Origin of the sequence: Apibacter sp. B3546 (genome assembly GCF_009827885.1) — a bacterium.
Lineage (GTDB): Bacteria > Bacteroidota > Bacteroidia > Flavobacteriales > Weeksellaceae > Apibacter.
Map to the genome: position 1 here is coordinate 1 of NZ_WINW01000031.1, position 57,671 is coordinate 57,671.

General features: G+C 30.0%; 54 protein-coding genes and 3 tRNA genes (1 of these 57 running past the window's edge). 21 read left to right on the forward strand and 36 right to left on the reverse strand.

Going from position 1 to position 57,671, the window contains the following annotated elements:
• Positions 1-82 precede the first annotated feature (82 nt).
• Positions 83-1,414, reverse strand: a complete 1,332-nt coding sequence (locus GFU93_RS05195) for a hydroxymethylglutaryl-CoA reductase, degradative (RefSeq protein WP_160567798.1) — start codon at positions 1,412-1,414, stop codon at positions 83-85.
• Positions 1,415-1,715: 301 nt separating this feature from the next.
• Between GFU93_RS05195 and GFU93_RS05200 the strand changes: the two genes are divergently transcribed.
• On the forward strand, positions 1,716-3,887 hold the full coding sequence (locus GFU93_RS05200; protein WP_160567800.1) for a helix-turn-helix domain-containing protein: 2,172 nt from the start codon (positions 1,716-1,718) through the stop codon (positions 3,885-3,887).
• Positions 3,888-3,914: 27 nt separating this feature from the next.
• On the opposite strand, the gene GFU93_RS05205 is transcribed toward GFU93_RS05200, so the two are convergent.
• The 6 genes from GFU93_RS05205 to GFU93_RS05230 all read right to left on the reverse strand — a co-directional run bounded on the left by GFU93_RS05205 (position 3,915) and on the right by GFU93_RS05230 (position 7,589).
• The gene (locus GFU93_RS05205; protein WP_160567802.1) at positions 3,915-4,613 is read right to left on the reverse strand and encodes an OmpA family protein; all 699 of its coding nucleotides are present in this window, start codon (positions 4,611-4,613) and stop codon (positions 3,915-3,917) included.
• Between the two features lie 428 nt (positions 4,614-5,041).
• Positions 5,042-5,809, reverse strand: a complete 768-nt coding sequence (locus tag GFU93_RS05210) for a phage Gp37/Gp68 family protein (RefSeq protein ID WP_160567804.1) — start codon at positions 5,807-5,809, stop codon at positions 5,042-5,044.
• A 1-nt stretch (position 5,810) separates the two neighbouring features.
• Positions 5,811-6,905: a three-Cys-motif partner protein TcmP gene (tcmP, locus tag GFU93_RS05215; protein ID WP_160567805.1), complete on the reverse strand. Its 1,095-nt coding sequence runs from the start codon at positions 6,903-6,905 to the stop codon at positions 5,811-5,813.
• Between the two features lie 410 nt (positions 6,906-7,315).
• A tRNA-Arg gene (locus tag GFU93_RS05220) sits at positions 7,316-7,389 on the reverse strand.
• 21 nt (positions 7,390-7,410) lie between these two features.
• Positions 7,411-7,483 (reverse strand) — tRNA-Pro (locus GFU93_RS05225).
• 21 nt (positions 7,484-7,504) lie between these two features.
• Positions 7,505-7,589 (reverse strand) — tRNA-Ser (locus GFU93_RS05230).
• A gap of 135 nt (positions 7,590-7,724) precedes the next feature.
• Here GFU93_RS05230 and GFU93_RS05235 point away from each other — a divergent pair.
• From GFU93_RS05235 to GFU93_RS05245, 3 genes are all read left to right on the forward strand, one after another.
• Positions 7,725-8,648 (forward strand): N-acetylmuramoyl-L-alanine amidase, encoded by a 924-nt coding sequence (locus tag GFU93_RS05235; protein WP_160567807.1) that lies wholly within the window; start codon positions 7,725-7,727, stop codon positions 8,646-8,648.
• A gap of 29 nt (positions 8,649-8,677) precedes the next feature.
• Positions 8,678-9,568, forward strand: a complete 891-nt coding sequence (era, locus tag GFU93_RS05240) for a GTPase Era (protein WP_105296571.1) — start codon at positions 8,678-8,680, stop codon at positions 9,566-9,568.
• 132 nt (positions 9,569-9,700) lie between these two features.
• Complete coding sequence (locus GFU93_RS05245) at positions 9,701-10,273, forward strand: DUF2892 domain-containing protein (protein WP_160542850.1); 573 nt, start codon at positions 9,701-9,703, stop codon at positions 10,271-10,273.
• 152 nt (positions 10,274-10,425) lie between these two features.
• Here GFU93_RS05245 and rho read toward each other — a convergent pair whose 3' ends face one another.
• Complete coding sequence (gene rho / locus GFU93_RS05250; protein ID WP_160567808.1) at positions 10,426-12,099, reverse strand: transcription termination factor Rho; 1,674 nt, start codon at positions 12,097-12,099, stop codon at positions 10,426-10,428.
• Between the two features lie 90 nt (positions 12,100-12,189).
• Here rho and GFU93_RS05255 point away from each other — a divergent pair, with 90 nt between their 5' ends.
• Complete coding sequence (locus GFU93_RS05255) at positions 12,190-12,678, forward strand: DUF4293 family protein (RefSeq protein ID WP_160567810.1); 489 nt, start codon at positions 12,190-12,192, stop codon at positions 12,676-12,678.
• A 41-nt stretch (positions 12,679-12,719) separates the two neighbouring features.
• On the opposite strand, the gene GFU93_RS05260 is transcribed toward GFU93_RS05255, so the two are convergent.
• From GFU93_RS05260 to GFU93_RS05275, 4 genes are all read right to left on the reverse strand, one after another.
• Positions 12,720-13,508, reverse strand: coding sequence for a hypothetical protein (locus GFU93_RS05260; protein ID WP_160567812.1), 789 nt, complete (start codon positions 13,506-13,508; stop codon positions 12,720-12,722).
• Between the two features lie 12 nt (positions 13,509-13,520).
• On the reverse strand, positions 13,521-14,087 hold the full coding sequence (gene ruvC / locus GFU93_RS05265; RefSeq protein ID WP_160542990.1) for a crossover junction endodeoxyribonuclease RuvC: 567 nt from the start codon (positions 14,085-14,087) through the stop codon (positions 13,521-13,523).
• 17 nt (positions 14,088-14,104) lie between these two features.
• A complete protein-coding gene (gene pyrF, locus GFU93_RS05270) occupies positions 14,105-15,463 on the reverse strand; it encodes an orotidine-5'-phosphate decarboxylase (protein WP_160567814.1) in 1,359 nt (452 codons plus the stop codon).
• Positions 15,464-15,584: 121 nt separating this feature from the next.
• Positions 15,585-16,076 carry a hypothetical protein gene (locus tag GFU93_RS05275; protein WP_160542855.1) on the reverse strand — a complete coding sequence of 164 codons (492 nt, stop codon included), beginning with the start codon at positions 16,074-16,076 and terminating at the stop codon, positions 15,585-15,587.
• A 121-nt stretch (positions 16,077-16,197) separates the two neighbouring features.
• Between GFU93_RS05275 and recJ the strand changes: the two genes are divergently transcribed.
• From recJ to GFU93_RS05310, 7 genes are all read left to right on the forward strand, one after another.
• Entirely contained in the window at positions 16,198-17,910 is a 1,713-nt protein-coding gene (recJ, locus tag GFU93_RS05280) for a single-stranded-DNA-specific exonuclease RecJ (protein ID WP_160567816.1), read from the forward strand.
• Positions 17,911-17,919: 9 nt separating this feature from the next.
• Complete coding sequence (gene nadD / locus GFU93_RS05285; protein WP_160567818.1) at positions 17,920-18,495, forward strand: nicotinate (nicotinamide) nucleotide adenylyltransferase; 576 nt, start codon at positions 17,920-17,922, stop codon at positions 18,493-18,495.
• A gap of 50 nt (positions 18,496-18,545) precedes the next feature.
• Positions 18,546-19,175, forward strand: coding sequence for a 7-carboxy-7-deazaguanine synthase QueE (locus tag GFU93_RS05290; RefSeq protein ID WP_160542858.1), 630 nt, complete (start codon positions 18,546-18,548; stop codon positions 19,173-19,175).
• A 374-nt stretch (positions 19,176-19,549) separates the two neighbouring features.
• Positions 19,550-20,188, forward strand: coding sequence for a peroxiredoxin (locus GFU93_RS05295; RefSeq protein ID WP_160542859.1), 639 nt, complete (start codon positions 19,550-19,552; stop codon positions 20,186-20,188).
• 22 nt (positions 20,189-20,210) lie between these two features.
• On the forward strand, positions 20,211-20,525 hold the full coding sequence (locus tag GFU93_RS05300; RefSeq protein ID WP_160567820.1) for a co-chaperone YbbN: 315 nt from the start codon (positions 20,211-20,213) through the stop codon (positions 20,523-20,525).
• On the forward strand, positions 20,506-20,763 hold the full coding sequence (locus GFU93_RS05305; RefSeq protein WP_160567822.1) for a hypothetical protein: 258 nt from the start codon (positions 20,506-20,508) through the stop codon (positions 20,761-20,763). Before GFU93_RS05300 ends, GFU93_RS05305 begins: the two co-directional genes overlap by 20 nt.
• Positions 20,764-20,917: 154 nt before the next feature.
• Positions 20,918-23,092, forward strand: a complete 2,175-nt coding sequence (locus tag GFU93_RS05310) for a SurA N-terminal domain-containing protein (protein ID WP_160567824.1) — start codon at positions 20,918-20,920, stop codon at positions 23,090-23,092.
• 171 nt (positions 23,093-23,263) lie between these two features.
• Here GFU93_RS05310 and hemB read toward each other — a convergent pair whose 3' ends face one another.
• The 3 genes from hemB to GFU93_RS05325 form a co-directional block, all read right to left on the reverse strand.
• Positions 23,264-24,241 (reverse strand): porphobilinogen synthase, encoded by a 978-nt coding sequence (gene hemB / locus GFU93_RS05315; protein ID WP_160542862.1) that lies wholly within the window; start codon positions 24,239-24,241, stop codon positions 23,264-23,266.
• Positions 24,242-24,347: 106 nt separating this feature from the next.
• A complete protein-coding gene (gldC, locus tag GFU93_RS05320; protein WP_160542863.1) occupies positions 24,348-24,674 on the reverse strand; it encodes a gliding motility protein GldC in 327 nt (108 codons plus the stop codon).
• A 42-nt stretch (positions 24,675-24,716) separates the two neighbouring features.
• Entirely contained in the window at positions 24,717-25,733 is a 1,017-nt protein-coding gene (locus GFU93_RS05325) for a gliding motility protein GldB (RefSeq protein WP_160567826.1), read from the reverse strand.
• A gap of 54 nt (positions 25,734-25,787) precedes the next feature.
• Here GFU93_RS05325 and nadE point away from each other — a divergent pair, with 54 nt between their 5' ends.
• Together nadE and GFU93_RS05335 are read left to right on the forward strand one after the other, a co-directional pair.
• Positions 25,788-26,576 carry an NAD(+) synthase gene (gene nadE / locus GFU93_RS05330; protein WP_160567828.1) on the forward strand — a complete coding sequence of 263 codons (789 nt, stop codon included), beginning with the start codon at positions 25,788-25,790 and terminating at the stop codon, positions 26,574-26,576.
• Positions 26,577-26,769: 193 nt separating this feature from the next.
• Positions 26,770-27,513 carry a YebC/PmpR family DNA-binding transcriptional regulator gene (locus GFU93_RS05335; protein WP_105296552.1) on the forward strand — a complete coding sequence of 248 codons (744 nt, stop codon included), beginning with the start codon at positions 26,770-26,772 and terminating at the stop codon, positions 27,511-27,513.
• 158 nt (positions 27,514-27,671) lie between these two features.
• On the opposite strand, the gene GFU93_RS05340 is transcribed toward GFU93_RS05335, so the two are convergent.
• Positions 27,672-27,971 (reverse strand): DUF3817 domain-containing protein, encoded by a 300-nt coding sequence (locus GFU93_RS05340; RefSeq protein ID WP_160567830.1) that lies wholly within the window; start codon positions 27,969-27,971, stop codon positions 27,672-27,674.
• A gap of 282 nt (positions 27,972-28,253) precedes the next feature.
• Between GFU93_RS05340 and GFU93_RS05345 the strand changes: the two genes are divergently transcribed.
• Together GFU93_RS05345 and GFU93_RS05350 are read left to right on the forward strand one after the other, a co-directional pair.
• Positions 28,254-30,719, forward strand: a complete 2,466-nt coding sequence (locus tag GFU93_RS05345; protein ID WP_255448650.1) for a glycoside hydrolase family 3 protein — start codon at positions 28,254-28,256, stop codon at positions 30,717-30,719.
• A gap of 150 nt (positions 30,720-30,869) precedes the next feature.
• Positions 30,870-31,529 carry a YggS family pyridoxal phosphate-dependent enzyme gene (locus GFU93_RS05350; protein ID WP_160567834.1) on the forward strand — a complete coding sequence of 220 codons (660 nt, stop codon included), beginning with the start codon at positions 30,870-30,872 and terminating at the stop codon, positions 31,527-31,529.
• Here the strand turns inward: GFU93_RS05350 and GFU93_RS05355 are convergent.
• Both GFU93_RS05355 and GFU93_RS05360 read right to left on the reverse strand, forming a co-directional pair.
• Positions 31,517-32,449, reverse strand: coding sequence for a bifunctional UDP-sugar hydrolase/5'-nucleotidase (locus GFU93_RS05355; protein WP_160567836.1), 933 nt, complete (start codon positions 32,447-32,449; stop codon positions 31,517-31,519). The two genes, GFU93_RS05350 and GFU93_RS05355, sit on opposite strands and share 13 nt — an antisense overlap.
• Positions 32,450-32,460: 11 nt before the next feature.
• Positions 32,461-33,033, reverse strand: coding sequence for a 5'-nucleotidase C-terminal domain-containing protein (locus GFU93_RS05360; protein ID WP_160567838.1), 573 nt, complete (start codon positions 33,031-33,033; stop codon positions 32,461-32,463).
• Between the two features lie 622 nt (positions 33,034-33,655).
• Here GFU93_RS05360 and GFU93_RS05365 point away from each other — a divergent pair.
• Genes GFU93_RS05365 through GFU93_RS05375 form a run of 3 tightly spaced genes read left to right on the forward strand, consistent with a single transcriptional unit; the run spans position 33,656 to position 37,040 of the window.
• A complete protein-coding gene (locus GFU93_RS05365; protein ID WP_160567840.1) occupies positions 33,656-34,708 on the forward strand; it encodes an NAD-dependent epimerase in 1,053 nt (350 codons plus the stop codon).
• 16 nt (positions 34,709-34,724) lie between these two features.
• On the forward strand, positions 34,725-36,032 hold the full coding sequence (locus tag GFU93_RS05370; protein WP_160567842.1) for a nucleotide sugar dehydrogenase: 1,308 nt from the start codon (positions 34,725-34,727) through the stop codon (positions 36,030-36,032).
• 9 nt (positions 36,033-36,041) lie between these two features.
• On the forward strand, positions 36,042-37,040 hold the full coding sequence (locus GFU93_RS05375; protein ID WP_105296545.1) for a glycosyltransferase family 2 protein: 999 nt from the start codon (positions 36,042-36,044) through the stop codon (positions 37,038-37,040).
• A gap of 6 nt (positions 37,041-37,046) precedes the next feature.
• Here GFU93_RS05375 and GFU93_RS05380 read toward each other — a convergent pair whose 3' ends face one another.
• Positions 37,047-38,093, reverse strand: a complete 1,047-nt coding sequence (locus GFU93_RS05380) for a glycosyltransferase (protein WP_160567844.1) — start codon at positions 38,091-38,093, stop codon at positions 37,047-37,049.
• Positions 38,094-38,800: 707 nt separating this feature from the next.
• Between GFU93_RS05380 and GFU93_RS05385 the strand changes: the two genes are divergently transcribed.
• Positions 38,801-41,206 (forward strand): leucine-rich repeat protein, encoded by a 2,406-nt coding sequence (locus tag GFU93_RS05385; RefSeq protein ID WP_160567846.1) that lies wholly within the window; start codon positions 38,801-38,803, stop codon positions 41,204-41,206.
• 68 nt (positions 41,207-41,274) lie between these two features.
• Here GFU93_RS05385 and GFU93_RS05390 read toward each other — a convergent pair whose 3' ends face one another.
• The 15 genes from GFU93_RS05390 to rlmD all read right to left on the reverse strand — a co-directional run bounded on the left by GFU93_RS05390 (position 41,275) and on the right by rlmD (position 55,075).
• Entirely contained in the window at positions 41,275-42,207 is a 933-nt protein-coding gene (locus tag GFU93_RS05390) for a glycosyltransferase family 2 protein (RefSeq protein WP_160567848.1), read from the reverse strand.
• 66 nt (positions 42,208-42,273) lie between these two features.
• Entirely contained in the window at positions 42,274-43,155 is an 882-nt protein-coding gene (locus GFU93_RS05395) for a glycosyltransferase (RefSeq protein ID WP_160567850.1), read from the reverse strand.
• A gap of 307 nt (positions 43,156-43,462) precedes the next feature.
• The gene (locus tag GFU93_RS05400) at positions 43,463-44,443 is read right to left on the reverse strand and encodes a glycosyltransferase (RefSeq protein WP_160567852.1); all 981 of its coding nucleotides are present in this window, start codon (positions 44,441-44,443) and stop codon (positions 43,463-43,465) included.
• A 14-nt stretch (positions 44,444-44,457) separates the two neighbouring features.
• Positions 44,458-45,564 (reverse strand): DegT/DnrJ/EryC1/StrS aminotransferase family protein, encoded by a 1,107-nt coding sequence (locus tag GFU93_RS05405; RefSeq protein WP_105296539.1) that lies wholly within the window; start codon positions 45,562-45,564, stop codon positions 44,458-44,460.
• Positions 45,561-46,046, reverse strand: a complete 486-nt coding sequence (locus tag GFU93_RS05410; protein WP_105296538.1) for an acyltransferase — start codon at positions 46,044-46,046, stop codon at positions 45,561-45,563. The genes GFU93_RS05405 and GFU93_RS05410 overlap by 4 nt, the downstream gene beginning before the upstream one ends.
• Positions 46,043-46,444: an FdtA/QdtA family cupin domain-containing protein gene (locus tag GFU93_RS05415; RefSeq protein WP_105296537.1), complete on the reverse strand. Its 402-nt coding sequence runs from the start codon at positions 46,442-46,444 to the stop codon at positions 46,043-46,045. Before GFU93_RS05415 ends, GFU93_RS05410 begins: the two co-directional genes overlap by 4 nt.
• Positions 46,445-46,468: 24 nt before the next feature.
• Positions 46,469-47,734, reverse strand: a complete 1,266-nt coding sequence (locus GFU93_RS05420; RefSeq protein ID WP_160567854.1) for a polysaccharide ABC transporter ATP-binding protein — start codon at positions 47,732-47,734, stop codon at positions 46,469-46,471.
• 63 nt (positions 47,735-47,797) lie between these two features.
• Positions 47,798-48,658 (reverse strand): ABC transporter permease, encoded by an 861-nt coding sequence (locus GFU93_RS05425; protein ID WP_160567856.1) that lies wholly within the window; start codon positions 48,656-48,658, stop codon positions 47,798-47,800.
• Positions 48,659-48,671: 13 nt separating this feature from the next.
• Entirely contained in the window at positions 48,672-49,541 is an 870-nt protein-coding gene (rfbA, locus tag GFU93_RS05430; RefSeq protein ID WP_160567858.1) for a glucose-1-phosphate thymidylyltransferase RfbA, read from the reverse strand.
• Between the two features lie 4 nt (positions 49,542-49,545).
• The gene (locus tag GFU93_RS05435; protein WP_160567860.1) at positions 49,546-50,070 is read right to left on the reverse strand and encodes a hypothetical protein; all 525 of its coding nucleotides are present in this window, start codon (positions 50,068-50,070) and stop codon (positions 49,546-49,548) included.
• Between the two features lie 8 nt (positions 50,071-50,078).
• Positions 50,079-51,131, reverse strand: coding sequence for a dTDP-glucose 4,6-dehydratase (gene rfbB, locus GFU93_RS05440; protein ID WP_160567862.1), 1,053 nt, complete (start codon positions 51,129-51,131; stop codon positions 50,079-50,081).
• 14 nt (positions 51,132-51,145) lie between these two features.
• The gene (locus GFU93_RS05445; protein ID WP_160567864.1) at positions 51,146-52,456 is read right to left on the reverse strand and encodes a UDP-glucose/GDP-mannose dehydrogenase family protein; all 1,311 of its coding nucleotides are present in this window, start codon (positions 52,454-52,456) and stop codon (positions 51,146-51,148) included.
• 81 nt (positions 52,457-52,537) lie between these two features.
• Complete coding sequence (locus GFU93_RS05450) at positions 52,538-53,218, reverse strand: DUF6048 family protein (RefSeq protein WP_160542890.1); 681 nt, start codon at positions 53,216-53,218, stop codon at positions 52,538-52,540.
• Complete coding sequence (locus tag GFU93_RS05455) at positions 53,184-53,666, reverse strand: DUF6452 family protein (RefSeq protein ID WP_160542891.1); 483 nt, start codon at positions 53,664-53,666, stop codon at positions 53,184-53,186. Before GFU93_RS05455 ends, GFU93_RS05450 begins: the two co-directional genes overlap by 35 nt.
• 2 nt (positions 53,667-53,668) lie before the next feature.
• Positions 53,669-55,075, reverse strand: a complete 1,407-nt coding sequence (gene rlmD, locus GFU93_RS05460; protein WP_160567866.1) for a 23S rRNA (uracil(1939)-C(5))-methyltransferase RlmD — start codon at positions 55,073-55,075, stop codon at positions 53,669-53,671.
• Between the two features lie 179 nt (positions 55,076-55,254).
• Here rlmD and GFU93_RS05465 point away from each other — a divergent pair, with 179 nt between their 5' ends.
• Complete coding sequence (locus tag GFU93_RS05465) at positions 55,255-56,439, forward strand: pyridoxal phosphate-dependent aminotransferase (RefSeq protein WP_160567868.1); 1,185 nt, start codon at positions 55,255-55,257, stop codon at positions 56,437-56,439.
• 103 nt (positions 56,440-56,542) lie between these two features.
• On the opposite strand, the gene GFU93_RS05470 is transcribed toward GFU93_RS05465, so the two are convergent.
• Together GFU93_RS05470 and GFU93_RS05475 are read right to left on the reverse strand one after the other, a co-directional pair.
• The gene (locus tag GFU93_RS05470; protein ID WP_160542894.1) at positions 56,543-56,869 is read right to left on the reverse strand and encodes a YegP family protein; all 327 of its coding nucleotides are present in this window, start codon (positions 56,867-56,869) and stop codon (positions 56,543-56,545) included.
• A 211-nt stretch (positions 56,870-57,080) separates the two neighbouring features.
• Positions 57,081-57,671, reverse strand: the 3' portion of a protein-coding gene (locus GFU93_RS05475; RefSeq protein ID WP_160567870.1) for an RNA methyltransferase. It continues 204 nt past the right edge of the window; only the last 591 of its 795 coding nucleotides appear in the window; the start codon falls outside the window, past its right edge; its stop codon occupies positions 57,081-57,083.

The following is a 57,671-nucleotide window of genomic DNA, read 5'->3' on the forward strand; positions in this document are numbered from 1 at the left end:
TTTATTCAAGTACTTTTTTTATATATATAGGTAGATAGTACGCTTTACTATTAATACTTTTTAATGTATCTTTTATTTAACATTATTGTTCTGTACGGAGTCTTTCCAGTTCTGCAGCTACTAAATGATGTGATATTGTTTTTTCTTTAAATATATTGAGTATTTCCTTCTTTTCTTTTTCCGTTGCTCCTAATTGATTTATTATATTGGTAAGATGCATTTTCATATGTCCTTTTTGAATTCCTGTTGTAATTAATGATCGTATTGCAGCAAAATTTTGAGCCAGTCCAGCAACTGCTACAATTTGCATAAGTTTTTCTGCTGAGGGATTATTTAATATTTGTAAGGATGCTATCACTAATGGATGAAGCTTCGTTAAGCCTCCAACTATTCCTAAGGATATAGGCAGATCAAGCCAAAAACGAAATTGATCGTTTTTAATTTCACAATGAGTTAAACTGGTGTATTTTCCTTTATGTGAGGCAAAGGTATGTGCACATGCCTCAACTGCTCTAAAATCATTTCCTGTGGCTATTACTACTGAATCAACTCCATTCATAATTCCTTTATTGTGAGTAGCTGCTCTATAAGGTTCTACTTCTGCTATTTCAACTGCTTGTTTAAACTTCCAGGCAAATTCCTCCGGAGGCATTCCGCTGTCGTCCTTTAAGTCTTTTATTTTACAGCTTACTTCCGCTCTCGCCATACAATCGGGGGTATAATTGGAAAGTATAGACATAATAATCTGCAGGCTGTTCTTTTCTTCTTCATTAAATATATTGGATTTTTGAAATTCAGTTTTAAATGTTTTTGAAAATTGTTCAAGGCATGAATTTATAAAGTTTGCTCCCATACTATCTTGTGTATTAAAAGAACCTTTTATCTGATAGTAGTTTTCAAGCTCTTTGGATTTATCTATTAACTCTATATTCACAATTCCTCCTCCTCTCATCTGCATATTCTTAGTGAGATCCTTCGATTGTTTAATGAGTTCTTCTTTTAAATAGGTGTTAAACCATTGTAATAATTTACTCCCTTCTCCTTTATATATGAAGTGTATATGTCCTAATTTAGTGTTTCCTAAAAGTTTCGTTTTAAAACCTCCTTTATCTAACCAAAATTTAGCCGATTTGGAGGCAGCCGCTACTACTGAGCTTTCTTCTATAGCCATGGGCAAGGCATATATTTCATCATTTATTAAAAAATTGGGAGCTATCCCATAGGGAAGGTAAAAATTGCTTATAGTGTTTTCTGTAAATTCGTCATGTAGTTTTTGCAAATCATCGTTGTGATTCCAATACTGTTCTAATATATTTTTTAAATCTCCTGAACCTCCTCCGTATTGTTGGTTTAGCCAGTTAATTTTTTGTTCTTTATTTAGTTTAGAAAACCCTTCAATAATTTTACTTTTCATCTTATTACTTGATTAAGTCTTTAACAAAAGTAAAATTTATAATTATATATCGTAATTATTTACATTTATTGTTCATGACATTTTGTTTTTTTAATAGTATAGTTTAGTAACATTCTTAGATGAACAATCTTTTATATATAGTATAAGTAATCAAATTATATTTTTTTGAATATTTTTTTATACATTTTACTCTTTTTAAATTATTTTTTAATTTTAGAATTAAAATCCTCTATTTTGTTTACTTTTTTATATTTATTTTTTTAAACTTTTAGTATATATTTGTATTAAAACCTAAAAGTAAATGGAAAACCCATCCACTGCAGTCAATATTGAACAGAAATTAGCTTTTGATTTAGCCAACTATACTAACAAAAACATTTTTATAACCGGAAAGGCGGGTACGGGTAAAACCACTTTTTTAAAGGAATTGAAAAATTCTACTAGAAAAAACACTATTATCGTTGCTCCCACGGGAGTAGCAGCTATTAATGCGGGAGGGGTTACTATACATTCTTTATTCGGGTTTCCTCTTACAAGTTTTATTCCTGTTAATGACGGATGGATTGATCGGAATATTGCTATCACTAAATTAGAACTTCATCAACATTTTAGGTATAATAAAGATAAGAGAAAATTATTTTCGGAGGTTGAATTATTAATTATCGATGAAGTTTCCATGTTGCGTGCGGATATTCTTGATGCTATTAACTGGTCTTTGCAATACACAAGAAAAAATGCAGCTCCTTTTGGAGGTGTACAAATACTTATGATTGGAGACATGTATCAATTGCCTCCTGTAATAAAAGAGGAACAATGGAATCTTTTAAAGAATTATTATAAAAGCCTTTTTTTCTTTGATGCTTTAGTTTTGCAAAATAATCCTCCGGTATGTATTGAATTCAAAAAAGTATACAGGCAAGATGATCCTGTTTTTATAAATTTATTGAATGCTATTCGATACCAGGATTTTGATTCTATTGATTTTGAATTACTTCATGAAAGATATGATCCTGATTTTATTCCGAAGGAATCCGGTTATATAACTTTGACAACTCATAATTCTATTGCTACTTCCATTAATGAGAATGAATTAAGAAAACTCAATAAACCTATTAAGTTTTTTGAGGCTATTGTAGATGGTGTATTTCCTGAAACCTCATATCCCACTGATATGGAATTGGTATTAAAAGAGGGCACTCAAATCATGTTCATTCGAAATGACAGCTCCGGCAACAGAAGGTATTTTAACGGAAAAATCGGCATTATTGAAAAAATTGAGGATTTTGAAATTTATGTTCGATTTGAAAATCAAAAAGAATCCTTTTTATTGGAACATGAAGTTTGGAAAAATATAAAATATAGTGTTGATCCTGAAACGGGCAAGATTACGGAAGAAGTTTTGGGATCGTTTTCTCAATTTCCCATTCGACTTGCTTGGGCTGTAACCATCCATAAAAGTCAAGGGCTAACTTTTGATAAAGTTATTGTTGATGCAGGAAAATCTTTTGCTTCCGGCCAGGTTTATGTTGCCTTAAGCAGGTGCCGAACTTTAGATGGAATTATTTTAAAATCTGTTATAAGAAATCATAATATTATTCAAGATTCTAAGATAAATGAATTTCAAAATCAAATGTGGAATGTGCATGAGTTAGAAAATACTCTTAATGAAGAGAAATATAATTTTGGACTTGAAACTCTTTTTAAATCTTTATCGGTTCTTTCTTTAACTCATAGGATTCAGGATTGGCGCAAAATGACTATTGAAAAATCTATTCCTGAAAAACAACAGGTTTTGGATTTAATTACTTCTATTGATGAATGCTTACATTCTCTTTTGTTAATCAATCAAAAATTTCAACGAAATATTCTTTCTCGTTTTAATTCATCAACAATTATCAATAAAGAGGAAATATGGCGAACTATTGAAATTAGGGCTAAAGATGCTGTGGAATATTTTGCTGATGAGCTTTTTCTTAGAGTTTGGAAACCTTTGCAAACTCATTATCTTGATTATAAAAATAAATCAAGAATTTCTCAATATATAAAATTCATTTGTGAATTTGAAAATGATATCAAAATTAAAACAAAATATATACTTTCCACGAATCTTATTGATCAACGAATTACATATAAAGAATATGTTTTTACTTCTGATTCCGAAACTTTTTCAAAAGCCAATAAAAAAGAAGACACAGTTGATTTAACTTTACAGCTTTTGCAAGAAGGAAAAAATCTTACAGAGGTAGCCAAAGTTAGAAATTTGACAGTTTCTACCATTAGCAATCATGTAGCTAAATTGATTTCTAAAAATAAAGTATCTGTATATGATTTCATCTCTGAGGAAAAGTATGTTTTGATTGAAAAAAAATTAGCTGAGTTAAATACTAAAGAATTAAAACTTATTAAGGAGTCATTGGGAGATGACGTTTCTTACGACGAAATTAAATTTGTACGAAGTGACTTGGGGATATAAATAAACAATACTGTGAGTAATTGAATTCTATTTTTCAAGTACGCGTATATCTACTCTTCTGTTTTGTGCCTTACATTCAGGTGTATCATTAGCTTCACAAACCGGATGCTGTGATCCATATCCTTCAGATAATATTCTTTCTGTTTGTACCCCTGATTTGATTAATTCTTCTTGAACGATTTTTGCTCTATCTTCTGAAACTTTTTTATTAGTTTCTTCTGATCCGGTAGTATCTGTATAACCTCCAATTTTAACTTTAGCTTTAGGAAACGCTTTTAAAATTTGAGCTAAATTTTTTATTTGTTTTCCTGATTCTGTAGTTAAAGTGGTTTTACCTGTATCAAAATATACTCGATCTAATGTAATCCAGCCTTTGGTTTTATCCTCACTTACATTTAGAGTTGAATCTTTTAGAAAATTAAACAATTTGGCCTCGGTTGAATTGTTTCCTACTTCGAAAATTTCTTCTCCGTTCGGAAGTTTTATGGTAAATATATCCCCGGTTTCATATATAAAATTTCCTGTTGCAGGATCTAAAGTACCTTGAATGACTGTACCAATTTTATCTACTTCAACCGATTGTTCTTTTTCTAATTTTTCTTTTTCTGCCTGTTGTTTTATTAGCTCTTCTTTTTTATCTCTGTCACATTCACAACTTGCTATAGTACAAACAATTGTTAAAGCTCCTAAAAAGTTTAAAAGAGATTTATATAAATTTTTATTCATATTAATAATTTAATGTAAAAAAATTAACTCACAGTATTATTTATTAAGAAGGTAAATTTACATTAATCTTTTAATTAAGATTATCTAAGAAATGATTTTTTTTATTCAAGTTATTCTTAAATATTTTTAGACAACATATACTATTTAATTTAGCTTAAATTTAAGTAATTTGTTACTCTCAAATACATTTATAAAAAATACGATAAAGTATAGATGAATTTTTAAATTTTAAAAACTAAATTTGTTGTAAATTACATTGCATGTTTGAACAGATCTTTAATAATAGAGATAATATATTTCGTAAGTCTAATACTTATGGGGAATACATTCTGATTTCCAGTAATTAACCATAAATTACTCTTATTTCATTAAAAAAATTATTTTACCTTAAAAGTTTTAATCTTTAATATCAGAAATTCTGATAAATATTATATTAATTTATTTTTTAGTATATCAAAATCTTTAATTTCATATTCAGGCTCTTCATTCCACTCTTTTCCTAGTAAAATTCTACCATTAGCTTTTTTACTTCTTCTTATTCCATCTTCCCCCCAAGTACCCCATTGTTTAAAAAAGAAAGCAACATTTTGATTATCACATTGATTCTGAATATCTATAGCCCATATAGGCTTCATGGGTCTAGCTTTTACCCCACTTTCTCCTCCAACAATAACCCAATGAATTCCAGTCAAATCTAAATCTCCCATCGCCCCAATCAATGGTTCTATTGATAAAAATCTAATTTTTGCATCAATTTTTCTTAGAACATCTATTCTATGTTTAGTCTTAGCGTATTCAACTGTAACTCCAAGCCAAACATTATCAGGGACTTTTTTATCCTTAAAATATTCCTCTAATCTCTTTTCTCTTTTAGTTAGAATCTGATATTGATGTTGAGGCGTTTCGTCAATTACTTTAAAAACTTTATCCAAAAATTCTATGGTCATTTTTTCATGAAATAAATCACTCATAGAATTTACAAAAAATTTAGTGGGCTTTTTTATATTTTTGGGTACTTCCAGCCTTTCAGGCATTAATGTAAATTTAAAACCATCTTCATAACCTGGTGTTCCCATAGCTTGTAACCTTTTTGCCATTGCCTCAGCGTAGCAGAATTTACAACCTGCTGTTATTTTATTACATCCCGTTGAAGGATTCCAAGTGGCATCTGTCCATTCTATTTTTGACCGTTTCACTTTATTTTGTTTTGATTTCTATCGGTTTTTTTACTAATTTATGTATGCCATCACTAACAGTCTTAACCGGTTCAATTTTATTTTCTTTTACTAGTTTTCTTAATATTTCATTACAATGTTTAGGCAGACAGCCAAATTCTAAAGTTTTTAAATATATTCTATGTAATGATTTTTCTTTATTAACAAAAATTTCTTTTTTTATTTCTTTTTCTAATAATCCTAATTTTTTTATTGTATTATCTTCCTCAAACATTGAAAATTGTCCATCTATTATTTTTTCTTCGTCTATATTAAAATTAGCATCTCCAGTATTAGGATTAATCTTCCATGCGACCTTTAAAAATTTTTCAATGCCATATGAATGGTTAGAACCAAAAATTAATCCATAAATATTTTTTCCTTTTTTTATTGAAAAAGGAGCTAACATATAATCTGTGTCAATTAAAGATTTATAATATTCAAAAACTACCTTATGACAATGGAAAGGTTTAGATTTTTCAAATTCCTTCTTTGTAATTTTAATGTAATTTTGAAATTCATTTTGACCACTAAACCTATTAATAAATGATGATGAAATAAAAAATATAAAATCAGTTCTTTTAAAGCTTACTAATTTTTTAAATATATCTTCAGTAATTTCCTTAATCCCAAACTGGTCTAAAAACATTAATCTAGGCAATTCTTTATTTTTAATCATTTTTGGATATAATTCTAAAAATAAATCCTTAAACGATTTATTAAATATTCTAACCTTTATTTTTTCTTTATCATATTTAAAGTTACTAACATTTTTCTCTAAAATGTTATATCTTTTCTTATTCATATCATTTAGAATAACATTTATTTTGACAGATGTTTTAAGTACATTATCAGATCGATTCAATACATCTAAAATTATTAAAGGGCTCCCATAGTTATTATCACAATCCATTCCTTCACCCGAAAAAAAATCATATATAAAAATATTTTTCCAATAATTATTTTTTTCTGACGAAATGAATACAGGTAGCCATTCATTAAAATAATTGCGAAAGATTTCTAATTTTGCCTTAGTTCCATCATCAAAGGTTTCTGAAAAATGATTTTTATTAGACATATTTTATTAATATAAATGAGCCAGTTCAAATATACATATTTTGATTCATTTTTTATCTTGTGCACAAACTCATTTAATCTCCTTTTAGATTTACGTTGGAAAAACTTATAATTTTAGATTTCACTAATCTAAAAAGTTATCCAGTATAAGTTAATCATTTATTTTCATGATTATTTTTTTCTTAAAAAATATATCTCTTTTTAAGATAAAAAGCATGCCTATTAATTAAATAAACAAAGGAATTGGATTTTGGAGGAAATTAAAACAATTATTTCTTCTATTTTCTGACTATATAATAATAATTGAAAAGCAAAAAACAAAAAACAAACTAAAAAAAGAGAGTTTCATTAAGTACTTTGTAGAAAATAAAAAAGACTTTCAAAAAATTGAAAATCTTTATAACTATATTGTGATCGCGAAAGGATTCGAACCTTTGACCGTCTGCTTAGAAGGCAGATGCTCTATCCAGCTGAGCTACGCGACCTCCTTTCGGATTTTAATAATGTCGGGGTGACAGGACTCGAACCTGCGACCCTCTGGTCCCAAACCAGATGCGCTACCACCTGCGCTACACCCCGAATATACCTTGTGTGTTAATGCGGAGAGTGTGGGATTCGAACCCACGCGACAGTTTCCTGTCGACAGTTTAGCAAACTGCTCCGTTAACCACTCCGGCAACTCTCCAAATTTAGTCCGAATTCCAACTAATTTGGAGTGCAAAAGTAAGTGTAAGATTTTACTTATGCAAGTATTTTTTTAAAATTTTTGACTTATAATTATTTTACTGTTTTTTAACTTTGTTATTATATAATAAAATAAATGATACAAATAATAAAATTCAACATTTTGTGTTGTACACTCTTCTTCTTAGTAAGCTGTGGATCACAAAAAAAGATTATCGTTGATAGCAAGGTTATTAGAGATACTGTATATATAACCCATGCTAATCCTAAATATCACATCATAACCGAAGCCAACCTTCCGGAATATGTTATTTCTCAAAAAAATTTCCCTTCCGTTGCATTTAATGAAAGAATTAAATTTTTGGTTTTGCACTATACAGTTTCAGATTATCCAACCTCTGTTAAGATATTGGCTAAAAAAGGGCAAGTAAGCGCTCATTATTTAATCACAGACCAGCCGAACGATACCATTGATATCTTAGTTAGTGAGGACAAAAGAGCCTGGCATGCGGGAGTGAGCTCATGGAATGGAACAGAGAATTTAAATGATACCTCCATAGGTATTGAAATAGTAAATAAAGGATACACTAAAATAAAAGATTCATTAATATTTACTTATTTTCCAAAATATCAGATTAAGAAAGTTGCGACTTTATCCAAAAACATTATTAATCGTTACGAGATTGACCCTGTGAATGTTGTGGGGCACAGCGATATAGCCCCGTTAAGAAAACAAGATCCCGGGCCTATGTTTCCTTGGAAAGAGTTATATACTCAGTATGGAATTGGAGCTTGGTATGAGGAGTATGACAAAGAGTATTATTTGACTCAATATATTCCGGATACCTACCCTTACAGTTCTCCGTTGGAATTTCAGAAAGCACTTAAAAAATACGGTTATAAAATAGATTTAACCGGAGAATGGGACAAAAATACATTTCTAACTATCCGTGCATTTCAATGGCATTTCAGACCTGAAAAAGCTGATGGCAATGTAGATGCTGAAACTTGGGCTATTTTACAAGCCTTGAATAAAAAATATCGTTCCAATACTAAATAACTTTATAATTTTATCAAAAAATTAATTTCATGTCACACCACTCAGGATTTGTCAGCATTGTAGGAAAACCCAATGTAGGAAAATCCACTTTGATAAATCAATTAATAGGAGAAAAGCTATCCATTGTAACTCCAAAAGTACAAACTACTCGTCATCGAGTATATGGAATTTGGAACGATGAAAATACACAAATTATATTTTCCGATACCCCCGGAATCATACAAAATCCTGCTTATGAGTTGCAGGAAAAAATGAATGATTTTGTAAAAGAGTCTTTTGAAGATGCTGATTTGATTTTATTTATCACAGAATTTGGCGAAGAAAAAAATCCTTCTGAATTTTTAGTTAAAAAATTAAATTCGGTAAAAATACCTGTTATTGTATTACTAAATAAAGTTGATAAAGCTAAAGATGCTTCAACTATATCAGAAAGCGTTGCATTTTGGCATAACCAATTACCAAATGCAGAAATTCTTCCTATATCTGCCTTACATTCTCTCAATACCGAATTAATTCTTCCAAAAATTAAAAGTTTATTGCCGGAAATGCCTCCTTATTATGATAAAGAACAATTTACCACCTTATCGGAACGTTTTTTTGTGAACGAGACCGTTCGAGAAAAAATATTGCTCAATTATCAAAAAGAGATTCCTTATTCTGTAGAAGTCGTTACCGAAAGCTTTAAAGAAGAAGATCATATTATCCGTATTGAATCGACTATTTATGTAGAAAGAAATACACAAAAAGGCATTCTTATCGGTCATAAAGGACAAAAAATTCAAAAGGTAGGGACAGAAGCTCGGCTAGACTTAGAAAAATTTTTTAATAAAAAGATTTTCCTCAACCTTTATGTCAAAGTAAAAAAAGATTGGAGATCCAATGATCGGGATTTAAAAAATTTCGGATATACAAATAAATAAGATTAAATAACTGGTTTATAGGTTAACTTATTTTTTTTGTGCTATTTTCACTAAAAGTACTTTTCACATTCTTATTAATCCTTATTTTTTCAACACTTATTGTTACCTTTGTCGAAATTTGAAGACTTTACCATGAATAAATATATAAAACTTGTTATTGCAGCCCTCATAATCGGATTGGGCATTTATTTGATGTTTAATCGTCAAATAGGATTAGGAATTCTATTGGTTATTCTTTCTGCCGTGCCTATTTTATTATTTTTCAGAAATGAATATATTTTATTGGCTTTTTGGAAACTGAGAAAACAAGATCTTGTAGGTGCTCGTTCCTGGTTGGATAAAATTACTAATGTGAAAAGTCAATTAGTAAGAAAACAATACGGATATTATAACTATCTTATGGGGATTACTGAGGCTCAAGGCAATGCTGCTAAGGCCGAATCGTATATGAAAACAGCTTTGGATTACGGTTTAAGTTTTAAACACGATCGCGCATTGGCTACACTAAATTTGGCGGCAGGAGCTATGATGAGAGGTAATAAAAATGAGGCAGAACGTTTTTTAACTGAAGCTAAAAAATTAGATACTTCCAACATGTTGGGAGATCAAATTAAAATGATGAAAGAACAAATGAAAAGAGTAAATGTTTCGAGAAGCAATATGATCAACCCTCAAATGAGAAGTCGTTCCAAATTCATGAAATAATTAATTTTAGCTTATATTTGTATCACACATTTCATTTAAAAAAACTTTTTCAAATTTCAAATATAAATATCCTAGTTTTAGATTTTTATCAATAAAAAAGGCTGTTAATTTAACAGCCTTTTTATCTATACTATATATTTTTATTATCTATTTTATTGATTCATCGTTAATAAGAATTCTTCATTGGAAAGAGATCGGTCTAATCTCATTTTTAAGAACTCCATAGCTTCCAATGGATTCATATCTGCCAAATGATTCCTTAATATCCACATTCTTTGTTGAGAAACCGGGTCTAATAATAAATCGTCACGACGTGTTGAAGACGAAACCAAATCAATAGCCGGATAAATACGTTTATTGGCAATTTTTCGATCCAGTTGAAGCTCCATATTACCGGTACCTTTAAATTCCTCAAAAATTACCTCATCCATTTTAGATCCGGTATCTATTAATGCCGTTGCAATAATGGTAAGAGAACCTCCTCCTTCAATATTTCTTGCTGCTCCAAAGAAACGTTTAGGTTTATGAAGTGCATTGGCATCTACCCCTCCGGAAAGTACTTTACCGGATGCCGGAGAAACCGTATTATAAGCACGAGCCAAACGGGTAATGGAATCTAACAATATTACTACATCGTGTCCACATTCCACCATTCTTTGTGCTTTAGACAGAACAATATTAGCAACTTTTACATGTTTTTCAGCTGATTCATCAAAAGTTGAAGCAATTACTTCTCCTTTGACGCTTCTTTGCATGTCGGTTACCTCTTCCGGACGCTCGTCAATCAATAATACAATCATGTAAACTTCCGGATGATTTATGGAAATTACATTGGCAATATCTTTCAGTAAAATTGTTTTACCTGTTTTAGGCTGAGCAACGATCATCCCTCTTTGTCCTTTTCCAATAGGTGAGAATAAATCTACCACACGAGTTGACAAAGTAGCTCCTTTACCTGCTAATTTAAATTTTTCTTCAGGAAATAAGGGAGTTAAATGCTCGAATGATACTCGATCTCTAACAAATAAAGGATCTCTTCCGTTTATTTCGATAATCTTAACTAAAGGGAAAAATTTTTCACCTTCTTTCGGTGGACGAACTTCTCCGGTAACAGTATCTCCGGTCTTAAGTCCGAAAAGCTTAATTTGGGAAGGAGATACATATACATCATCGGGAGATGAAAGGTAATTAAAGTCAGAAGAACGTAAAAAACCATATCCGTCCTGAGTGATCTCTAAAACTCCTTCTGTTTTTATAATACCCTCAAATTCATAATCGGAGGAACGATATTTATTACCATTGGTATGTGGTCTATTAGCATATTCCTTAGTATTGTTTTTCTTCGGGCTTTGATAATTGGTTTTAGGCTCTTCATCAAAAAGCTTTTTATCATCCTTAGAAACTGTAGTTTTTTGAAAATGAGTGCTGTCTGCACTTTTTCTTAATATAACTTGCGGCTTTCTGTAAACCGGAATATCAATTTTAAAATCTTCATCATTTTCCGAACCTTCTTTTTGAACGTCATCATCTATTAGTGAATCATCATCTTGGGAACTTTTATTTTCAACCACTTCCTCTTTAGAAAATAAAATATCTCTCTGCTGTTGTTTAGCAGGTATTCTTTTTCTTTGTCTTTTTTCCGTTATTATAGGCTCTTCATCGGTGGGTTTTTCCGACTCATTGTGGTGTGTTTGTTTGTTTTGATGAGCTAAAATTAATTCAATTAATTCTGATTTTTTTAATCCTGAACTTTTAATTTTTAATTCATTAGCAATAGACTGCAAATCAGCCACTTTCATTGCTTTAAGCTTTTGTTCCTCAAACATAAGTTATGTTTAGTATGATTTTAAAATTACTCGAAAATTACGTAAAATATTGATTTTGATTATTTTATAAAAGAATAAAGTGGTAACTTTATGAAAAATAATGCACTAATCTTTAGTAGATTATTCAGCAATATTACAAAATATTTTATTAAAACGCTAATTTTTTATACATTTGCTGTTCAAAAAAGCGAAATTTTGATCCAAAGAATTCAAAGTATTTATCTATCATTAGCCGGTATACTGGGATTTGCTGTCGGTTATATAACCGATTTCATTCCTAATGATTTAACAGATATGTTCCTTTTGTTCCTCATCGGATTGTTAGCTTTTATTTCCCTATTCTGCTTTAAAAGCAGAAATGTTCAAAGAAAAATTAATTATATAAATATAATTATAAACGTATTGTTGATCGGTTTTATGGTTTATGATTTGCTAAATTCATCTGGAGGAAGTACTATACTTCCTGAGAAAGGTGTTGAGCTACTCGTCCCGGTCCTGCTGATTATTCTGCTTGCCATGGCAAATAAGTACATCAATAAGGATGAAAAGCTCATAAAATCTGTAGACAGATTCCGTTAAAACTCATAACAACTTTTAATGAGTGCAAGAGTCGTTTTATTTTATAAAACGACTCTTATTTTTTGCAACCATATAATAATTATGGGTAAGGCAGAACAAGCTTCCATCCAAAAACGGGTGTAAAAAAATTGATGTGTTTTTCCCATAAATACTACCATACCCATACTGATTATACACACCACTTCCCATGCTGTCACATAGATTAAATCGCCTTGCTTATAAAAAGTCAAAGCAAAAACTAGTGCAGATAGAAATAAACATATACAAGCAATACCTTTGCTTTTTCGTATTCCTAAATAGTTGGGTATTGTACAAATAACATCTTTTTTCATGTCGCAAATATCAAAAGGCAGAGTTATACCTATGATAAAAGTATACAGAATTAAAAATTCTGAGAGAGTATTACGATTACCCGTATTTCCTATATATAGAATCGCATAGGCCCATGCAAATGATATAATAAAAATTTTTAATAAAGGAATGTTTCTAAATGGAATCTTTATAAAGTCCGAATTATACATGATTACAATACTTCCAATAAATGCAATATGAAAAAATTGTAGTAAATCTTTTTCCTTACATACTATAAAAGCCACAAGTATTAAACTGATGATTGAAATATGAAAAGAAAGTTTTTTTAAGATATTTCGCGACCAAGTATTTTGAAAGCAAATAAAATTATAAGCAGCTAAGGCAGAAAAAAAAATTATTGCAATTCTGTTGTAATTTACGGAGTGGTTTAAACTTCCAAAAAATAGACATAATAAAGAAATCATGAAAGAAACCCACAATTGAGTATTGATTAAAAACCTTTCAATCGATTTTTTCATTTCACGGCCCTATCAACTGCCCACTCTTTTTGGATTATTTTTTACAAAGGAATCCCACCCCGAATATGATTTTGAAGTATTTGCCGATGAGGGAGTTCTACTGTTTAAAAAGTGGCATACTGCCAGAGCCAGTCCATCGGAAGCATCCAAATATTGAGTAGGAAAATCTTTTAAATTCAATAAAGTTTTTAACATTCCTGCAACTTGTTCTTTGGATGCATTACCGTTTCCTGTTATTGACATTTTAACTTTTTTAGGAAAATATTCTGTAATAGGAATTTCTCTTAGTAAGCCGGCAGCCATAGCCACACCTTGCGCTCTGCCTAATTTTAACATAGACTGCACATTTTTAGCGTAAAAGGGTTCTTCAATTGCCAATTCATCCGGATGATAGGTATCAATCAGCGACAAGGTTTTATCAAATATTTTTTTAAGCTTTAATGCATGAGATTCAACCTTTTTAAGAATTAGCTCATCAATGCACAACAGCTTCATTTTATTACCCACTACACTAATAATCCCAAATCCCATAACATTCGTTCCGGGATCGATTCCTATTATAATTCTTTCCGTCAAAATTTTTAAATAATGTAATCTTAACAATTCTTTAAATATGCTTTCCAGCCTTCTTCTTTATATTTCTTGGCAGCTTCTTCCGGATTCTTAGCTCCATAAATGCCTCTGCCGACAATAATAAAATCTGTATGATAGTCGGAGAATACTTTTTCAGGAGTATTGAATTGCTGACCTTTGGAGTCTCCTGATTCTGTTAAATTTACCCCCGGAGTGAATAACAATAAAGCAGAAGGTAATTTGGATTGGGCAACACATCCTATTACATTGGAAACTTTACTTGAAATTTCGATCGCTTTTGACTTATAGTTTTCATCTGTTAAAGTTCCTTTTGACGACATTTCTGCAATAGTTACTACTCCGGTTTTTTCACCAAATACTTGTAAGCTTTCTTCTCCGGCTATAACATGAGAAGTTATTAAATCTGCCCATTCTGAGATTTTATAAATTCCTCCGGTAAACTGCATATGTTGTGTATTACCAATATCTCCAAATTTTCTGTCCTCGAATAATAAAAAGTTTTTAGCTGCTGCAATCTCTTTCAATTCGTGTATAAAATTTTCAGTAAAGTCTGAAATTATATCTGAATGCAATTTAACAGCTACAATGGAATCTCCTATTTGATGCGCTAATTTTAAAATTTCTGCAGATTTATGGGTATCTAAGGAAGCTATCAAATTGGTTTTTTTTGATAATGCAATTTCGATCAGCTTCTTAGAAACAGAATGATTCTGTAATTCTAATTTTTCCTCATAGGTTAATCGAGGAGCACTTAATTGTACCGTTGGTTTTTCTTTAAGAAAGTCTTTGATTTTAACAACCTGTGATTGATTTAAAAATTCATGATTGTACAGAATATCAATTACATTTTCAATACTGAATAAAGTGTGAACATGATATCCTTTGCTTTCCAATAATTCTTTACCCCCTTGTTGCCTATCTAATACTACAACAATATCTTTTACTTTTAGTCCTTCTTTTTCTACCTCTTCTATCGTTTCAAGCAAACTTTTCCCACTTGTTATTACATCTTCCACGAGTACGCAACGTTGTCCTTCTTTAAAGATCCCTTCCAACATTTTTTTCGTCCCGTAATTTTTACTCTCTTTTCTTTTTATAATTAATGGCACTTTAGATTCTAAAGACATCGCCGTAGCCATAGGTAAAGCCGCATAGGGAACACCGCAAATAAGTTCGTGCCTACAATCTTTTAGCATAGCCAATAAAAGTTGTGACAATTCGCTTAGTAATTCCGGACTGGAGGCTAATGGTCGTAAATCAACGTAAAAAGGAGAAAGAATCCCACTTTTTAAAGTGAATTCACCAAATTTTATTATTCCCAGTTCATAAGATTTGAGTAAAAATTTTTCTTTGTTAATCATCTTTCTTTTGATTTAAGCAAAGGTAATAAATTAATAAATTTAAGTGTTTGTAAAAAACTAAGAGAAATTAAATTCCTTAACTATTTAACACTTTGGTAACAATAATAAAATTTATCCATATTTATCTTTTATTTGATGATGAATCCTTTAACTCAAACCCTCTTTTGTTGGCAAATGATTTTTGGGCTTCTACAATTTTACCGTCAATTTCATTTAATTTAACTTCATTTACATCCATGTCTTCTAATGCTTTTTCAAATTGATCTTTTGTTAATTTTTCTTTTGAAGTAAATCCTTTTATCGATGTAATCATATTATGGATATACTCTTCACATAAGTTTTTTAAATCTTCCCCATCTTTGGGTACTTCATAGCCGTTAATTTTGTTAATCAATTTTTCCAATTCTTCAGAAGCAACTTTTCCTTTTTTAGTGACGGAAACAAAGTCACCGGTATCAGGGTGCTGTTCAACCATAGCATAAAAGGTGGTATATTCCCTGTCTGCTCTATTTAAATTTTCCATTAAATTGTCATTAAATTTTCCGGGTCCCGGATTACAAGAGTATAAGCTAAACAGCCATACATAAAAGAATAAAATTCTTAATTTTTCCATTATATTTTATTTTTAATCAAATATATAAAAACATTCAATCTTTTTTTAGCCAATCTTCTATAATTATAAAAGATAAAATCAAAGTACTCATATTTACTAAAATTATATACATTTGTAAACTATGCGAAATCGTTGGTTAATTTTACCTCAACCTGATCCAAATAAAGCCCAAAAACTAGCTGAAGAACTGGGATTCCCTGTGGAAATTACCAGCCTTCTTTTAAAACGAGGTGTTTCTACATTTGATGAAACTAAAACTTTTTTTAAACCTTCGCTTGATCAACTTCATGACCCTTTTCTTCTAAAGGACATGAACATTGCTGTAGAAAGAATCGAAAAGGCCATAAATACTAATGAAAAAATACTTATTTATGGAGATTACGATGTGGATGGTACTACTTCTGTGGCAATGATGTATCTTTTTCTTAATTCTTTTTATAAGCATATCGATTATTATATACCGGATAGATATGAAGAAGGATATGGCATCTCCTATCAGGGCATCGATTTTGCCGCTGCTAATGGTTTTTCTTTAATAATTGCATTAGATTGCGGAATTAAAGAAAAAGATAAGATTTCTTATGCAAAAGATAAAAACATTGATTTTATCGTATGCGATCATCATTTGCCGGATGAAGTTCTTCCGGAAGCGGTTGCTATTTTAGATCCGCAAAGATCAGATTGCAAGTATCCCTATAAATTTTTAAGCGGATGTGGAGTTGGCTTTAAGCTTATTCAAGCTTTATCCTCTCAAAAACAAATTCCACAGGAAGATATATTTCCCTACTTAGACTTAGTAGCTATCAGTATCGCTGCCGATATTGTACCGATAACCGGTGAAAATCGAATTTTAGCTGCATTTGGTTTGAAACAATTGTTGGAAAAACCCAGAGTAGGTTTAAAGGTTTTTTTACCCAAAGAAACTCGTGAAGCTTTTTCAATTAATAATATTGTATTTGGAATAGCTCCTAAAATAAATGCTGCAGGAAGAATCAGCCATGCAAGCAATGCTGTAAAGCTACTTATTACAACTAATGACATTGAAGCTCGAAAGATCTATACTCAAATTAATGAGCTTAATAACGAACGTCGAGAGCTTGATGCCAATATCACTTCCGAAGCCATTCAAGAAATTATAAAAACAGGTCAAACCAGTACTTATTCCACTATTGTTTTTAATCGCAAATGGCACAAAGGGGTCATTGGAATTGTAGCTTCCCGATTAATTGAAGAATATTACAGGCCTACTTTAGTCTTTACAGAAGGAAAAAATAAAGACCTGGTTGCTTCTGCTCGAAGTGTTACCGGTTTTGATATTTATAAAACTTTGGAAAAAACCTCTGAGTATTTGGAACAATTTGGAGGTCATATGTATGCTGCAGGGCTCTCGATAAAAAAAGAGAATTTTTTACCCTTTAAAGAAAAATTTGAATCTGTTGTTAAAGAAACGATTAAGGAAAGTCAAAGAACGCCTACTATTGAAATAGACGAAGAAATATCTCTATCCGTAATAAATAAACGTTTTTTCAAACTTATCAGTTATTTTGCTCCATTTGGTCCGGCTAATTTGCGTCCTGTATTTTTAGCCAAAAATGTACATTTTGGAGGCGATTATACGCTTATGGGTAAAGATCGTTCCCATTTAAAAATTATTGTTTTCCAAGATTCCATTAAAAATTCATTTGAAGCTATCGCCTTTAAAATGGGGCATCTTTTGCCTAAATTTGAAAAATATCCTTTTGATATGGTTTTCACTTTATATGAAAATTATTGGCAAGGCAAAACTTTTTATCAACTTCAAATTAAAGATGTTAAATTTTATGAGGATTTGTAACTTTGTTGAATGAAAGTTGGTTTATTTTTCGGATCATTTAATCCTATTCATATAGGACATTTAATCATTGCTAATTATATCATTGAAAATTCAGGCCTTACTCAAATCTGGTTTGTTGTAACTCCGCAAAACCCTTTCAAAAATAAATCTACTCTGTTAAAAGATCATCACAGATTGGAAATGGTAAACCTCGCCATTGAAAAATACCCTCATTTTAGATCTTCTTCAGTTGAATTTGCTTTACCCAAACCTTCCTATACCATTGATACGTTGGTTGTACTAAAAGAAAAATATCCATCCTATGATTTTGTTTTACTAATGGGAGAAGATAATTTGAATTCATTTCATAAATGGAAAAATTATGATCAAATTTTAAAATATCATTCATTATTTGTTTATCCTCGAATTAACAGTATTCAGAAGGAACAAACTATGGACCATCCACATATTCATAAAATTTCCGCTCCCATCATTGAAATTTCTTCTACCTTAATACGCTCCATGATTAAAGAACATAAAAATGTTCGTCCCATGCTTCCTCCGGAAGTATTCAATTATATTGATGGCAGCAATCTTTATAAATAATTACTTTTTTGTAATTTTGCAAGTTGTTTTTGCTAAAAAATTATAAGTAAATGGAAGATAGTATAACTATGGATTTAGAATCCGGTCTATCATTACCTATTATGGAGCATTTTTACACCATTCAAGGGGAAGGTAGATATACCGGTACGGCTGCATACTTTATAAGAATAGGCGGTTGTGATGTAGGATGTCATTGGTGTGATGTAAAAGAAAGTTGGAATCCTTCTATTCATCCGGTTAGTTCTGTAGATAAAATTGCCGAAACGGCTGCTTCCCAATCGAAAACCATTGTTTTAACCGGAGGAGAACCTTTAATGTGGAATTTAGAGCCCTTAACGTCCAGACTAAAAAATTTGGGTTGCCGAATACATATCGAAACTTCGGGAGCTTATCCTCTATCGGGACATATTGATTGGATCTGTCTGTCTCCTAAAAAAACAGCCCTTCCTCTCGAAAGTGTGTACGCAAAAGCAAATGAATTAAAAGTAATTGTTTATAATAATCATGACTTTATTTTTGCGGAAGAACAGGCTTCTAAAGTAAATGATAATGCCATTTTATATTTACAACCTGAGTGGAGTAATAGGAATAAAGTTACTCCAAAAATCATTGATTATGTGATGAAAAACCCTAAATGGCAAGTTTCTTTACAAACTCATAAATATTTAAACATTCCCTAATAACAGCTGTTGATAAAGTCTAATCATATATAATTAAAAAACCCTTCTGCACTTCATTTTTTATTTTTTAATGCCTTTAATCTTTATTAGAATTAGCAGAATCATGTCTTTTATAACCGATTACTATCAGATTTCAATATCTTTTAATTAATTCATCCTTTTGTGTTTATATCATTTAATAGGATAAATTATTTTTTTTTACTATCTTAATAAAAAATCCGGGAAGTTATCGCGAAATTTTTTTATGTATATAGTTTTTTTTTATTCTTCAATAAAAAAGAATTATGCTTACACAACGTAGGGACTTTGTTTTATTGACTAATTTTGAAATGTAAAAAATGAAATAATATTTTGATAAACAAAACAATAAAATTATGTCAATAGTAGGTAAAAAATTTCCAAACATTTCAATAGATGCCATGGATCACATGGGGGATGATTTAAAGATCAATATTTTTGAGGAGGCAACTAAAAAAAATAAAAAGGTTTTATTATTTTGGTATCCTAAAGATTTTACTTTCGTTTGTCCTACCGAACTTCATGCTTTTCAACAAGCACTACCTGAATTTGAAAAAAGAAATACTATAGTTATAGGGGCTTCATGTGATACTAACGAAGTACATTTTGCCTGGTTAAATACACCTAAAGACAATGGCGGTATAGAAGGGGTTACTTATCCAATCTTAGCAGATACAACACGTAATCTTTCTAATATTTTAGGAATTTTAGATATTGAATCTTCCGAATATGATGAAGATTATGAAACTGTGATATTGAAAGGATCCAATGTTGCATACAGAGCAACCTTTTTAATCGATGAAGAGGGAAAAGTTTTCCATGAAAGTATTAATGACATGCCATTAGGAAGAAATGTTCAAGAATATTTACGCCTTATAGATGCCTATACTCATGTTCAAAAATTTGGTGAAGTATGTCCGGCTAACTGGGAAGAAGGAAAAGATGCGATGAATGCCAATCGTAAAGGAGTATCGGATTATTTATCTTCTCATTAATTATAATTTAAAATACAAAAAAATGGTACAAGAATTACAAGAAGATAATTTAAGTGAAATTATCAAAGAATCTCCGATTGTTCTCGTTCAGTATGCTGCTTCATGGTGTGGAAACTGTAAAATTATGAAGCCGAAATTTAAAAAAATTGGCGAAGAAAACAGCACCATTCCTTTTTTAATTATCGATGCGGAAAAATTTCCTGAATCCAGAAAATTAGCAAATGTGACCAACTTGCCGACTTTTGCTTCTTTTAAAGACGGAAAGCTGGTTAATCAAATACAAACAAATAAAATAGAACCTTTACAAGAATTAGTAAATGAAGTTACCCATAATTAAACATTTAACTCAATTCATTGAAAATAATGATGAAGATTATATCAATGAAACAATTGAAACCTTAGAGAACTTAACGGAAGCTCCGGGTTTGAAAGATGAAGAATTAGATGTTTTAGGAGAAGTGCTTTCTAATATGTACGGAGCTATTGAAGTTAATAAGCTGATAAAAGAGGGTATGGATGAAAAAAATGCTTTAAATTCATTTATGAAACGTGTCCTCGGGTCAATAGATAAATAGTCTATACTTTTAAATTTAATTTTTAAAAGCCTTGCAAGATTTTTCTTGCGAGGTTTTTTTTATTTTTAAAAATGACTATTAAGGTAAATATTATTTTCATATTTCATGTCGAAACCGTAATTTCGTAAATTAAAATAAATTAAATTACGAATAAATGGCTATTCTTGGACAAATAAGAAAAAGAAACGGGTTATTAATAGGTTTTGTTGCTGTAGCATTATTATTATTTTTATTAGGTGGAATTGATTGGAGCAGAATTGGCAAGAAAGATCCGAATGTTTTGGGAAAAGTAAACAAAGAAGCGATCTCTCGCCAGGAATATTATAGTCAACTTAGTCTTCTTTCTTCTCAGTACCAAGGGCAATATCCTGAAAATTTACTTGAGGGACAAGTTTGGAATTCGTTAATTGAACAAAAATTAATTGAGCAAAAATTTAATGCCTCCGGATTAATTTTAACTGATAAAATGATTTGGAATATGGCCAAATCATCTCCTTTATTTAACAATCCTCAATTCAAAGATAAAAGCGGAAATATTAATACCAAATTGATTCAGGATGAATTCCAAAAAATGGAAGAAAGCCAAAATGCTTCTCCGCAATACAGAGAATATTTCCAAACTATGATGACTTTAAAAAAGAATTTTGGTTATCAAGCAATGGGTAAACAATATTTAGGGACTTATGGTTCCGGAATGTTAACCAATAACAAGGAAATTGAACTTTTAGCACAAAATCAATCCAATATTGCAGATATTGAATACGTTAAAATCGATTATAATACATATCAGAAATCAAACCCTGTTAAGGTCACAGATGAAGATTTAAAAGCTTATATTGAAAAACATAAATCTTTATTTAAAATTGATGAAAACAGAACGCTAGATTTTGTATATTTCTCTGCAAAACCTACTCCTTCCGATGAAAATAACACATTACATTCGTTAAATGCCTTATTGTCTCAATCCATTATTGAAGGGGATACCATTCAAGCATTTGGTTCTGTTAAAAATGATTCACTATATATCAGCGAGTTAAATACCGCACAAATTGCAGATAAACCTTTTATCTCTCAATACAGAAGCGAAAAGCAATTACCTCAAAACATACAAAATTGGGTAAAAAATGCTTCTATCGGACAAATTTCTAATGCTTATAAAGATAATGGTTACTATGTATTATCTAAATTAATAGCTAAAAAAAATACGGATTCGGTAACTGCTAAAAATATATTAATAAGTTACACCGGAGCTCAGCAAATACAGCCTAAAACTGCCAGAAACAAGGATCAGGCAAAAAAACAAGCGGATGAATTAGCGGCAAAATTAAATGCTAATCCTAGTGATTTTGCAAAATTAGCTTCTCAATATTCAGACGATCCGACGGCTTCCTCCAATAATGGTGAAATGAAGTTAACAACAGCTCAAGATTTTCCTGCTCCTTATAAAAAATTACAACGTTTTTTAGAAACTTCTCCTACAAATAAAGCAGAAGTTATTGAAACTCCACAGGGATATTTGGTATTAATGATATCTCAAAGGAAACCGGATGAAATTGTTTATAAATTAGCAGATCTTGCGAAAGAAATTAAACCTTCTGAGGAAACTATCGAAACTGCCCGTAAACATTCAACCAATTTCATACAATCCATTCAAGGAAAGTCATCTAGAGAATTTATTGATTTCGCTAAAAAATCTAACTATAAACCTCAACAACAACGAGGCATAGTACGTTTTGGTTCTATGTTGAACGGATTACACACAGATAAAGATTCTGATATTATTGCTTGGGCGTTTGATTCTAAAAGAAAACTTGGTGATACTGAAGTATTCACTACCGGTGACCAAAGTTATATTGTAGCCAGAGTTTCATCTTTATTTAGTAAAGGGTTGGTAGATCCTTCTTTAGTTAGAGATGAAATTGAAATTGAGGTAAGGAATGAAAAGCTGGGTAAGATAATTGCTGAAAAAGTAAATTCAGGAAACAAATCACTTGACAACTTAGCAACTGAATTTAAAACTATAAAAAGCAATGCTTCAATAAGTTTTGACAATCCATCAGTGAACGGAGAATTTGAGCCTAAGGTGGGTGGTGCTGCATTTGGGTTAAAACAAGGAGTTACCTCGAAAGCTATTGAAGGAAAAAGCGGAGTTTATGTAATTGTAACTAAATCGATTACTAAAGGACAAGTTGGAGACAAAAAACAGCTTAAAACCTCTTTAATGAGTCAATATGCTCAACAAATGCCTTCTTTACTTTTAAGATCATTAGTTCAAGAGTCAGATATTACCGATTATAGAGGTATCTTGTTAAATCAACAACAAAAATAATTTAGACAATAAATATTAAAAAAAGCATACTTATAATTAAGTATGCTTTTTTGTTTTTAGTGATACTATTTTCAAACAATTTTAGAGCTACTTATTTTAGTAATTTAAATAAAAAAACCTCTCTTATCGAAATAAAAGAGGCTTCTTATAAAAATATTTATTACTTACAATTTATCGATTCAATAGTTTAGCTGCTTCTTTAGCAAAATAGGTAGAAATAAGACCGGCACCTGCTCTTTTTATACATGTTAAGCTTTCAATAATAATTTTATCATTATCTAACCAACCATTTTTTGCAGCCGCTTTAATCATGGCATATTCACCACTAACCTGAAATACCGAAATAGGCACATCTACTATTTCATTTAATTTAGAGACTATATCTAAATAAGGAAGGCCCGGCTTTACCATAACAATATCTGCGCCTTCTTCAATATCTTTCAATGCTTCATTGATAGCTTCTTTACTGTTACCGTAATCCATTTGGTAGGTTTTTTTATCTCCAAAACCGGGAGCACTGTCCAAAGCATCTCTAAAAGGACCGTAATACGAACTGGCATATTTCGCTGCATAACTCATAATACCTACTTCATCAAATCCATTTTCTTCTAATGCTTCTCTAATTGCTGCAACTCTTCCATCCATCATATCGCTTGGCGCAATAAAATCAGCTCCTGCTTCTGCGTGGCTTAGGCTCATTTTTACCAATGCATCCACGGTTGCATCATTTACAATTTTACCATTTTCAACAATTCCGTCATGTCCGTAAATTGAATAAGGATCAAGAGCGACGTCCGGCATAATTACCATTTCGGGTACAGCATCTTTAATAGCTTTGATTGATTTTTGCATTAAGCCGTTTTTATTCCATGCTTCTTTGCCTGTATTATCTTTTAAATTTTCATTGATTTTTACATAAATATTCACTGCTTTAACTCCTAAAGACCATAATTCTTTAACCTCTTTAATTGTTAAATCCAATGATTGTCGATATATTCCCGGCATAGAAGAAATTTCTTCTTTTATATTTTCTCCTTCTGCAATAAATATCGGCATGATAAAATCATCGGTAGTTAAAATCGTTTCTCTTACTAAATCTCTTACGGCTTGAGTTGATCTTAATCTTCTATTTCTATTATATAGTATCATTTTTTGTTATTTCGTGTTAATAGTTGACCTTAAAAAGGTATAATTTAAATGAATTTGGTAAAAACCCATAAGATAAATAAAATCTTATTCAGTTTAAAAAATTATATTACATTTTTATACCACTTCTATCTGCAAAATATTCTGCAAATTTTCTTATTTCTTCTGCTATTTCTTCCTCATCTGTGGCTCTCTGATAAGAATCTCCTAAAGAATGCAATACTTGATGAAAAAACCGCTTCATATCATCAACAGGCATTTCTTTGGTCCATAAATCAATCCTTAAAGCTTCTTTAACTTTATCATCCCAAACGGATAATAAAATAGCTTTACTTTCTGCTCCAATTACTCCTCCGTCCGGGGCTGCCCATACAATTTTTTCAGGTATATGGTTTTCATCTAATTGTACATTAAAATTTATTTCAGTTTCTTTCATTAGCTCCTATTAAAATATTACGTTGTTTTGTATCTTTAAATATTAGTGTGTATCTACCTCAGGATGGGGCTTATATTTGGACTTGGCAAATATTTGCTCGTGGTTAGGATTTTTAATAAAGTCTTGTAGGCTTATTTGAGAATTTTCAAGTAAGTACTTTCTACAAATTTGCCATCCGGTCCAACAACCTATTCTCCCCGGACTTTGAGAGTCTACCTCCGTATAAAATTTAGAAAAAGGCGCTAACGATAAAAATCGATCAGATAAAGAAATATCATCACTAAACACATAATTACTTTCAATAAAGAAATTCCATATTTCATATTCGTTAGTTTTCGCCCAATTTATCTGGTCTTGGGTATATCCTATTTTATAACAATCTTTTACTTCAGGCAAAAAGGCATCTTCCAAAACTAATATTTTGCCTTGATAAATCATTTGTGAAACAAAAGATTGGCTGTTCGTCTCTCGCGGGACTATTGCCATTCCTTTAATTATTTCTTTTGCCGTTTTTGATGAAAAATATTCCATGCTCATTGTTCTCTGGATATATTTATCTATATTCATCATATTATAGTATTTATTATCAAAACCTAAAAAGCAATCTGTAGCAATAAGTAAATAATTATTTTGTGGAATATATGTAATCGGATTCAAATAATCTGAGGTAAATGATGAATATAAATATACTGCGGGAGATTTAAATTCCGGATAATAATACTTGATATGCTTAAATAGGTTCTCTAATTCAGCTTTAATTCTATCGTTAGAAACTTTTTTCTTTATTTCAGAATAAATATTGAGTTCTGTACTATCCCTTCGATCTTTTTCAAATCGGGAATCCGGGGTATTTTGACTCAAATAAAAAGGATATTTTTTTCTAAAATCCGGTATTGAAATATCTAAATTGTAAAAATCTTTTGCTATATCATGAATTTCAACAGGTTCTTGTATCTCGCTAACCTCTACTTTCCACCTCTTATTCAAATCATCTTTACTGCTTTTATGAGTGCAGCTTATTACTAATAACAATACTGTAAGATATTTAATAATCTTCATTATCTTTACACTTGATTTTTAAATATATAATATTACGCGCAAAGATACAATATTATGAAAACAACCAGAGTAATTTCCTATATTGTTAATTGGTTAAACGATTATCTCAAAAATAGTGGGGCAAAAGGATTTGTTGTAGGAGTATCCGGAGGAATAGATTCCGCTGTAGTTTCTACATTAGCTGCTCAAACCGGTAAACCCGTTTTAGTTTTAGAAATGCCTATTCATCAACCGGAAGACCAAGTTACTCGAGCCAGAGAACATATAAAATATCTTACTGAACACTATACAAATGTTACCGGAAAAACTATAAATTTAACTAACACTTTTGAGGCTTTAAAATCTGATTTAGAAGCGGATGAATCTCATGAAAGAAACAATTTATCTTTAGCTAATACTCGGTCTCGTCTTCGTATGACTGCCTTATATTATTATGCAGGACTCAACAATTTCTTGGTTTGTGGAACAGGTAATAAAATAGAGGATTTTGGTATCGGCTTTTTTACTAAATATGGAGATGGAGGAGTTGATATCAGCCCTATTGCCGACCTTTTAAAAAGCCAGGTATTTGAAATAGCCAAAGAATTACATGTTTCTGAGTCTATACAGAAGGCGAAACCTACCGATGGTCTTTGGACCGATGACCGATCTGATGAAGACCAAATTGGAGCTTCCTATCCGGAACTGGAATGGGCAATGAATGTTCATGAAAATCATAAGGCTTCTGATTTTACAGGAAGAGAACGTGAAGTTTTCGAAATTTATGATCGATTAAACCGACTTGCTCAACATAAAATTAATCCTATTCCGGTTTGTAAAATTCCTAAAGAATTACTTGATTAAACTTTGTTAAGGATACTGTTTAACTACACGGTTATTATAATATATTAATTGTTCTTAGTTTATCTTTGTATTAGTTGTAAAAAAAGAACAAACCATCAAATAGTTAAACATGTAAAAAAGATTTAAAAATTAATAATTTATTTTTCTATAACTCATTCAATTATTATTTTTGTTTTAGAAATTAAACTTGATTATGGGACGCGCATTTGAATATAGAAAAGCTTCAAAATTAGCCAGATGGGACAAAATGGCAAAACAGTTCAGCCGTATTGGTAAAGAAATTGCAATTGCTGTAAAAGCCGGTGGCCCTAACCCTGAATCTAACCCTGCACTTCGTCGTTGTTTACTTAATGCGAAAGGTGTAAATATGCCTAAAGACAATGTAGAAAGAGCGATTAAAAAGGCTTCAGGGGCAGATGCAGAACAATACGATGAAATAACCTATGAAGGATATGGACCGGGAGGAATTGCCATTTTTTTAGAATGTACTACTAATAATCCTACCCGAACTGTAGCCAATGTTCGTGCTATATTTAACAAATTTGAAGGAAATCTGGGCAAAAATGGAGAACTTACATTTATTTTTGATCGAAAGGGGATTTTTACTTTAGATAAGTCAAATCTTACTATGGATTGGGACAGTTTTGAATTGGAAATGATTGACGCAGGAGCCGAAGAAATTGAAGAAGATGAAAATGAAGTGATTATAACCTCTTCTTTTGAAGATTTTGGTTCTATAAACCATAAATTTGAAGAATTGGGTATAGAGCCTAAGAGTGCAGAATTACAAAGGTTACCTAACAATACAAAAGCTCTTCCGTTAGAACAGGCACAAACTATTTTGAAAATGCTTGAAAAATTTGAAGACGATGATGATGTTCAACAAGTATTTCATAATATGGAAATTACTGAAGAATTGCAAAACGCTGTAAATTAGAATTTTTTACATATATAAAAAATAGAAAGTTTCTTATGCTTATAAGAAGCTTTTTATTTTTTTATATCTATCGTATTCCTGTTAAATCATTGATAATAATTTAAACAACTTTAAATTATTAGTTGATTTCTACAACCGGAAATCTAAAATTGGTTAATTTATGTTCGATTGATCTTAGCTAATTTTTTTTCGACCCATAGTGTTGCGAACGGGAAAAAGGCTGACATTAATACAAATACAAAATCTTCATCATCCCATTTATAATGCTTTCTAACTAAAATCGCCAATATAATATATGCGGTAAAAAATAAACCGTGTATCATACCCGTCGGAATCATAAATAAGGTATAATGAACAAAATATTTTAAGGGCATGGCTACTAAAAAAAGTAAGAAACAACTTATGCATTCTGCATAACAAGCTAAATTAAAATATTTTTCTACCTTTTTTTTATTCATTTGCTTACCTTTACTTGTACAAAAATAATCATTTATCAAGATAATTTTCGCATTTACATAAATGGTTCGTATTATCTTTTTATTTAGATACCACTGTATGTGAATACATCTTTAGATCAATTTCATCTTTTTTTATTATATAAAATCAGAATATATATCTTATTGTATATCAATTATTGAATATTATATAGCAATAGCAAGACACTTAACACCTAATTTATATCATGTCTATGTTAATATATAATAAATAATTTGTACCTTATGAGAAAAAAAAATAATATGATGAAAAAAAGATTTGTATTATATGCATTAGCCGGTTTTTGCGCATTTAACCTCAGTAAGGCGCAAACCTATCCTCAAATCGTTGTTAATAATCAAAGATTTTCTGATTGGAACAAAGATGGAAAACTACAACCTTATGAAGATACTCGACTGTCGGATTATGAAAGAATTAATGATTTAATTTCTCGTTTATCTGTTGATGATAAAATACATTTACTCTTGGGTACGGGAATGGTTGGATTTGAAATGTTGAAAGGGTTTGAAGCTATAGACCCTAAAGGAGTCACAATACCAAGCTATCTTATTCCCGGATCAGCAGGTTCAACTACACCCATTGACAAATGGGGCGTTCCTGCAGTAATATTTACCGATGGTCCTGCAGGTGTCCGCATTTCTTATAAAAGAAAAGGAGAAACAAGAACTTATTATGCCACAGGTTTTCCTGTAGGGGCCCTTATTTCGACCACTTGGGATACAGAATTAGCTAAAGAAGTAGGAAATGCTATTGGAGATGAAGCCTTAAAATATGGCTCGGATATTCAATTGGCTCCGGCGTTAAACATCATTCGCAACCCTTTGTGTGGGCGTAATTTCGAGTATTTCTCAGAAGATCCTTTAATAGCAGGTAAATTCGCTTCAGCGATCACCCAAGGAATTCAAAAAAACGGTGTGGGTGTTTCTTTAAAACATTTTGCCGCAAACAATAGTGAAAATAATCGAATGGACTTAGATGTTCATCTATCTCAAAGAGCGTTACGAGAAATTTACCTACGCGGATTTGAAATTGCTGTTAAAGAATCTAATCCGGCAACCATTATGTCTTCTTACAATAAAATTAACGGGACTTACACTTCGGCAAGTTATGACTTATTAACTACCATTTTACGTCACGAATGGGGCTTCAAAGGAGCGGTAATTACAGACTGGTTTGGCGGATATGCCGATGTATCAGCTATAAGTGATACCAGCCATGATGGAATAAGTAAAGATTCTTATGAGGAAGATATATTTGCAAAGCAATTACATGCAGGAAATGATTTATTAATGCCGGGTACGCAAGTACAATTTGAAACCCTTAAAAAATACATTGAAACTAAACGTCTTTCTATAGAAGATGTAAATAATTGCTTGAGAAATGTATTGGAAATGATCTATAAATCTCCACGGGTAGCCGGTTATGTACCAACTAATAATCCGGATTTGAAATCCCATGCACTTTTAAGCAGAAAAGCAGCTTCAGAAGGTATGGTTTTATTAAAAAATGAGCAAGGGGCTTTACCTTTAAATAAAGGAAGTAAAATAGCCTTATTTGGAAGTGGTTCATATAATATTATAGCAGGAGGAACAGGAAGTGGAAATGTAAATAAAGCATATGTAATTTCTTTACCTAAAGGATTGGAAGATAACGGTTATGTGATTGATAAAAATTTAAATCAAACCTATTCTCAATTTGTTAAGGAGGAATTAGCTAAAACTGAGGAATTAAAGAAAAAATTACTCGCTATCTTACCAACTTTAACTCAGCCGACCATTAAGGAAAAAGCGATCCAAAACAGTGCTAAGGAAAATGATATTGCGATCATTACTATTGGAAGAGAAGCGGGTGAATCCGGAGACAGAAAAATTCCTGATGATTTTGATCTTTCCGAAAAAGAACAAAATTTAATTTCTGAAGTATCAAAAGCATTTCATCAACAAAATAAAAAAGTGGTTGTGATAATAAATTCAGGAAGCGCTATTGAAACTTCCAGCTGGAAAGATAAAGTAGACGCTATTGTTTGGGCAAGTCTTCCGGGTCAAGAGGGCGGCTATGCTATAACTGATGTACTTTCAGGAGCTGTGAATCCATCCGGAAAATTAACTCAAACCCTACCTGTTAAATATACAGATGTTTCTTCTTCTTCTAATTTTGACGGAGTTCCGGCAGAAAAACCAACTGACGTGTCTTATAAGGAAGGCATATATGTGGGATACAGATATTTTAACACATTTAATGTTATTCCATCTTATGAATTTGGGTATGGTCTATCTTATACAAAGTTTGACTATTCTGAACCTGTATTGAGTTCCGCTGAATTTAATCAAAAACTTTTAATCTCTCTTAAAGTTAAAAATACCGGAAGTGTTGCGGGTAAAGAAGTTGTTCAATTGTATCTCTCAACTCCTAATGGGAATATAGATAAACCAACAAAAGAATTAAAGGGATTTGCTAAAACCAGAGTATTGAAACCGGGAGAAACTCAAGTGGTATTTTTTGAACTTCAGCCCAAAGACTTAGCTTCTTTTAATCCTCTGGCTTCTGCATGGATTGCTGATGCAGGAATCTATAAAATTGAGTTTAACTCATCTCTTACTAACACTAAGCAAGTATCTAATTTTTCATTACCAAATAAGTTAATTGTTGAAAAAGTAAACAATGTGTTAAATAATGACCTTAATTTTCAAGATTTAAAATCTAATAGATAAATCAAAATCCATTATTTTTAAAGTCATATTAATTTAAAAGAGCGGAAAATAAAATATTTTCCGCTCTTTTTTATATACTATATTTCTCCCATTATTTTATCAAAAAATTTATTATTACTTTTAACCTTTGTAAAAATATATTTTCAACCCATGTCTATAAAAGATTTATTACAAACAACTTTAGAAACCCTACCCTCTAATGTTCAATTAATAGCCGTTTCAAAAACTCATCCTGCAAAGGAAATTGAAGAAATGTATCAATGTGGACAAATCGATTTCGGTGAGAATAAAGTTCAAGAATTGGTTGAAAAATATAATCAATTGCCTAAAAATATTCGCTGGCATCAAATTGGGCATTTACAAAAGAATAAAGTAAAATATATTGCTCCTTTTGTTCATCTGATACATTCTGTGGATCGTTTGGAATTGCTTGATACTATTGAAAAAGAGGCGGTAAAAAACAATCGCCCGATTTCTGTTTTATTACAAATAAAAATAGCTCAAGAGGAATCTAAATATGGATTAACTTTCGAGTCGGCTCTTGAAATACTTAAGCTTAAAAAGGATGAAATGTTTCCACATGTTACTATTCTTGGTCTTATGGGTATGGCTTCATTTACTGATAACACAGCTCAAATTGAAAAAGAATTTTCTTCTCTTCACGATTTTTATATAACTCATCAAAATGAATATAGTCTATCGATTTTATCCATGGGCATGTCAGATGATTATCTAATTGCCATAAAGTGCGGAAGTAATATGGTTAGAATTGGATCTAAATTATTTGGAAAACGAAATTATACGGTGTAATTTTTTACGGGAATTGTTTGATAAGCTATTTCTTTTAACGTATTGTCTTGGGTAAAGAGAAAATCAATTCTGCCTAATAATAAACCGGCCCATCCCACTTGATTGAGCAATACTACTTTGCCTTCTTTGTTTAGATATTTTTCCGGTTCTTTAAAAAAGGTATGAGTATGGCCTCCAAGTATTAAGTCTATATTCGACGTTTGCTGACACAATTTTACATCGCAAATTTTATCGGGAAAATTAGGATATTTATATCCTATGTGGGAAAGGCAAATTACTAGATCGCACTTTTTTTCTTTTTTTAACATTCTTGCTCGATCTTGTGCAATTTCTATAGGATCCAGATATTTAGTTTCTAAATAATTCTTTTTTTCTACCAATCCGGCTAATTCAACGCCTAACCCAAATAATCCTATTTTAATGCCTCCCTTTTTTATGATTTTATAATCTTTGGTTAATCCTTCCAACAGCGTATTGCTAAAATCATAGTTGGAACAAAGAAAGTCAAATTTAGCATGTGGCAGTTGTTTTTTAAATCCCTCCAATCCATTATCAAATTCATGATTTCCCATAGTTGAAGCTTCATATCCCATGGTTGACATTAATTTAAACTCCAGTTCACCTCCGAAAAAATTGAAATAAGGAGTTCCTTGAAAAACATCACCCGAATCTAATAATAATACCTGTGATTCTTGTTTTCGTATAGCATCTATTAAAGTTGCTCTTCTGGCAAAACCTCCTTGATTGGGATTTTTGGTATAAGTCGCCGGAAAAGGGTCTATTCTACTGTGTTGATCATTAGTATGTACTATGGTTATTTTTTTGTCTGAATGTAATATTTGGGAAGCAAATGATAGGGAGGGAAAACTTAAAGCTCCTCCAACTAAAGCAGCTGTTTTGATAAAATCTCTTCTTTTCATTTGAATTTTTTTTAATCTTCAAAGACTAATCTTTGATCTTTAATGTCCGGCAATACTTTGTAATTTTTTACCTGTTCTAATAGAATATCTCGTAATTTTAAATGAGTGATTTCTTGGGCATCCGATTTCATGAAAAAATTCATTCTATCTCCGCCATTCATTAGATAATCTATGGTAACAACCCAATATTTTTTTGTTGGATCAAAATTTTTACCTTCAATTTGTGCAGAAATCAATTTATCTTTCTTATATACTAATTTTATTCCTGCCAACGGATGTCCTTTTTTTTCAATTCTTAAATAATCAAACATTTCTTTCATTTGAGATCCATCCAATTGTAAAAGGACCATCTCATTTTCAAAGGGCGATACTTCAAATATATTTTCAACAGTAACTATTCCTTTAGGAATTATAGTTCTGATTCCGCCGCTGTTTAACAAACAAAAATCGGGTTCAGGTTTAGTGTTTGTTTTAGCATACTTTTTAGCATATTCCAATACTAAGTCTGCTAATAGATTTCCTTCGTTGCTGGAGTATCCTGCTTTGGTGAAGTCTACATTGGCATAACTAATGGGTTGATTCATTATTGAATCTAATTGTTTTTTATATGGATAAATGAAATTTATAATTTGTGAATCCGATTTAATTGAATCAGTAATCTTTTTATTAAGATGTATTTGGTGTACTTCTTTTACCTTATTTGTTTTACAATGTATCAGTATTAGTAATATAAAACTTAATAAGAATATGTGTCTTATTGCTTTCATAACCTTTTCATCGAACTAATTGAAAGTTAGATAAATTTTATTTAACCTGCAATGAATTCAGTAAAATTTTATTTCTGATTCCACTTCCAAACTTTCTTTTTTTTTGCATCTTTTCAATCAAATTTTCCACGTTAAAAAAAGGATCTTAAATTTAATCTTTTGCATTTATTTCGTCAACTGCATACGCATTACTATAAACTTATCATCAGTGACAACTAATCTTAAGCATAAACTACTATATACCAAGTATGTATGACCCTTTATTTTAAGAATTCCATGAGTTTGAAAATTTTTTTAGTACTGAATTACTTAAGAGCATGATCTGTTGTAAGGTATATCTTAGTCATTTTTTATATACTATCCACTTAAAGTTAATGAGTCACTCAAACTATCAAAATAAAAATTTTTAAATTTGTATTTTGTTATAAAAAAAATCTGAATGAAAATCCTTGTTACAGGAATTGCCGGATTTATCGGTTATCACTTAGTAATGTCTTTAATAAATAGAGATGATGAGATAATTGGTCTCGATAGTATCAATGATTATTATGACGTCTCTATTAAATATGGAAGATTAAAAAATTGTGGATTTGATAAATCCGATATTGAATATAATAAACTGATTAAGAGTTCCAAATATTCCAATCTTTCATTCATCAAACTAGGTCTTGAAGATAAAAATAATTTAGAAAATTTATTTAAAGAAGAAAAATTCGATAAAGTAATTAATCTTGCTGCTCAAGCCGGGGTTAGATATTCTTTAGTCAATCCTCAAGCCTATATTGATTCAAATATAACCGGATTCCTTACCATATTAGAATGTTGCAGGAATTTTTCTATCAAGCATTTAACTTATGCCAGTAGTTCCAGCGTATATGGCCTAAATGAAAAACAGCCTTTTTCAACTAAAGATAATGTTGATCATCCGGTAAGTTTATATGCCTCCAGTAAAAAATGCAATGAACTGATGGCACATACCTATAGCCATTTATTTAAAATCCCAACCACCGGATTGCGTTTTTTTACCGTTTACGGTCCGTGGGGTAGACCCGATATGGCCTTATTCATCTTTACTAAATCCATTTTAGAAAATAAACCTATTGATGTCTATAATTATGGAAAAATGCAACGTGATTTTACCTATATTTCAGATATTGTTCAAGGAATTATAAAGGTTAATGACAATCCGCCAATAGGCAACTCAAACTGGGACCCTGTTAATCCGGACCCTTCGTCTTCATCTGCTCCTTATAAAATTTATAATATAGGAAATAGTAAACCTGTGGAACTTATGTCCTTTGTTAAAACTATAGAAGAAGAATTGGGTAAAAAAGCAATAATCAATTTATTGCCTATTCAGCCCGGAGATGTTCCTGCTACCTATGCTGATGTTACTGATTTAATTGAAAATTTTAATTATAAACCTCAAGTATCCGTAAAGGAAGGAATTAAAAATTTCATTGAATGGTATAGAAATTTTTATTCAATTTAAATTAAAAATCGACACAATGCTTTTTTCCCCTCAAAATATTAAAATAAGTATAATAGGTCTCGGATATGTCGGACTTCCTTTAGCTTTGGAATTTGCAAAAAAATATAAGGTAACAGGATTTGACATTTCAACCGAAAGAATAAAACAATTAATTGAATCTAAAGATATTACTCGAGAGGTATCTTCAGAACAAATTTCAAATGTTATAGTTAAATCCGCAAAAGATTTAGAAAACCAAAACGGATTTTATCCTACTTCGGATTTGGATGACATAAAAAATTCAACGATTTACATCGTGACCGTACCTACTCCTGTAGATTCATCCAACAGACCTGATTTAACCCCTTTACATTCTGCTAGTACCACCGTAGGGAAAGTAATTAAAAAAGGAGATGTTGTTATTTACGAATCTACGACTTATCCGGGATGCACGGAAGAAGAATGTGTACCTATTATTGAAAAAATTTCAGGGCTAACATACAATCGTGATTTTTTTGCAGGATATTCTCCTGAAAGAATCAATCCCGGTGATAAGATTAATACTCTCACAAATATTAAAAAAGTAACCTCCGGTTCTACTCCTCAGGTTGCAAAATTCGTAAATAATTTATATTCTTCCATTATAACCGCAGGAACCTATCAGACAAGCTGTATTAAAGTTGCCGAATCAGCAAAAGTAATTGAAAATTCTCAACGGGATATTAATATTGCTTTTGTTAATGAATTAGCAAAAATTTTTAATTTATTAGGTGTTGATACGACGGAAGTGTTAGAGGCTGCCGGAACTAAATGGAATTTTTTACCGTTTAAACCCGGCCTGGTAGGTGGGCATTGCATTGGCGTTGACCCCTATTATTTGGCCCAAAAAGCCATGGAATTAGGATATCATTCCGAGATTATTCTCGCAGGAAGAAGATTAAATGATTCGATGCCTTATTATATCGCTTCCGAAGTAATTAAGTTAATGATTAAAAAGGATATTATTATAAACAATTCAGATATCTTAATTTTAGGTATTACATTTAAAGAAAATTGTCCGGATGTTAGAAATACTAAAGTGGTTAATATAGTTAAATGTTTGGATGAATATGATTTGAATATAACTATTTGCGATCCTTTAGCAAACCCTAAAGAGGTTAAGCATGAGTATGGCTTAGATATATTTCATGAAATTCCGAATTCCATGAAATTCGACACAATAATTCTTGCCGTACCACACCAAGAATTTAAAGAAATGAATATTAAGAAGTATTGTAAAGATAATGCTGTAATTTACGATTGCAAATCTTTTTTAGACAAAAAAATTGTTGATGCTCGATTATAATTAATTTTTATGTCATATCCATTAGTTACTGTCTCTATTCCCGTTTACAATTGTGAAAAATATATTGGTCGCAGCATTAATTCTGTATTGAATCAAACCTATCCTAATATAGAAATACTATTGGTGGATGATAAAGGAAAAGATAATAGTTTAAATGTTATTAAAAAGATTCAATCTCAACACCCTGAAAAAATAAGAATTATAGAACACAAAACCAATCAGGGGCTTTCCATAGTTAGAAACACAGGTATAGATCATGCAAGGGGTAAATATTTATTTTTTTTGGATGGTGATGATGAAATTGTTCCCGAGTGTATTGAGGAATTAGTAACGTTGATTACTAAAACGAAGTCTACTGTTGCAGTAGGTGAAATATCCGCAATTAATACATTCAAAAAAACTCAATATAAAATATTTCCTTTTAATCACTCCCTTACTTCCCTTAAAGGAAACGATAGTATCTTTGAATATTTTTGTAATGGATCTTGGTCAGTAAGTGCTTGTAATAAACTTATTGAAGTTGACTTTTTTAGAAAACATAAAATTTATTTTGTAAAAGATTTATTCTCTCAGGACGAGTTATGGTCTTTTCATACAGCATTGAAGCTAGACAGTATTTGTTTTTTACATAAATCAACCTATTTTTATTATCTTCACAATGAATCTATTATTTTTAATAAAACTAAAAGAAATTTTGAAAATCATCAAACTATAGTTGAATATTTTACAAGAGCTTTTAAAGAAGCTAATCCAATAAGGAAAAAATATATGCTTAAGCATATTATCTCATTTAAAGAAATTACTCTTACCATGCAATGGAAATGTATGAAAAAGGATATTGCTTATTGGAAACAGAATTATAAAAGATTAAAAAAAGCACCTTCATTATCTTTTCTAGATTACTTTTCTTCTTTTTATTCATTAGATCAAAAAAAGAAAAATCTTTTTCAAAACTTACCGGTCAATATTGGATATAAATTATTTAAATGGAGATTTGAACGAAAATAATTTTTTTTAATGTTTTAGAAATAAAAGACATTTTATAATATATTTAAATTGATAGATTAGATCCAATTTAGCACAATACGGATAAACTGATATATATTGGTATAAAATATTCCAGGATAATCTCTTTTGAGCAAGAAAATATCCTAGTACACTTTTTTTATATGTGATATCTAAAAATTTTGAACTAAATGGACATTCTATACTTTCATTATATTCAATTAATTTTTTTGCCCAATCTATAAATAGCTTCAGATCATCATAATTTCTTATCACTTGATGCATTAATAAAGCGTCTACAAATTTTTTATCATACAATTCTGAATTTTCATCTATTAATTTGCTTAAGACTTGATAATGTAAGTTTTTAGAAATTTCCCATTGCTTTTCATTTTTTAAAATCTTATCATCTGATTTTTTAAATGATGCTTGGTTTCCTGTAATTCTATATACATAGAGGGCTTCAGGAATTGTTAAAAATTTGCCTCCTTTTTCAATCATCCTGATAAATAATTCATAATCTTCTGAAAATCTTAAATTTTCATTATAAAATAAATTATTTTCTTTTAAAAAAGTTGCCCTGAACATAACAGCTGCATGAGCAATGGGACAGCCTAGCAATTGTTGATCTTTTATATCTGAGTGATTAATTTTAAATTTTATTACATTGTTTTTTAATCCAATGCATTTCAAAAAAGTAGAACAAAGAGCTAAATCTTGATTTCTTTCCAGTACCCGAACCTGCTTTTCTATTTTATCTTGAATGTAGTAATCATCTCCATCTAACAAAGCTATATATTTTCCTTTTGCTTGTTTAATTCCAATATTTCGAGAATTTGATGGACCTAAATTTTGTGACTTTTCATATAATCTAATTTTTTGATTTTTAGAATATTTACTCTTCACCATTTGTACTGTATTGTCTGTAGAACAATCATCAATAACAAGTATTTCCAAATTTGAATAGGTTTGATTTAATATACTATCTATTGCTTGCTCAATATATCTTTCAACATTGTAAGTGGGAATTATTATTGATACTAAAGGTTGGCACATGAGTAATTAAAATTAATTTATTTCGATGAATATTGAAACAAATATTCTAAATTCTTTGTTATAATTATTTAAAGGATTATAAAAAATTATTAGTATTTAATCATACAAAATTAGAAAAATTCAAATTTATGTTTTTATTGTCTTAGTATAGACAATAGTTTTAGTAACTATCTCTTCTCTAAAATCATTTATTTCAAAATATGAATTGCATTTATTGCATTTTTAATTTTTTTAAATTAAGTTTTATCTTCTATAGCTAATAAATAAAAACTCTAAATTTAAATACAACTAATTAATATTAGCTTCTTATGCTTAATTTTATTTTATATTTATTAATTAATGTTTTCATTGCTAATATTTTTATCCAAACTTTTAGATTATTGATTACAAGTATTTTAATTATTATAAGTGTATGCCTATAAACAGTTTGTTTACGTTTTAAATATAAATTTATATTTATTTTTGCGATTAAAGTATAAATATTTTTATTAATTTTGTTTCATATACTAATGTAATTATTATATGTGCACATTAATAATTTACTGATTTATTTAACTAAAACTAACACAAATGAAATATTATGCTAATACATATCAATATCTTTTTACACCCATTAACAATTTAATAATGGGTATCCTCTTATGATTATAATATTATCATAATCAAATAAAAAAGTATTCAAATACATTTTAATAAAATTAATTATTATGAAAAAATTTATTTTTTTTATGCTTTCTATTTTCTTAATAGGAGCAGTTTGCCATGCACAAGTTTATAAAGAGTTAGATGTTAAATCACCCGGAACCTTATCCCAATTAGTTACTTCTGATAAAAGTAAAATAACTCACCTTAAGTTAACAGGTTCAATAAGTAATGAAGATATTAAAACGATACGGGAAATGTCCGCTCTTAATAATTTGGATTTAACTAAAGTAAAATTATCAGACAACAATCTACCAAAAGGGGCTTTTTCTAATTTCAAAGGCCATATATCATTACCTGCAACTCTTAAAGTAATACCTTCCAACACTTTCATTTCATATTCAGGAAGTATTACTTTACCTTCTGCATTAGAAACTATTGAACATAAGGCTTTCTTAGCTGCTAAAATCGATAAACTAGATTTTTCTAATATTCCTAATTTACATACGATTGATTATTCTGCATTTGAAGGGCTAACTTTAACAACAACCAATAATACTTTAGATTTTTCTAAAAATTTAAAATTAAATTCTTTTTTGCCATATGGTAGTTCTGTTGCAGGTCCTTTTACTGGATTTGTAGGAAACGTAATTTTACCGACTAACCTTAAAAAAATATCAAATCTAATGTTTGCTCAATTTACCGGTAGCATTACTTTACCTGCAGCTCTAGAAACTATTGAGCACAAAGCTTTTATATACTCTAAAATTGATAAACTTGATTTTTCTAATTCACCTAATTTAAATACTATTAATTACTCTGCATTCGAAAGACTTACTTTAACTAAAACCAACAATACTTTAGATTTTTCTAAAAATTTAAAATTAAATTCTTTTCTGCCTTATGGTAACGCTGTCGCTGGTCCATTTACAGGGTTTGTTGGAAACGTAATTTTACCAACTAATCTTAAAGAAATTTCAAATCTTATGTTTTCTCAATTTACGGGTAGCGTTATTTTACCTTATGCCTTAGAAACTATTGAGCACAAGGCTTTTATGTACTCTAAAATTGATAAACTTGATTTTTCTAATTCTCCTAATTTAAGTACAATTAAAGACCGAGCTTTTGAAGCTTTAGAAATTACTTCCAATAATAATACTTTAGATTTCTCCAAAAATTTAAAATTAACTTCTTTTATTCCTAATCCCGGTACAAATTCCGGAGCTTTTACTCCTTTTAATGGAAACGTTATTTTACCCCCTAACCTTAAAGAAATTCCTAATCTTATGTTTTCTCAATTTACCGGTAGTGTTACGTTACCTGCAGCTTTGGAAACTATTGAGAACAGAGCTTTTTTATTTGCTAAAGTCGATAAACTGGATTTTTTCAGTACCCCTAATTTAAATACAATTAAAGATAATGCTTTTGAAGGCCTACAAATTACAACAGATAAAACATTAAACTTTGTTAAAAATCTTAAATTAAAGTCTTTTCCTTCTCATCATAATTCTGCTTCAGGAGCTTTCTCAAATTATTCCGGGCATGTCATATTACCAATAAATTTGACTAGAATTTATAGTTATATGTTTTCTAAGTTTAACGGAAGTGTATGCCTTCCTGTAGCTTTAAGAGTTATTGATAATAGAACTTTCTATTATGCTAATATAGATAGACTTGATTTTTGTAAATCAATTATATTAACAGAAATAAAGGAGAGAGCATTCGAAAAATTAAATCTAACTGAAAATAAAACTTTAGATTTTTCTAAAAATTGTCAATTAAATACATTTTCATCTAATCCAGGAACAAACTCTGGAAGTTTTACCCTTTTTACAGGAAACGTGATATTACCTCAGCACCTAAAACAAATCTCCACTCTAACGTTTTCACAATTTACGGGTAGTGTAACTCTACCTCCAGCTTTGGAAACTATTGAAGATAAAGCATTTATTTATGCCAAAATGAAAGAAATTGTGATCCCTTCAACTGTTAATTATATTGGTAATTCAGCTTTTATGGGAAATACTACTTTTGAAAAAATAATTAGCAATAACCCAACTCCGCCAAGATTAGGAAAAGAAGTATTTAAATCTGTTAACACAACTAGTACAAGATTAATTGCAAATACATGTGCTTACGCAGAAGCTGATCAGTGGAAAGATTTTATTAAGAATGCTGATTTGGTTGCTTGTGGTAAAAAAGCAAACTTTGCTTTTAATAATTATTTAACTACAGAACCTCAGATTAATGTATATCCCAATCCAAACAATGGCTTATTTAGTATTAATTTAGGAAATATATCTGAAGGGTCTATTGAAATTTCAAATATAAACGGAGGTATTATTTATTCTAAAAAATTCAATGGAATAAACGAAATTTATGTGGACATACAAACTCAGCCTTCAGGTATTTATATTGTTAACGTTATTTCAAATCAAACAGTAATAACTAAAAAAATTATAAAAAATTAATTATTAGGACAAAAAATCGGGTTAATAACCCGATTTTTTTAGCTTTATACTATAGAAATGTAAAATCATTACAAAAAACTCATTCCTTCTTTTTCTGAAACTTTTTTATTTATTAAAATATCTTTCTCATTTATTTTTAATAAAACTTTAAACTTATCAAATATTAGTCTGATTGATTTCTTATCAAAGAAAAGAAATGCTCTAAATAGATCTGCTAAAAGTAATCTGTATTCAACAAACTTTCTATTTCCTTTTAACATTGGATTTGAAATATTTAATAAAACTTTTCTTTTATATTTTGTTAGTAATGCATCAAAATATACATGAGGAGATCTTTCTTCCCTATCATGATAAACTTTAACTGAAGGCACTACACCCACTTTCATTGAAAAATAACGTACTCTGTGAACGTAATTATCATCTTCCGCATAGTGATAAAAAGTTGGACTAAAACCTCCAATTTTTTCTATAGTTTTTTTGGGAAGCAGCCAACAGGCTGCCGGTACAAAATCGAAATTATAAATTAATTCATTATTTATTCTAGGTGTGCTTAATGCTGAATAAAGATATCTGCTTTTTAAAGGATTTATACAATTAAAGAACCCTTTATCAATCAAATTTCCTTCTCCATTCATATGCATTGGACTTAAAATTCCATAATCCGGATATTTTATACAATTATTAATCAAAATTTCAATTGTGCTTTCTTCAACCCATGCATCTTGATTTAATAAGAAATAGTAATCAGCTCCCTGTTCACATGCTCTTTTAATTCCCATATTATTAGCTTTCCCAAAACCTTCATTTGAATAATTTTCAATAAGTTCAACAGATGGATAATTTTTCTTAATGAATTCAACACTTCCATCTGTCGATACATTGTCAATGGCTATAATATTTATTTTTAAAGTGGATTTTAGTAATGAATCAAAACATTTTTGAATCCATTTTTTTTGCATTCCATTAAAAATAACAACTATAGCAAAAATATTTTTATTCATTTTAATTTTATTATGCATGAAAAATTTTTAATATAAAATTTTCAATAATTATGAAATAGGCATTTCTTAACTAGATTTTGTTAATTTAAAATTTCTAATTAAAGAGAATTTAACATATTTCATAATTTTGAAAATTACCTTCATATAACCTTTTACTCCCAACTTTTGTAAGTTTAAATATTTTATTTGTTTATTTAATGACCAAAAAAAAGGTGTTTTGTATTTATATAAATAACTTATAAATACATAATATTTATTTAATTCATATTCTTTATTATTTTTTTGTTCCTTAGGTATTGAATAATTTGACCGAATATTTATTAGTTCTGTAAACCATTCTTTAGACAAATTACCATATGAAAAATGTTTAATTAATATTTCTCCTGTAACAATATTAATATATTTTGAAGCAACTCTCAATGAAAAATCTATATCATAACCATGAAATCCTTTTATTTTATCATTAAATGGAAATTCTGAATATACATCCCTTCTGCAAGCCAAAAAAACCCCATCTAACGAATAAACTTTTTTGCTATTTCCGTATTTATCATCTAATCTGTAAGTTAACACATTCTCATCGTTTGCATCTGATTGTATTAAATTAAAAAAACAAACTTCTTTTATTCCCCACCAAAAAGCCGGAACATTGGGCACATAAGTAGAACCTGCAACACCAACAACTCCAATGTTTTTATCTGACAATAAGTTCATTAATTTATTTCCCCAATCTTTGGTTATAAATATGGTATCTTCATGAATAAAAAGTAAATTTTCATATTTAGCCTGTTGAGCTCCTTGATTGTATGCACAACATATTCCCATTAATTTTGGATTCCAAATATTTATAATCTCATAGGTTATATTATTTCCAATAGTTTCATTAACACTTTTACTAAATGATTGAAACCATTTATTATTATATGAGGAAACTATTATTGATATCATTCGTAATTTTCGTTTATCATATATGTATGAAATTTTTATTAATTATAAATAAAGGTTTATTAAATTTTTTTCAAATTGAATTGAAAAAATTATTTTACCATATTGGTATAACTTTATCTTTCTAATTTAATTTATATATATGTATTTAAGTCTTGGATTTGAATTTATTATTGAAGATATAACTAATTTTTAAATAAGTAATTCTTGATTTTATTTTATTGATAGTAAAGAAAAAAATTTTTACACTTGGTAAACTTATGGAATTTATTTTATTAATGAATTATTTTCAAATTAATAACGAGCCATTTTAAATGAGACACTTTTGATATTTCATAAAAGCAATGAGCTTATAATAATATTTATATATACTCATTGTTTTATTATACAAATCTATTTTTTTTCTATGTGATAGATAATTCATTCCCCATATTTTACTCATACAAGTTATCTGTTTGTTTATTTTATTATTTTTCAAAAACTTATATACATCATAATTATCTTTAATGAATGAATCATATATTAATTTATTAAGAAAATATTTAGCAATTGGGGAATTATTTTTATGTTTATTATATATTTTAATATCATCCACAGCCCATCTATCTCTAGATAACTTTTGTGTAATACTATTTTTATGAATTCTATATTTAGCTGAAGTATATTCTGAAAATTGTATTTTATATTTTTCAGCTATTCTTAACCACATATCAAGATCTTCATAATTTAAGTTTTCATCAAAATAGCCTATTTTAGATAAAATCTCACTTTTGATCATTATGGACATAGCCGGTATAAAATTTCCTTTTAATAATTCTTCATATATATTTTCGGAATTTATATGAAATACATTTGATTTATATTTTTCAATAAATTTGCCCTCTATAGGATTAGAGTCTTCATCTATAAGATAAACATCAGAAAAAACCATTCCTAGACGATCATCTGTATTCTCTAATAATTGTACTTGGATTTCGGTTTTTTTAGGCAACATGAGATCATCTGTTGCTATCGATGAAATATATTTCCCTTTGGCAACTTTATATCCGTCATTAATAGTTTTACAAATTCCCTTATTTTCAATATGCTTTATAAATTGAAATGGTTTATTATAAGTGAGCAACCACTGATCTATTTTTTTTACGCTATCATCTGTGGAACAATCATCAACAATTATTAATTCAATGTTTTTATATGTTTGCTGATCAATACTATCTAAAGTTTCTACTAGATGCTTGCTATTATTATAATTGATAGCTACTATACTAACTAAAGGTAATTCTTTATCCACAACAAGCCTATAACTTAAAATTGATTTATTTGATCAACTACTTTTTTTATTTCATCTTGAGTTAAAACAGGTGAAATGGGAATGCTTAAAATTTCTTTACTTAATTTTTCTGTTATTGGTAATTGTAAATGATTAAAGTTTGAATAAGCTTCCTGTTTATGAGGTGGTATAGGGTAATGAATTAAAGTTTGAATATTATTTTTTGATAAATATTCTAGTAATTCTTCTCTTTGTTTGCATTTAATTACAAATATATGCCATACATGCCCATGATTTTGAAGACAATTTTCAATTTTAGGTAATTCAATCTTAGGATTTTTAATATGGTTTAAATAATAATTAGCAACCTCTCTCCTTTTCTGATTTTCTTGATCATTATATTTCAATTTTAGGTTAAGAACTGTAGCTTGTATTTCATCTAACCTACTATTTAATCCTTGAAACTTATTCACATATTTTTTCTGTGATCCGTAATTAGCCAAAGTTCTTATAGTTTGCGCTAATTCAGTATCATTGGTACATACTGCTCCTGCATCTCCTAAAGCTCCTAAATTCTTTCCCGGATAAAAGCTAAAGCCTGAAGCATCTCCTAAGTTTCCTGTTTTAATACCTTCCCATTCTGCTCCAATTGCTTGAGCATTATCTTCAATAATTTTTAAATTATAATTTTGTGCCAATAATTTTAATTCATTGGAAAACACAGCTTGTCCATATAAGTGGACAATCATAATTGCTTTAGTCTTAGGGGTTATCTTTTCTTCAATTTTTGATATATCTATGTTAAAGGTTTGTTCATCAGGTTCTATAAAAATTGGTATCAATCCATTTTCTGAAACAGCTAAAACCGAAGCTATGTATGTATTGGCAGGAACAATTACTTCATCCCCTTCATTTATTATTCCTAATTCTTTATAACCTTTAATTATTAATCGTAAAGAATCCAATCCATTGGCAACTCCTATTGCTTCATTTACTCCAATATATTTTGCCAAATTATTTTCAAATTCTTTAACTTTTTCTCCTAAAAGATACCATCCTGATCGATATACTTTTATAATTTCATCTTCGATTTCTTTTTGAAATTGAAGATTGATTTTTTTCAAGTCTAAAAATTTTATCATAATTTTTGAATCTTACCTTCTTTTGATATTATGCCTTGTTGAATTGCGGGATTGCCATACCAAACCGTATAGGGGGGAATATCTTTCGTTATCACACTTCCTGCTCCAATTAGGCTATATTCTCCAATACTATGTCCTGCAATTATGGTTGAATTTGCCCCTATAGATGCTCCTTTTTTTATAATTGTTTTTTGGAATTCACTAGGATATTGCTTTGAACGGGGTATTAAATCATTAGTAAAGGTAACATTGGGACCAATAAAAACATCATCTTCTATAGTGACTCCGTCCCAAATCTGAACACCCGATTTGATGGTTACATTATTTCCAATTGTAACATCGTTTTCTATAAAAACATTAAAATTAATATTACAATTATTACCGATGATTGCGTTTTTTAATATAACACAAAACTGCCAAATGAAAGTATTATCCCCAATATTATGAGTTTGTACATCCGATGTTGGATGAATTTTAATCATTTTGTTAATTTTTTAAAATCTTCATAATCTCTAATATAATCTTGTTCCTTATAATAGTCAGATGCCAAGCATAATAAGACCGCATTATGTGAAAATTTAATATCACCCCAAACTTTAATGGGAATATACAATCCTTTTTCAGGAGAATCTAAGAGGAATGTATCTATATTTCCATATATATCTTCAGTAGTAATTTCAATTGTTCCTGAAACAGCAAATATTAATTGCTCAAGTTCTTTATGAGCATGACCTCCCCTCTGCACATCTTGAGGGGTAAAATAAGTCCAATATACTCTTTTAATTTTAAAAGGAATATTTAAATTTTCTTCAGCAACTGTGATATATCCTAAAGCTGAAGATCCTATTTTTGATAATTCTATAATATGCGGCTTATTCATTATATAATATTCGGTTTTTCATTTTTATCCATAAAACTTATTCGAAAAGTTAAGGTCCGGACGAATTACTCCCGGTAGTAAATTGTTATTTGAGCCCAATGATTCATTTAATATTTCAAATTGAATTACCTCGTTTTGAATATATAATGGGTATTTCTGATCTTCCCCAAATATTAAGTTAAATTTATAAACTCCGGCATTTAATAAATTGGGTTCTATATGACCTTTAACTATATAAATTCCTTTTTTGGAATCTTTATTCACTGTCACTAACTCTCCTGTATGAAAAATAACGATCTCATCAGAATTTCTTAATTCAAAAGTAACATCTAAATTTATGCCTTGTTTATAATTAAAAAATACTAATTCAAATTCTAATCCTGAAGAAATTGTTAAATAATTACCTTTCACAGGTTGAGTAGTAAACTTTAATATCTTTATATTTTCATTTCCCGGTGCGGAATCAATATCTCCATTATGTTCAAGAGATGATGGAACATTATTTAATTTTTGATAATATTCAACGGATTCCAAAGCCCCTCCCATATAAGATACGCCACCATGTTGCATAACCACCCCCTGGTTGCATAGTGTTTTTATTGCTGCCATATTATGGCTTACAAATAGTACGGTCCTTCCATCATTAACACTTACATCTTTCATTTTTCCTAGGCATTTTTTTTGAAACTCCGCATCACCTACAGCTAATACTTCATCTACAACTAATATTTCCGGCTCTAGATGGGCTGCAACAGCAAATGCCAATCGTACATACATGCCGGAGGAATACCTTTTTACCGGAGTATCTATATATCTTTCAACACCTGAAAAATTTACGATTTCATCAAATTTGGATCGAATTTCTCTTTTAGTCATTCCTAAAATAGCCCCGTTTAAAAAAATATTTTCTCTGCCTGTTAATTCCGGATGGAAACCGGTTCCCACTTCCAATAAAGAGGCTATTCTACCATTAATTTTAATACATCCTGATGTAGGAGATGTAGTTTTAGATAGTATTTTTAATAAGGTTGATTTTCCTGCTCCGTTTCTTCCTATAATGCCTAAGACTTCACCCTGCTTAACGTCGAAACTAACTTCTTTCAATGCCCACACAAAATCTGAAAAACCTTTTTTCGTTCTATCATTCGTTTCTCCAATTTTAGCGAAAGGATCACCCTTGCCTATTGTTTTCCACCACCATCTTTTAAAATCCTGCTGCAAAGTTCCGGTACCTACCTGACCTAATCTATATAGTTTTGAAATATTTTCTATTTTTATTGCTAGATTCATATTGGAAAATAATGAATATACTTTTTATAAATTTTTGGATAAATATAATAATTTATGCATCATTTAGACAGTATCCATAAAGCTTCTTTCCACTTTATTAAAAATTATAATACCAAAAAATATGCTAAAAAAAGCAAATAGAGTACTATATAATAAGCCTCCCCAACTCAAAACTCCTTCTCCTAAAAAGCCGTATTTAAAGGCTTCTATGATCGGTGAAATAGGATTAATCATAGCTAACCAATGAAAATTTTCGGGAAGTTTGTTATAAATCATGGATATAGGATAAATGATTGGAGTTGCATACATAAGTAATGACACACCAAATGACAATAAATAGGATAAATCTCTGTATTTAGTTGTCATGGAACTAATAATCATACCTAAACCTAGTCCTATACCTGCCATAAGAACAAGTAAAATAGGAAGTAAAATAACATATATATTTGTTTGAAGATGAACTCCTTTAAATATATAATAAAACAAAAATATTAGAAATAAAATAAACTGAATTAAAAATTTCAATAAATTACCGATAACTATTGACAAAGGCATGATTAAGCGAGGAAAATATACTTTTCCAAATATACTTGCATTATCTCTGAATACTGATGAAGTTCCTGTTAAGCAATCTTGAAAATAATTCCAAAGAGTTAAACCCGATAAATAAAATAAAATACCCGGTATCCCATTTGTTTTTATACCGGCAATTCCCCCAAAAACAACCGTAAACATTAAAGAAGTTATAATTGGGTTTATAAAAAACCAAAGGGGGCCTAGAATGGTTTGCTTATAGTTAGCAACAAAATTTCTCCTTACCATAAGAACTAATAAGTCCCTATAATCCCAAATTTCTTTAAGCTTAAAATCTAATAAAGAATGCTTTGCACTTATTTTTTCAGTCCATTTCTGAGTTTCTTCCATTTAATAATAAGCACTAACGTTTATAATAGGTAATATTTTTAAGATATTCTCCATACCCGCTTTTTCCATATTTATTAGCAATCTCATATAATTTTTCAATAGAAATAAATCCTCTCTTATAAGCAGTTTCTTCAATACATCCAATTTTTATACCTTGTCTTTTTTCAATTACACGTATATATTCTGTAGCATCATGAAGAGAATCAAAAGTTCCGGTATCCAGCCAAGCTGTACCTCTGTCCATTACTCCAACTTCCAACTCTTCGTTTTCTAAATATACTTTATTTACATCTGTAATTTCATACTCTCCTCTAGCTGACGGCTTTAATTGTTTTGCTATTTCTACTACTTTATTATCGTAAAAATATAATCCCGGTACTGCATAGTTTGATTTTGGATTTAATGGCTTTTCTTCTATGGATATAGCTTTCATATCTTCATTAAATTCAACTACCCCATATCTTTCCGGATCATTTACATGGTAAGCAAAAACTATAGCTCCTTTTGGATTGGTTTTGGATCTCAATAATTGGCTTAAACCTGCTCCATAAAAAATATTATCTCCTAATATTAATGCCACCGAATCATCTCCTATAAATTTTTCACCAATAACAAAAGCTTGAGCTAAACCGTTTGGCGTATGTTGGATTTCATAAGTTAAGTTACACCCGAAATCTGAACCGTCTCCTAACAATTTTTTGAATGCCTCTTGATCATGAGGTGTGGTAATAATTAATATATCTTTAATTTCTGCATCCATTAAAACCGATAATGGATAATAGATCATAGGTTTATCATAAACAGGCATAAGTTGTTTACTTACTGCAATGGTAAGTGGGTATAATCGTGTTCCGGATCCTCCAGCTAATATAATTCCTTTCATATAATTATTTTATTATAAATGTATTAAACATAACATTATAATCCGACCTATCGGTATTATTTTTATCTTCAACTATTTGTAAAGTAATTGTTTTATCTTCATAGTGCATAACCCCTACTTCACCGTATACTTTGTCTCTGGTATCATCGGCTTCGTAATAGGTAGTTATCCAATTAAACTTACCAAGATGGGTTGATTTATTTTTGCTTGTAACTTTAAAGTTTACTTTTTGATAAAAAAATTGAAGTTGATTGATTTGATCACTTACTATAGAGTCGGCAGATAATTTTTTATTAAAAATGCTAATCGCTATGGTACTTTCTATTTTGTAATTAGTGTATTTGTCTAATTCAAGATATCTAACACCTTCTTTGAAATAATCGTTTTTAACTTTCCAATGTAAAGGTAAATTAATAGATAATCCTTCTTTTTGATAGGTATTAGTTGTTTGTTTTTTACTTTCCTTACTTTGTGTACAAGAATTTATTATAAATAACAACGTAAAAATAAATACACTTATTTTACTCATGATAAATATTACGTTAAATCATATTGTTCATCATAATATTTTCGATATGAGCCACTGGTTACGTGGTTTAACCAATCTTGATTATCCATATACCAATCAATAGTCTTAGTTAATCCTTCCTCAAAATTTACGGAAGGTTTCCATCCTAGCTCTTTATTTATTTTAGTAGCATCAATAGCATAACGTAAATCATGTCCGGGACGATCTTTAACAAAAGTTATTAATTTAGCACTTTCTCCTTCTTTTCTTCCTAATTTCTTATCCATCAATTTACATAATAAGTGAACTAAATCAATATTTTTCCATTCGTTAAACCCTCCTATATTATAATTTTCTTTGTTTTTTCCTTTATGAAAAACCAGATCAATAGCTAAGGCATGGTCAATTACATATAACCAGTCACGAGTATAATTTCCATCACCATATACAGGTAAAGGGTTATTATTAATGATATTATGAATTAACAACGGGATAAACTTTTCCGGAAAATGATTAGGACCATAGTTATTAGAACAATTGGTAATAACGACCGGTAAATCATAGGTATCTGTATATGCTCTTACAAAATGATCTGATGAGGCTTTTGAAGCCGAGTAAGGGGAATGAGGATTGTATTTTGTTTCTTCAGTAAAGAAACCTGTTTCACCTAATGTACCATACACTTCATCGGTGGATACATGATGAAATCTTTTACCTTCATAATTATTATTCCAAACTTTTTTTGCAGCATCTAAAAGAATTACCGTGCCTATAACATTTGATTTTACAAATTCCAAAGGAGTGGTTATGGACCTGTCTACATGAGATTCTGCGGCTAAATGTATGACTCCATCCGGTTGAAATTCTGAAAATATTTCTTTTATTTGTTCTTCATTAGTTATATCGGCTTTTAAAAATTGGTAATTAGGCTTATTTTCTATATCTTTTAAATTTTCTAAATTACCTGCATAAGTTAATGCATCTAAATTTAAAATTTTATATTCCGGATACTGATTTACAAATCTTCTGACTACATGAGATCCGATAAATCCGGCTCCTCCTGTAATTATTAATTTTTTCATTTATTTAAAATTATCTATCCATTTATTAATTTCCTACCAATACTTTTATAATAAAAGCCATGAATTTCTAATTCATCTAGATTATAAAGATTTCTTCCATCAAAAATAGCTTTATTATTCATCTTTTTTTCTAAAATATCAAAATGAGGATGTCTAAATTCACCCCATTCTGTTACAATAATTAAAGCGTCTGCTCCTTCTACACAATCATACATATTGTTGGCATATTCTATTTTATTGCCTAATATTTTTTTTACATTATTGACAGCAATCGAATCGTATGCTTTTACTTTTGCTCCTTTATCCAGAAGCATATCAATTATTTCAAGTGAGGAAGCTTCCCGAATATCATCCGTATTTTCTTTGAAAGCTAACCCCCAAATTGCTATTTGTTTATTTTTTAAATCACCTAAATATTTTTCGACTTCAGGTACTAATATGGTTTTTTGTCTTTGATTTACCTCTTCTACAGATTCTAAAATTTCAAAAGTATATCCAACTTCTTTTCCACTTTTAATTAAAGCTTTTACATCCTTGGGAAAACAACTCCCTCCATATCCTACACCCGGAAATAAAAATCGATTCCCAATTCTTTCATCCGACCCCATACCTAATCGTACTTTATCAACATCTGCTCCTACTTTTTCGCAGTAATTAGCTACTTCATTCATAAAGGTGATTTTGGTGGCTAAGAAAGAATTGGAAGCATATTTTGTTAACTCAGAAGATTTTTCATCCATCTTTATCATTTTAGCACCGGCATTAGTTAAGGACAAATAAATTTTATCCATTATTTCAAATGCTTTTTGTGAACCGGCTCCCACAATTACTCTTTCAGGATTCATAAAATCTTCCACAGCGTATCCTTCTCGTAAAAATTCCGGATTTGAAACTACATCGAAAGGTACTTGTGTTTTTGATTTTATCAGGTTTTTGACTTTTTCTGCTGTACCTACCGGAACCGTACTTTTATTTACAATTAAGGTATATTCAGTCATTAGATCTCCTATTTGACCGGCAACTTCCAGTACGTAAGACAGATCCGCTGAACCATCTTCTCCCGGAGGAGTTGGCAAGGCTAAAAATATTACATTTGAAACTCGCATTGCTTCACTTAAATCCGTGGTAAAAAACAAACGACCTCCTTTTATATTTCTCAGAAATACTTCTTCTAATTGTGGCTCATAAATGGGTACTTGCCCACTTTTCATTAAGGTAACTTTTTCTTCATTTATATCAACACAATGTACACTATGTCCCAAATCTGCAAGGCATGTTCCTGAAACCAGTCCTACATATCCTGTCCCAACAATTGTAATATTCATATATTTAAATATTTTACAAAAATATAATTTATATTTTATTAATTATTTTATCTATTAGTAATACAATAGGTTTTAATAGGATTAAAATAATTTATAAGATATCCCCCAGAAAAGAGATATATTTGCCGATCCCTTATCTTTTCCATACCCGGGAATAACTAAATTGTCTACATTTTTCTGTTTGCTGGAAAACAATAGAAATTTAGGACGAACCATGAAATCAATATAAAACGGTGAGTTTCCAATTTGAACTTTAGCTCCTGCAACTGCTTCTAACCAGCCGGAACTTACATTTGCTTCCGGTAAAGAACCTTCTCCAATTATTTGTATTTGTCCTTCGGGATTCATTCCCTTAAGAGGATATTTTTTTACATTTTGCTTGAAGGGGGAATAACCAAATCTTCCTCCTATATAAAACCCTTCGCCTGATTTTTCATAGTTGTTAGTTAAAATATAATTTATTCCTATTTCTCCAAAAACTCCTTTTGCATCAATATTCCAGTTATTTTTATTATAAATATTTTTTTCATACCCTACTTCGGCAACAGCCAACCACCTATTTTTAATTTTATAAGCGATAAAACTACTATAATTTTTTTTATCTGCAAAAAAACCAGCAACCGGATTTAATAAATCCACTCCTATAAATAGTTGATGCTTTGGATTTTTTACCGGAATAGAATCGTTGCTTTTTGTTTGGGAATGAGCATATATACCCAGAAATACACTAATAAGCAATACGTAAATTCGTAGAGGATTCATTATAAATTTGATTAGTTTGACCTGTTATGGATTTTATAGTTGTAAGCGCAGTTGCATCATAAGTTACCTCATTAAATATTACCTTGAATCCACATGCCTTTGAAACAAACTGTTGATCAGTCAGGTATTTTATTGTAATAATATTTTTACTTGAATCCGGAGTATGCAGTGTATCGTATAAATAAAAAACAGTTTCGTCGGATAAAGAATTTAAAGGTAATTGAATACTGTCTTTCCCAAGAAAGACACCTTCCGAATGTACAGAACCATCCGGCATTTTCCTGTCAACATATAATCGAGTTTTCTTATATTTACTACCTAAACTATCCAATTCTATAGTCAATCTCGGTGTAGTAACTTTGTCGCAAACATCATCATCTACACAGGAAAAAACAAGTAAACCTATAAAGAATAGGACGAATAGTATATTTATTTTTTTTTGAAACATTTTTATTTTAGTTTAAGAAGCGCAACGCTTTCAACATGATAAGTCTGTGGAAACATATCTACAGCTTGAACTTTTACAACCTCATATTTTTCTTTCATCAACTCCAGATCCCTAGCTTGTGTTGCTGAATTACAACTTACATAAACTATTTTTTGGGGGGCTATGCGTAATATAGTGTCTACTACATTTTTATGCATTCCTTCTCTCGGCGGATCGGTAACAATAATATCCGGATGACCGTTTTCATGAATAAATTCTTCCGTGAATATATCTTTCATATCTCCACAATAAAAACGACAATTTTTAATATTATTATATTCAGCATTTTCTTTCGCAGCATTTATTGCCTCGGGTACCGCTTCTACTCCGACCACCGTTTTTGCTTTACGAGAAATAAATTGCGCTATGGTTCCTGTTCCTGTATAAAGATCATACACTACTTCATCGCCTTTTAAATCTGCAAAATCTCTTGCTATTTCGTATAATTTTACGGCTTGTTTATAATTAGTTTGAAAAAATGATTTGGGTCCAATTTTAAATTTTAGTCCTTCTATCTCTTCCGTTAAAAAACCATTTCCATGGAATATTTTAACATCCAAATCATATAAGCTGTCATTTCCTTTAGAATTTATTGCATAAAGAATCGTTTTTACTTCAGGAAATTCTTCGCGAATATAGTTCAATATTTTGCCAATATTTTGCTCATCCTCTCTAAAAAACTGTAGCAAAACCATTAGATCATTTTTAGAATTAGAACGAATCATTAATGTTCTAAGAAATCCGCTTTGTTCTTTAAAATCATAAAATTCCATCTTATGCTTTAAAGCAAACTCTTTAATAGAATTTCTGATTTTATTTGAAGGTTCTTGTTGTAAAAAACATTCTTTAATGTCTAATACTTTATTCCATTGTTGAGGTATGTGAAAACCCAACGCATTTTTATCTTCAATATCTTTATCGGATTGTATTTCTTCAGATGTCAACCATCGAGCATTAGAAAAGGAAAATTCCATTTTATTTCTGTAGAAATACTTATCCGTTGAAGGGACAATGGTTAATTCTTGAAAATTATCAATTTTTCCAATTCTTTTTATATTATTGTAAACCTCTTTCTCTTTATATTCTAATTGTTTTTCATAAGAAAGATTTTGCCATTTACAACCTCCGCATATTCCAAAATGCATACATTCGGGATCCACTCGATCAGAAGAATATTTAATAAAATCTAAAACTTTAGCTTCATAATAATTTTTTTTAGACTTAATTACCTGGGCATTAACTACATCCCCCGGTACGGCATATCCTACTAATACTGTTTTTCCTTCTTCAGTTTTTCCTATCGCAACCCCTTTAGCTCCGGCAGTAGTAAGCTCTAAATTGGGGATTTGTATATTTTTTTTTCTTCTCAAATTACAGAATATAAAATAAGATTACAAAAATACACAAAAAATGTATTCTATAAAAAGAGTTTATATTTACTGATTTTGAACTGAATACTCTTCATATTTTTATCTTATAAAACTATTTTAATCTAAAAAAATACTGTATTTTTGAGTTTTGAAAAACAATAAAAATTAATTAGTCCAAAATGAATTTATTATCCGATCGCGTTAATCGTCTTAGCTATTCTCAAACCTTTGTTATGTCTAACAAAGCTCGAGAATTAAAAGCTCAAGGAATCAATGTTATTAGCTTAACTTTGGGAGAGCCTGATTTTGAAATTCCTGAATTTGTAAGGGAATCTGCCATCAAAGCGATTAATGATGGTGTTAAATCCTACACACCCGTTCCCGGATATCTTGAATTAAGAAAAGCTATTGCTAATAAATTTAAAAGAGACAATAATTTAGAATATAAACCTGATCAAATAGTTGTTTCGAACGGAGGAAAACAGTCTATTATTAATGTATTGCTTTCGATCATTAATGATGGAGATGAAGTAATCGTTCCTGCTCCTTATTGGGTAAGCTATTATGAAATGGTTAAACTTGCCGGAGGGGAAAATATTGTGGTAACTACTACTATTGACACCGATTTTAAAATAACACCCGAACAGCTTGAGAATGCTATAACTCCAAAAACCAAAGCGTTTTTATTCAGCTCTCCATGTAATCCTTCGGGAACCGTCTATACTAAAGAGGAATTATATGCCTTAGCTCAAGTATTGGAAAAGCACCCTAACGTAATTATTATTTCTGATGAAATATATGAATATATAAATTATGAAGGAAAACACGAAAGTATAGCTCAATTTCCTGAAGTTTTTAATCAGACTGTAACAATTAACGGCGTTTCCAAATCGTATGCCATGACAGGTTGGAGAATTGGATATTTAGGAGGCCCAAAATGGCTTACTGATGCTTGTGATAAAATTCAAGGACAAATGACCTCAGGGGCAAATTGTATTGCCCAAATGGCATCTATAACAGCTATAGAAGCTGATCCTTCGGTTATTAATTATATGATTGACGGTTTTAAAAAGAGAAGGGAGCTTGTATACAATTTATTGCACGAAATTCCGGGATTTAAAGTTAATAAACCGGCCGGAGCATTTTATTTCTTTCCTGATGTATCTTTTTATTTTGGAAAGACTATTCAAGGACATAAGATTACAAATTCCGATGATTTTGCTTTATTATTATTAGAAAAAGCACATGTAGCTACAGTGGGTGGTGTATGTTTTGGAGACAGTAATTGCATACGATTATCGTATGCGGCTTCTGAAGAAGATCTTATTGAAGCTTTAAAAAGAATCAAAAATACCCTATCGTAAAAAAATCATTTCTTAGTTATAAAAAATAAAAGCTGTGAAAATTCACAGCTTTTATTTTTAGTAAATATTCAAACCTAATTTATATAGGCTCCGGTCAATTTTTCTATTTAGATAAATCAACCGTTTCTGCTGTCGGGGCATTGTTCATTACTGATTTTACACCATTCTTAGCATTAGTTTCATTGTCATAAAGCTCGCTGGTTCCTACTATTTGTCCGTTACCGGCTTTTAAGTTAAAAAACCATTTTTTGTTAGAGGACTGTTTCAATTCAAAACGATCTTCGTTTTTGGAATTTCTTTTTACAGAACTAACACCTTTTTGACAATTTGTTTTTTGGGTATATCCTTCACTTGCCAGGATAATTTGCCCGTTTTTTGCTTTCAGTCTAAATCGAAAAGCACCTGATTTGTCTTTAAAAATTTCAAACATAGTTGTACAAATTTTAGTCTTACTTTATTAAGCTTTTTAGTGTTATTTATCCAACTATATTACAATATTCTTGTTTTTTTCAACAAATAATAGAGTAACAATGTTCTCTTTTTCTAAACAATTTCATACAAAGATATAAGTTCTAATTAATAAAGAACAAGAATAATATATTTTTATGACATAATACACATAAAGTTTGCAAATATTATTTTCATAAGTGCTTGTTTAACATGATTTTTTGTCTTTCCACTTCATAACAAACAATTGCAACTGCATTGCTTACATTTAATGAATCTATTTGTCCTTTCATAGGAATTAGTATATTTTCTTTTATTTTATCTTTCCAAAAATCAGAAATACCGGAATGCTCTGTTCCAAATATGACTGCAGCTGATTGGGTAAAATCAACATTTTGTATAATTTTTGAGGTTTCAGTCATATAAGTAGCATAAATTGGTACATCCATTTTTATAAGAAAATCATATATATTTGCATTATTTGTTGATATAATAGGAATATTAAAAAAACTTCCTACCGATGACCGTAGTACATTGGGATTATACAGATCTGCTTTTTCTTCACATACTACAACCATATCTACACCAAACGCATCTGCTGACCTGCATATTGCCCCAAGATTACCCGGTTTTTCAATTGATTCAATAACCAGGATAAATGGGCGATCCGGTAATTTTATTTGGTCTAATTCATAGGTCTTATATTCATAAACCCCCAGTATGCCTTCAGATAGTTTCCTATAAGCGATCTTATCATAAACAGATTGTGATACTTCATATTTTAT

Coding starts and splice junctions, on each gene's coding strand:
- GFU93_RS05245 (WP_160542850.1), top strand. CDS start 9,701: ATGAATAAATATATAAAACTTGTTATTGCAGCCCTCATAATCGGATTG.
- pyrF (WP_160567814.1), bottom strand. CDS start 15,463: ATGATTAACAAAGAAAAATTTTTACTCAAATCTTATGAACTGGGAATA.
- GFU93_RS05205 (WP_160567802.1), bottom strand. CDS start 4,613: ATGAATAAAAATTTATATAAATCTCTTTTAAACTTTTTAGGAGCTTTA.
- GFU93_RS05405 (WP_105296539.1), bottom strand. CDS start 45,564: ATGATAAAATTTTTAGACTTGAAAAAAATCAATCTTCAATTTCAAAAA.
- GFU93_RS05260 (WP_160567812.1), bottom strand. CDS start 13,508: ATGAAAAAATCGATTGAAAGGTTTTTAATCAATACTCAATTGTGGGTT.
- tcmP (WP_160567805.1), bottom strand. CDS start 6,905: ATGTCTAATAAAAATCATTTTTCAGAAACCTTTGATGATGGAACTAAG.
- recJ (WP_160567816.1), top strand. CDS start 16,198: ATGCGAAATCGTTGGTTAATTTTACCTCAACCTGATCCAAATAAAGCC.
- GFU93_RS05310 (WP_160567824.1), top strand. CDS start 20,918: ATGGCTATTCTTGGACAAATAAGAAAAAGAAACGGGTTATTAATAGGT.
- GFU93_RS05195 (WP_160567798.1), bottom strand. CDS start 1,414: ATGAAAAGTAAAATTATTGAAGGGTTTTCTAAACTAAATAAAGAACAA.
- GFU93_RS05350 (WP_160567834.1), top strand. CDS start 30,870: ATGTCTATAAAAGATTTATTACAAACAACTTTAGAAACCCTACCCTCT.
- rho (WP_160567808.1), bottom strand. CDS start 12,099: ATGTTTGAGGAACAAAAGCTTAAAGCAATGAAAGTGGCTGATTTGCAG.
- nadE (WP_160567828.1), top strand. CDS start 25,788: ATGAAAACAACCAGAGTAATTTCCTATATTGTTAATTGGTTAAACGAT.
- GFU93_RS05300 (WP_160567820.1), top strand. CDS start 20,211: ATGGTACAAGAATTACAAGAAGATAATTTAAGTGAAATTATCAAAGAA.
- GFU93_RS05380 (WP_160567844.1), bottom strand. CDS start 38,093: ATGTGCCAACCTTTAGTATCAATAATAATTCCCACTTACAATGTTGAA.
- GFU93_RS05470 (WP_160542894.1), bottom strand. CDS start 56,869: ATGTTTGAAATTTTTAAAGACAAATCAGGTGCTTTTCGATTTAGACTG.
- GFU93_RS05465 (WP_160567868.1), top strand. CDS start 55,255: ATGAATTTATTATCCGATCGCGTTAATCGTCTTAGCTATTCTCAAACC.
- GFU93_RS05290 (WP_160542858.1), top strand. CDS start 18,546: ATGGAAGATAGTATAACTATGGATTTAGAATCCGGTCTATCATTACCT.
- GFU93_RS05455 (WP_160542891.1), bottom strand. CDS start 53,666: ATGTTTCAAAAAAAAATAAATATACTATTCGTCCTATTCTTTATAGGT.
- GFU93_RS05410 (WP_105296538.1), bottom strand. CDS start 46,046: ATGATTAAAATTCATCCAACATCGGATGTACAAACTCATAATATTGGG.
- GFU93_RS05420 (WP_160567854.1), bottom strand. CDS start 47,734: ATGAATCTAGCAATAAAAATAGAAAATATTTCAAAACTATATAGATTA.
- GFU93_RS05335 (WP_105296552.1), top strand. CDS start 26,770: ATGGGACGCGCATTTGAATATAGAAAAGCTTCAAAATTAGCCAGATGG.
- GFU93_RS05325 (WP_160567826.1), bottom strand. CDS start 25,733: ATGAAGATTATTAAATATCTTACAGTATTGTTATTAGTAATAAGCTGC.
- GFU93_RS05425 (WP_160567856.1), bottom strand. CDS start 48,658: ATGGAAGAAACTCAGAAATGGACTGAAAAAATAAGTGCAAAGCATTCT.
- GFU93_RS05355 (WP_160567836.1), bottom strand. CDS start 32,449: ATGAAAAGAAGAGATTTTATCAAAACAGCTGCTTTAGTTGGAGGAGCT.
- GFU93_RS05375 (WP_105296545.1), top strand. CDS start 36,042: ATGTCATATCCATTAGTTACTGTCTCTATTCCCGTTTACAATTGTGAA.
- nadD (WP_160567818.1), top strand. CDS start 17,920: ATGAAAGTTGGTTTATTTTTCGGATCATTTAATCCTATTCATATAGGA.
- era (WP_105296571.1), top strand. CDS start 8,678: ATGTCACACCACTCAGGATTTGTCAGCATTGTAGGAAAACCCAATGTA.
- GFU93_RS05450 (WP_160542890.1), bottom strand. CDS start 53,218: ATGAATCCTCTACGAATTTACGTATTGCTTATTAGTGTATTTCTGGGT.
- GFU93_RS05360 (WP_160567838.1), bottom strand. CDS start 33,033: ATGAATCAACCCATTAGTTATGCCAATGTAGACTTCACCAAAGCAGGA.
- GFU93_RS05435 (WP_160567860.1), bottom strand. CDS start 50,070: ATGAGTAAAATAAGTGTATTTATTTTTACGTTGTTATTTATAATAAAT.
- rfbB (WP_160567862.1), bottom strand. CDS start 51,131: ATGAAAAAATTAATAATTACAGGAGGAGCCGGATTTATCGGATCTCAT.
- GFU93_RS05295 (WP_160542859.1), top strand. CDS start 19,550: ATGTCAATAGTAGGTAAAAAATTTCCAAACATTTCAATAGATGCCATG.
- GFU93_RS05385 (WP_160567846.1), top strand. CDS start 38,801: ATGAAAAAATTTATTTTTTTTATGCTTTCTATTTTCTTAATAGGAGCA.
- GFU93_RS05345 (WP_255448650.1), top strand. CDS start 28,254: ATGAAAAAAAGATTTGTATTATATGCATTAGCCGGTTTTTGCGCATTT.
- gldC (WP_160542863.1), bottom strand. CDS start 24,674: ATGAAAGAAACTGAAATAAATTTTAATGTACAATTAGATGAAAACCAT.
- GFU93_RS05390 (WP_160567848.1), bottom strand. CDS start 42,207: ATGAATAAAAATATTTTTGCTATAGTTGTTATTTTTAATGGAATGCAA.
- GFU93_RS05340 (WP_160567830.1), bottom strand. CDS start 27,971: ATGAATAAAAAAAAGGTAGAAAAATATTTTAATTTAGCTTGTTATGCA.
- rfbA (WP_160567858.1), bottom strand. CDS start 49,541: ATGAAAGGAATTATATTAGCTGGAGGATCCGGAACACGATTATACCCA.
- GFU93_RS05415 (WP_105296537.1), bottom strand. CDS start 46,444: ATGAATAAGCCGCATATTATAGAATTATCAAAAATAGGATCTTCAGCT.
- hemB (WP_160542862.1), bottom strand. CDS start 24,241: ATGATACTATATAATAGAAATAGAAGATTAAGATCAACTCAAGCCGTA.
- GFU93_RS05370 (WP_160567842.1), top strand. CDS start 34,725: ATGCTTTTTTCCCCTCAAAATATTAAAATAAGTATAATAGGTCTCGGA.
- GFU93_RS05200 (WP_160567800.1), top strand. CDS start 1,716: ATGGAAAACCCATCCACTGCAGTCAATATTGAACAGAAATTAGCTTTT.
- GFU93_RS05365 (WP_160567840.1), top strand. CDS start 33,656: ATGAAAATCCTTGTTACAGGAATTGCCGGATTTATCGGTTATCACTTA.
- GFU93_RS05445 (WP_160567864.1), bottom strand. CDS start 52,456: ATGAATATTACAATTGTTGGGACAGGATATGTAGGACTGGTTTCAGGA.
- GFU93_RS05305 (WP_160567822.1), top strand. CDS start 20,506: ATGAAGTTACCCATAATTAAACATTTAACTCAATTCATTGAAAATAAT.
- GFU93_RS05395 (WP_160567850.1), bottom strand. CDS start 43,155: ATGATATCAATAATAGTTTCCTCATATAATAATAAATGGTTTCAATCA.
- GFU93_RS05275 (WP_160542855.1), bottom strand. CDS start 16,076: ATGGAAAAATTAAGAATTTTATTCTTTTATGTATGGCTGTTTAGCTTA.
- GFU93_RS05235 (WP_160567807.1), top strand. CDS start 7,725: ATGATACAAATAATAAAATTCAACATTTTGTGTTGTACACTCTTCTTC.
- GFU93_RS05255 (WP_160567810.1), top strand. CDS start 12,190: ATGAAAAATAATGCACTAATCTTTAGTAGATTATTCAGCAATATTACA.